This is a genomic window from Mangrovihabitans endophyticus, assembly GCF_014646155.1.
Classification (GTDB): Bacteria; Actinomycetota; Actinomycetes; order Mycobacteriales; family Micromonosporaceae; genus Actinoplanes; species Actinoplanes endophyticus.
Window position 1 is genome coordinate 1 of sequence record NZ_BMMX01000024.1, and the last position, 54,832, is coordinate 54,832.

Consider the following 54,832-nt stretch of genomic DNA (forward strand, 5'->3'; position numbering starts at 1 on the left):
CGGGTGTCGTCCAGCGTGGCGACCTGCACGGCGGCACCGGCCGGATCGGCGCTGGCCGGCGTCAGGGTGTACGGCTTGGCGGCGGCGCGGTGGGTGTCCGGGGTGTCGAGCCAGCCAGTGACCACCGCGTGCAGGTGTTCAAGGCGAATACTCGATGGGTCGAGGCCGGGCAGGACGATCTCGAAACGGCTCGGCATCGCGTCACCGGTTCCTCGGCTGGGCGGGATGTACCCGCATCGGCTGATAGGTGCGGGTCGGCTGGTCGAAGTGCAGCAGGTAGGTCCCGGTGAAGAACCGCAACCGGTCGGCAGCCGCCAGGCGATGCCCGAGCGCCAACGCCACCGTCTTCGGAATGGTCGCCGCCACGACGACACCGCGTCGCATCCCACCCGCGGCGGCCTCGCTGCGGAAGATGTCGGTGAGCGCATCCGCCAGCTCGACCGACAAGGCGGCCATCTGGGCTCCGGTCAGGGTGGGCCGATACGGGATCCCGTCTGCGGCAGCCGGCCAGTGCACGTGCAGATAGTCACTGACCATGCAACCGGCGAACGCCTTCGCCGGGTCCATGGGCTGGGTGAAGGTGAGCAGCAGGCCGAGTCGGCGCCGGCCGCGGGTTCGGCCGGGCATGGTGCCGGCCGTACGGGCGAGCGGGTGCGGTCCCGCTTTTGCCGTGGCCGGATCGAACAGGACGTCGCCGCCGCGACCGGGCAGTTCGAGCAGGCGCAGGCCCTCGATGTCCGGCAACTCCGCCCCCACCGCCAGGGCGGCGGGCCAGGCGAGATTCGGGGCAACCGTGTAGCCGGTGTCGTCACGGTCGCCGTTCAGCACCGCCTCCGTCGTGGCGGCGAGTTCCGCGCACGGGCGCGACAGGTCGATGATCCCGTTGGTCGTGGCCGCCTCGTAGTCGACCCACCGGGTGACCGTGCGCAGCGAGATCCGCCGCTGCCGGGCCTGCTTGACCGCCGCGTCGTGCAGATCGGGCATGGCATCGTCGAGCATGCGCAGATAGAACAGCGTGCCGGTGTGCTGGTGCAGCCAGCCGCGGAACACCAACGCGAGCAGCAACAGCAGCAGACAGGCCACGAGCAGGATCCACCGCCCAGCCGTGCTGCCCGCCGGGGTGCCCGGCGCGACCGGCAGCCAGTCCTCGATGATCAGCCCGCCCGTGGCGGTCGTGCCCGCCAGCGCCGCAGCCGCCAGGAAGTTGGCGCCGCCCAGCCGCCACGGTGTGCGCCGGCGATCACGCCACCGGCGCACCTTGTCGCGACCGATCATCGTGACACCCCTGAGCCTCCTGATCGCACATCCCGGTCGCCATTCGTAACGGCACCGTGACAACGTGCGCAAGGCCCGGCACGTTTTTCCGTCCGATCGATGGAAACCGTTACCGCCCGGCGGTGGGAGCGCGCCTGCCCCGCAGGACTGAATCTCCGATCGGTCGATGCCGTCCCGTAACCGCGGCGGCACGATGGCCGATGTCCGGTATGGAGGGAGGACCGCGTGGGGCAGTTCATCAACCCGTACACTTTCGTGCCGTTCCCAGGTCGTGACGCAGTGCTGGATCGAGGCGAACCGGCAGGTCATGACCGGCCGGTGGCCGACGGGTGGCACGGCACGATCGAGTGGGAGTTCGAGTGCGTCAGCCCGCTGCTGGTGCGCTGGCCGACAGCCGAGGCTCGGACCTACGACGTCCCGCACCGGCCTGGAGCCGACGGATCACGGCGGCCGGTGCTGCCGGGTTCATCGGTGCACGGGGCTATGCGCGCATTGCACGAGATCCTCGCCGGTGGGTGCCTGCGGGTGTTCGACCCGCAGTTCTCGCCGTCGTACCGGGATCCGATGCGCGAGGGCGGGTTCGACCGGTGGCGGCTGGCCCGCGTCGAGCAGGTGGACAACGACGGCCGTCCCACCCAGGTACGACTGAGCGAGCCGACCACCCGGGTCAAGGGCAAGCTTGCCTTTTCGGCGTTCATCGACGCCGCGGCGCTCCCGCCCAATCTGACCAGCGGCGACCGGCTGACGATCAGCTTGCCCGAGGCGTCCGACGTGATGTATCGACCGGAGTACAAGCAGGTGACGAGCGTCCGGCGGGACGCCGACGGTGACTGGGTGGTCCTGCTGACTGACGGCGGAACCCGCTACCGGAAGGCGGAACAGAGCAACGGTCCCCGCCCCCAGGAACGAGTCCCAACTGCGTACTTCATCGCCGCTGGGCGGCTCGGCTCCCGAACTATCGAGGTGACGGACGCCGCGTGGGCCGCCTATCGTACTGCTGCTCTCGGCAGCGATGACTACCGCCGCGCCAACCAGCAGCTTCGCCAAAGTCTGCGGGCCGCCGAGGAAGAACCGCGGGACGGCGCCGAGCAGGCACATCCTGGCGCACGTGAATTGGCTTTCGCGGATTATCCGGCGGTCCGGCCGATCCCGGTCGAGCACGAGAACGCGCGAGGCGGATCACGCCACCCGGTGTACCCGTTCCTGCACCCCGGGCAGGTGGTGTGGGCGCGGGTCGAGAACGAGACCGTGGTGGAGTTGAAGGCGTCGTGGTTCTGGCGGCACTCCGGCGAGGGCACATCGGCCGATCGGGTGCCGCCCGGCTTGCTGCCGTGCCGGGAGCCGGATGCGCTGTGCCCGTCGTGCCGGATGTTCGGGTCCGCCGAGGCGCTGGAACCCGGCACCGAGCAGGCCGGGCCGGCCGCGCAGTTCAGCTACCGCGGTCACGTCCGCGTCCAGGATGCGATCGCTGCCGAGGACGCGCGCATCGAGCAGGTCCGGTTGGCGCCGATGGGTGCGCCTAGGCCCGGTGCCGGCCAGTTCTACCTGCGCACCGGCGGCCCCGGAGGCAAGGGCCGTCCGCAGATGGCCGGGGAGCACGAACGGCCACTGCGCGAGTGGGGTTCGGGTGCCGATGACGGGCAAGCGCGGATGTTCCGGGGCCGGAAGATGTACTGGCGAACCACGGACACGCCGCCCCGGCAGCGATTCAAGGCCCGCTCGCACCACAGCGAGGAGCTGGTCTCCTCCGTGAAGGTGTTCACCGCCGGGAGTCGGTTCGCCGTCCGGCTCACCGTCGAGAACCTGACCGCCGCGCAGGTCGGGGCGTTGGTCTGCACGCTGGATCCGGCCCGGCTGTTCCACCGCGCCCGCGCCAAGGACAGCACCGTCGCCGCGCAGAGCCGGCCGGAGGGCCTGGACGCCGCCGACGAGACGTTCGTGGTCCCGCTCGGCGGCGGGAAGCCGTTCGGGTTCGGCTCGTGCGCTACCCGAGCGATCCGGCTCCACCGCCTCGACCCGGCGGCCCGTTACCGCCACGGCGACGACGGCCACCGCCTGCTCGGTGACGACGAGACGGACGCGCTGGTCGACGCCTTCGTCGGCGGTGACCATCCGGAGTGGCTGCGCAGGCAGTGGAGCGTCGCGTCACGGGCGCTGCGGCTCGGGCATGTCGACGGTTCCCTCGTCTGGTATCCGCCCGGCGCCGACTGGCGAGTTTTGGAAGGGGCACTTGCCTTGCCGGATTCTGATGAGCGCCAAGAGGCCGAGCGCAATTTCGACTCGCCGTTCGCGTTCTTCCAGAACAGCGTTGGCTGGCAACGGGTGACAAAGAAGGGAGTCCTGGCGTTTCCGCTGACCGAGCTGCCCACGATCACCGAGGCCGACCAGCGGTTGGAGATCGAGAAGTGAGGACGTACGTCGACGTGGCCGCCGTACGCATTCAGCGCTGGCTCGGCCGCAGCCGCACCCTGGCCGGCCGCCGCCACGCCTCGGCTGCCCTCGCCGAGGCCACCAGCGCCGAGGTCATCGACAAGCTCATCGCCGACCTGCCCGACGTGCACCGCAACACCGAGGCAGGCGACGTCGACGGGGTCGTCAACCTGGAGGTCCCCGGCCCCGAGCACGCCGAGCCGGCGGCCCGTGCCTGCCTGGCGCACCTGCGTGCCCGGTTGCCCGCCGTCGAGCTGTCCGCGGTCTGGGGCCAGGGCGACGACTACCTCACCGCGTACGCCAAGGCCATCAAGCCTCGGCTGCGCACCCGTCAGGTCATCACTGACCTGCCCGCGGTGGCGGACTTCCCGCCGCTGGCCACCTGCGACCTGTGCCGGGCCGACGCCGCCGTCCTCGTCCGCCCGCAGCGCGACAACCCCGAACGCACCGAACGGGTCTGCGCCGACTGCCGGATGCGCGACGAGCACCCCGGCGGACGCCGCGCCGGCCCCGAGAAACGCCTTCGGGAACACCTTGGCGAGGGCAAGTTCGCCGACACCTTCGCCGACCTCGCCCGGCTGCCGGTCACCTGCAACGCCCGCACCGAGGAACTATCCGGCACCGGCAACACCCAGCTTGCCACCGTCTACGCCGACGGCAACGCGATCGGCGACCTGATGGACAAGGCCGCCCAATACGGCACCACCGACAAAGCCGGGCTCGTCCACCAGATCGACCAGGCGAATCTGGACGCGGTCTGCGAAGCCGTCCTCGACTTCGTCGACACCGACCGCAGCCCTTTCCTGCCGCTCACCCCGCACATCATGGCCGGCGACGACCTGCTGGTCAGCCTTCCGGCCGCCGCCGGCTGGCCGTTCGTCACCCGGTACCTGCGTCTTTACACGGCGAAACTCACCGCGCTCGGCGCCGACTTGCACCTGAAAGTGCCGCCGTCGGTGTCCGCCGGGATCGTCATCAGCCACGCCACCGATCCGTTCGCCGAGACCGTCACCCACGCCGAACACCTGCTCCGCACCGCGAAACGCGCCGTACGCGGCAGCGCGGCGTCGATCGCCTGGCTCGACCTCACCGCCGACGGACCCCACCCGCCACCGAACAGGCCGGTGCTCACCCTGGACACCCTCACCGGCGTCCTCGACCAACCGCTGCGCCGCCTCGCCGCGCTACCCGCCAGCCAACGAAGCACGCTGGCCGGGCTGGCGATCGCTTCCGACCGAGACGCCCGGCTCACCGAACAGATCCGCCGCCTCGACCTCACCGAGGTCACCCCGTTCCTGAATCCCGATCCCGCCCTCGGCGGGCTCGGGCTCACCGACGCGCTGCGCCTGGTCCGGTGGTACGCATGAGCACCCTCGACTTCACCATCACCTTCCACACCGGATTCCGCGTCGCCACCGGCAACGCCCGCGACGGCCTGGACGACACCGTCAACGCCGACGACCCGTTACCGGCCAGCACCCTGAAAGGGCTGATGCGCGCCGCCGCCCGCACCCTGCTCCCGCCGGACGGCACCACTGACCATCCCCTCGTGGTCGCCGTGTTCGGCGACCGCCACCACCCGAGCCCGTGGAACTGGTCGTCGGCGGATTTCGCCGACCCGCCCACCAGGCACCCCCGCGCCCACGTCGCCATCGACCCCGAGACCGGCACCGCCGCCCGCGACATGCTGCGCTTCGCCGAGGAACACTGGGCCACCACCGCCACCTTCGACGTGCTGCGGACCGGGCCGCTGCCCGCGGAAGACGCCGACCGGCACCGGATGCTGCTGGCCGCCGCCGGCTGCGCCGTGCACGCCCTCGGCAGCGACCGCCGCCGCGGCCTCGGCTGGGTCACCGTCACCTGCCCCGACCGGCCACCCACCCACGCCGACATCGACCGCCTGCTGAACCTGCGCACCGCGGAGACCCCCGCATGAGCACACCCACGCCGGCCGTCATCCGGCTCACCGTCACCGCCAGCCAGCCCCTGGCCATCGGCCGCACCCCACAAACCGGACAGCTGCGTACCGCGCAGCCGTTGGTGCCCGGCAGCGTCGTCCGCGGCGCGTTCGCCGCCCGCTGGATCCGCCAGCACGGCACTCCCCGGACCATGAGCCCCGACGGCCGCGAAAGATTCCTGACCGTGTTCGAGTCGGGAGCCGTCCGCTTCGGGCCGCTCTACCCACACCACAGCGCCCTGCGCTGGCTGTCCGCGCCCACCCACAAGTACGGCCGCCCATCCGACTGCACCACACCGGAACCCGACCTCGCCGACACTGAGGCCGACCCGGTCTGCACCGGCTGCACAACCCCGCTGGAAAGCGCCCGCGACGGACTCGACGGCGCCGACGGCCTGCTCACCGACCGCACCCACGCCGGCCTCGACGCCGACGACCGCCCGATCGACGGACAGCTCTACACCCGCCAACGCATCCGCGGCGGAACCCGCCTCGACGGCCTGCTCACCGGCCCCACCGACCTACTCGACCAACTCACCACCGACACCAGCCCGCTGCTGCTCGGCGGCAACCGCACCGCCTCCGGCCGCACCACCCTCACCCACCAGCCCGCCACCATCGACCCACCCGAAACCACCGGACAGACAGTGATTCTGCGGCTGCACAGCCCGGCCATCTTCGTCGACGACTACGGCCGGCCCCTACCCGCGCCGCATCCCCCCGACCTCGCCCGCCGCCTCGGCATCGACAACGTCCACATCGAACGCCACTGGGTCCGCACCGACACCGTCGGCGGCTGGCACCTCGCCAGCGGCCTACCCAAACCCACCGAACAGGTCACCGTCGCCGGCAGCGTCTACCGCCTCCGGTGCAGCAGCCCCCCACCGTCGCAAGCGCTCGCCGCCCTCGCCCACCACGGCATCGGCCTGCGCCGCCACGAAGGATTCGGGTGGATCAGCTACCCCCGCGCCGGAGATCCCGCATGAAGCTCACCCTCGTCCACATCGCCCTGACCCTGCGCACCGACGGCGCCGTCGCCGCACCCGAAACCACCGACCAGAACACCGCACCGACCGATCCGGAGGCCGACCGCAACCGCCTCCCCGCCGCCCGCGACGGCCACGGCCGCCTCCACACCCCCGGCACCTCACTGGCCGGGCTGCTCCGCGCCCACCTCGGCGAACACTCCACCGCTCTGCTCGGTCCACCACCGGACACCAAATCCCTGACCACCTCGCCGCTACGCATCCTCGGCACCACCACCACACCACCCACCATCGACGGCACGACGGCCGGCACAATCTGGCGGGGGCAGACCGCCGTCGACCGCCGACGCGCCGCCCCCGCCGTCACCACGCTGCGCACGGCGGAACTGCTGCCCGCCGGCACCACCATCGACCTGTACCTGCGCCTCGACCACCCCGACGCCCACTGGCCCGCACTCGCCGAGCACCTGACCACCTGGCAACCCCAGATCGGCCGGGGACACACCACCGGGCGCGGCCACACCGACACCACCACCATCCGGTACGGCACCCTCGACCTCGACCAGCCGGACGACCTGCACACCTGGCTCACCCGGGGCGGCCCCGACCTCGTCCGGCACGTCGCCACCACCGACCTGACCGTCACCCCGGAACCCAACGCCACCATCACCGTCGACTTCCACGTCCACGGCGAACTACACGTCGGCACCGGCGACAAACCCGCCGGCACCACCCCCGCCCTCCGCGACGGCCACCGCCGGCCCATCATCCCCGGCACCACCTGGAAAGGAATCCTGCGCGCCCGCGCCACCTGGATCCTCGCCCACCTCGGCATCACCACCTGCGCCACCGACCACCAATGCGGCACCTGCCCCACCTGCCGCCTGTTCGGCTACACCGCACCACCCAGCAAGACCGGCGCCACCGGCCGCCGCGGACACGTCACCTTCGCCGACAGCCCCCTGCGCCAACCCGGAAACACCCGACCCGCCCGACCCGTCCCGCACACCCACGTCGCCATCGACCGCGTCACCGGCGGCGCCCACGACGGACTGCTCTACACCCTCGAAACCTTCCCCGCCGCCCACACCACCCTCACCATCGGCTGCCCGAAACCACTCGAACCCTGGATGCGGGCACTCCTGCTCCTCGCCCTGCGCGACCTGCACGACGGCTACCTAGGCGTCGGCGCGAACACCACCCGCGGCTACGGCACCCTCCGCGCCACCGACCCCAAAGCGCTCACCCCGACCACCGACCAACTCGCGGCCCTCGCCGCACTCACCCCGACAGGACAGCCATGACCACACCCGTGCCCGCACGGCTGCGAACCCACGGCTGGCTCGACTGGCCGGCAACCGCCGACATCCTCACCAACGCCACCTGCGCCTGGGCCGACACCGACGGCTTCCACATCGCCGAACGCCCCGACCACCTACCCGCCACCAGCCACCTCTGGGCCTGGACCACCCACACCTGCTGGCGCGCCCGCATCGACAGCAGCCAAACCCTACTCACCGAACTCACCCTCAACCCCACCGAACCACACCCCGACACCATCGAGGTCCACAGCCAGCCCGGCATCGCCTGGCCCACCGACTACGGACCCATCGGCCCCCAACCACCCGGAGTCCTCACCACCACCTACACCCGCTACACCACCCCGAACCACAACGACGCCACCGGAACCACCTATATCCACGGCGAGAATGAGTCATAAGCACACCTGACCATCACGCGCAATCACTCCTGCGGGTGACCCATCCGGGCGCCCCGCACTGGGCTCAGGTGTGTAAGGTCGCTGACCAGCACAAACACGCCTCAGCCATTCATGAGAATCAGCGCGCGACAAGACCCGCGAAGCCAGGCGTGCACAAGGCCGCCATTTCCGCAGCTCAGACCCCATAGAAAACCGATGGGGCACGAAAACCAGTCACGCCACCAGGCGTTTAGAGACACAAAAACGCAATGAGTCCAATCCTAAAGAGGCGCACGAAAACCAGTCACGCCACCAGGCGTTTAGAGACTTCTCCGCATATCATGCAACGTATCGTGAAAGCGTACGCACGAAAACCAGTCACGCCACCAGGCGTTTAGAGACGGTCATCGTCAGTCCGGTCAGCCGGCCGGGCACCAAGCACGAAAACCAGTCACGCCACCAGGCGTTTAGAGACACCTCCTCACCTCATCGTCGAGGGAGGTTCGTGCACGAAAACCAGTCACGCCACCAGGCGTTTAGAGACCCGAGGTGGTAGCCGGGGGCGAGGGGGCCGGCACGAAAACCAGTCACGCCACCAGGCGTTTAGAGACCCGGTCAGGAGCCAGGTCAGCATCTCGGCCGCCATCAGGCACGAAAACCAGTCACGCCACCAGGCGTTTAGAAACAGGAACATGTAGGCGCTGATCACGATCATCGCGACGCGTGCGAAAACCGGTCACGCCACCAGGCGTTTAGAAACCAGGTTCCATCTCGCCTCACCTCGAAGAAATCCCGTAACGCGTCAACAACGCAACGCGGCGGCCTTCCCAAATCCGAAACCCGCCACGTGAAGGCTGGCGACATAGGCATATATCAGTCATTTGACAAGTGCTTATTCTCGTGCAGCTAGACAGTTTTCGACTCCAATAAATCTCTGCGAATGAGCTTTGATACCCTCTTCCTAAACTCTGCGGATTTGGAGAAATTGGCATGGCTGCTGTTGAGCGAACTCTCGTGCTGTTGAAGCCGGACGCGGTCGCCCGAGGGCTCGCGGGTCGGGTGCTTCAGCGGTTCGAGGACGCCGGCCTGAAGATCGTGGGTACGAAGATGGTGCGGATGGACGCCGAGCTGGCGGCCAAGCACTACTTCGACCTGGAGGAGCGGTTCGGCAAGTCGGTCTTCGACGTGACCGCGACGTTCATGCAGTCCGGCCCGGTCATCGCCCTGGTCCTGGAGGGCGTCGAGGCCGTCACCAACGTGCGCCGGCTCGTGGGTGTCACGTTCCCGAACCAGGCGAACCCCGGCACGATCCGTGGCGACTTCGCGCACACGTCGAAGGCGTACACCGAGGCCACGCACACGGTGGCTGCGAACCTCATCCACGCCTCCGGCAACGTGGAGGAGGCCAAGTACGAGGTCGAGCTGTGGTTCTCCGAGTCCGAGATGTTCGACTACCAGACCGTGGGCGAGCGGTTCCTTTTCTGATGGTCGACGAGGAAGCCCCCGCGCGGCCTGAGATCGGCCAGGTCCGCAAGCAGTACGAGGACGAGCGCTACTTCCAGGACAGTTGGGCGGCGGCGCAGTATGCGTACGCGCTGGCCGTCCGCCTGCGTGAGGTGGGTGAGGTCGACGAGGCCCGCCGGTACGCGAAAGAGTGCCTGTGGCTCGCCGAGACGCTTCCGGCGAACACCCTCGACGACGTGACCACCGAACAGCAATCGGTCGGCGGGGTGTCGTTGCCGGAGCGGTTCCATGACGGCGTGGTCCGGTCCCGGCTCGCGGATCTGCTCACCGCGGCCTGAACGACAGACGCGCCTGACCGGTCGGGCGGTGTGAGTGCTGGACGTCAGCTCAGGTTGGCGTCCAGGTACTCCTGGACCGGCCCGAAGAACGGGTATGGCACGTGCTCGGCGAGGGTGTCGGTGTCGCACCATTCCACCTCTGCCAGTTCTTCCTCGTCGGCGGCGTAGGCCGTGCCGTCGAGGTAGTCGCAGGCGACGTACAGCATGGTTCGCCCGGTGTTGGGGTGGACCCTTTCCCCTAGCCGCGTCGCCGCTTGGACGGTGAGCCCAGTTTCTTCCAGCGTCTCGCGCACGGCGGCCTGTTCGGCCGACTCGCCGGCCTCGACCCCGCCGGCCGGGAACTGCCAGGACAACTGGCCTTCCTTGACGCGCCGCCGGACCAGCAAGACTTTGCCGTCGTGGACGATGACGGCGGCGGCGATGGGTGGGCGATCGTCGGTGGTCGGCTGGCTCATGGGTCACCTTCCAGGGCGCGCAGAACAGGCGCGTAGATGCGCTGTCGAGGGATGAAGCGGGTGATATCGGTGCGCGGCGCCCAGAGCGCGCTGAGGTTCTCGACGACGTCGCGGTTTTCGACCTGGCCGGCGAGGTAGTCGCAGAGGAAGTAGCTGGCGTGGACGCCGGAGAGTGGGTGGACGCGGCTGCCCAGCTCGGTGCGGACGGTGCAGTGGATGCCGGTTTCGGCGAGGGTTTCGCGGGTGGCGACGGTGGTGGGGTTGGCGCCTGGTTTGACGACGCCGGCCGGGAATTGCCAGTCGATGCCGCTGGGGTCGGCGTCGCGGCGCTGGACCAGGAGGACCTCGGTGTCGGTGACTACGACGGCGATGGCGACGGTGAGAGCTACGGCGCCGCCGGCTGCGTTGGCTTCGGCGTCGTCTTCGGCCTTGAGGTGGCGGGCGAAGCGGAGTTTGGCCGGTTCGTCGGCGCGTTCGTAGGCGGTGTCGAGGGCGCGTTGCAGTTCGGGGCGGATGACGATGTCGGGTCCGCCGGCCCAGGCGGCGATGGTGCGTTTGGCGACGCCGAGTTGGGCGGCCATCTCGTCCTGGGACATGCGCAAAGCTGCCTGGAGTGCGGTGGCGTGCCTGCCGGTCCACTGGTCGATGACGGTGTGCCGGGCGGGCTGGCTCATGGTCAGTCGGTGACCGCGAGGGTGGTGCCGGCCGGGTAGGTGTCGACGTCGCCGTTGGCTCTGGTGACCGTCACCGCCGCCGTCGAGGTGATCGTGTCGCCGGGGTGGAGGTCGGCGCGGTCGGGGACCTCGACGACGAAGGTGCCGTGGCCTTGCCGGACTTCGACCAGGCCCTCCGCGCGGAGGACGGCGAGGGCGCGGCGGACAGTTTCGCGGGCGAGGCCGAATTCGTCGTGGAGATCCTTCTCCGAGGGCATCCGGCGGCCCGGTGATAACTCTCCGCTACGAATGCGATCCCGCAACACGGTCGCGAGCTGCCGGTATGCAGCACCTTCGCGATCGGGCGTGATCATGCCCTTACTCTAGGTATAGACATGCAGGCGCCTAGTGGCGTATGCGTCTAGACGACCTCACGACCAAGGGCCAGCCCAGGTGCATGGCGAGAACCTGGGCTGGCCCCAGCCGACCGCGCCCCGGGGAAGTTGACCGTCAAGCGCGGGAATGACGGTCGTCGGAACGGGTCGGCGCCTTCCGGGCAGGCAGAGCGAATCGTGGATGCCCACCGGAAGCTCGGAGATATTGATCTGGTTTGCGCCGGCCGACCGAAAGGCGGCTGACACGGCGCCTCCACTCGACGACGAGCAGGGGCCGGCCTGGCAGTGTGGTCAGCTACACCGGCCAACGGGTGTCGGGTGGCTGGATGTCCCTTGCGGTTAACGGCGCCTCGTTCCAAAACGGCAGCCAGCCCAGGAACCGGCGATGGAGATCGACCAGGAGCAGGTCCGGGCGAGCGTCGGCCGCCTCCATGTATCGCTCGTGCATGAAGGCGAGAAGCCTGCCGGGCCGCATCACCTTGGGCAGCGAGTCCTGCGCGACCCGGCACGGCCACGCCTCGGTCGGATCGCAGATCACGCAGTCCTGCGTGGCGTCGTCCGGAAGGTGATCACCAGGCGCGCTCATCCGTCGTCGCCGTTCCGAACGAGCAGGATGCCGCGCAATTCCTCAGGCGTGGCGCCGTGGAGTCTCGCCGGCCCGCCGAACGGGCGCCCTCGGCGCCAGGCGTGATAGCCCGCCGGGTACGCGAAGCCCGGAACCTTGTTCTCGTGAAGGTAGGCGACCGTCCAGCCGGGAAACTCGTCCTCCAGAGCCTCGCAGGCGGCGACGCTCTCGGGTGGATAGCCCAGACGTTCGGCGAGGATGGGGCGGTTCTTGTGCGCCAGCTCCGCCCGTTCCCGGGCCAGCTCCTCCTCATGCCTGCGGTGGGCGTCCTCGTCGTAGCTGCCGACCCACGCCGGCCAGTCCCCCGTCATGACGTGAGCGCGATCCGCGCGAGGGTGGACTGCAACCGGTCCCGCACCCTGCTCGGCACGTCGTGTTCGACCAAGTCGACGTTCTTGATGACGTCGTCGAGGCAGTCCCAGTAACACAGCTTGACGTAGGCAGCCAGCCCGAGAGGATCGTCGGCGAAGCGCAGCGCGACGGCATCCAGCGCGGCGTCGCACGGCCACGGCGCTCCGCAGCCCAAGCAATCCCACCCTGGCCGCACCGGCGCGTGCAGCAGTGATGCGGGATCACTCATGACGATCAGCCGCGCTGGCGCGGAACCTCTGCGCGGGGGTGAGGTCGACGACCCGGCTGTGCTGCCCCGGATAGATCTGGGTCGGCCATCGGCTCCAGTCCGGCTCCGGTCGTTTGGCGATCTCGGCCCTGACCGCTGCGTCGCGGGCGTCCACGCACGGCCACAGTGCGTTGCACACGCATCTCTTCGCGCGGAGCACCTGCCACCAGCGTCGGTTGCGGGGTCTGTGCATGCGAATCACCCACTCAGTCACGAACCGGCCGACCTGCACGTCTGCGCCACGGGGGCCGCAAAAAGTGCACGCCTTGTGTGACCTAGAATGCACGTACAGCCACGTACGTGCAAGCCTTGCAAATCCAGTCTCCGCAAACGCGAGGTCGTGTGCATGCGGGGCCATGCGACCGTGCACACTCAGGGGAAGGATCGAAGGGATGCACGAGGTGGCTGGACGCAAGACGCCGACGATTCGGCTACGCCGCTTGGCCGGCGAGCTGAAACGCCTCCGCATCGCCGCCGCGCTGACGGTCGAACGAGTCGCCGAAGAGACCGGCCTCGACCAGTCCTCGCTCTACCGAGTCGAGCGCGCCCTGAACAAGCCGCAGCGCAGGACCGTCACCACCCTGCTCAACCTCTATGACGTGCCGAAAGACCGTCAGGAGACGCTGCTCGGCTGGCTCCGAGACTCCGGCCAGCAGGGCTGGTTCCGGGCGTACGAGCCGTACCTGCCGGAGCAGTACCAGACCTACATCAGCTTCGAGTACGACGCCGAACGCCTGCGCAACTACGAGAACATGTTCGTCCCGGGGCTGCTCCAGACCGAGGACTACGCACGGGCCGTCGTCGAAGGCGTCGGGCTGAACCTGGGCGACGAAGACGTACAGCGGCGAGTCGAGGTCCGGGTGCAACGCCAAGCCGTCCTGCACCGGCCGGCGCCCATGCAACTTCACGCCGTGGTCAGCGAAGCGGCGATCCGCTGCACCGTCGGCGGTCCGGCAGTCATGCGCGCCCAGCTCGACCGGCTGGCCCAAGCGGCGAGCCAGCCGAACGTGCGCCTACAGGTCATCCCGTTCACCGCCGGAGCCCACCCCGGCCTGGTCGGCTCGTTCGTCGTCATGGACTTCGCCGACCCGTTCGACTCCCCGCTGGTCTACACGGACGGGCCACAGGGCGACGCCTTCTTGGAAACTCAAGAGGAGGTGGCGCGGTTCGCGGCTATGTTCGATCGCACGGCCGGCTTCGCGCTGAGCCCGGCGCAGTCGAAGAAACTCATCCAAGACGCGGCCAAGGCCGTATAGCAGGGAGGTTCGCCGTGGACCTGAGCAGCCTGACGTGGCGGAAGTCGAGCCGTTCCAGCGCGAACGGCCAGTGCGTCGAGGTCGCCATCACCGACGCCGAGGTCCTGGTCCGCGACACCAAAGACCGCAGCCAGGCCCCGCATCGCTACACCCGGGCCGAGTGGGAAGCGTTCATCGGCGGCGTGAAGGACGGCGAGTTCGACCTCTGACTTGCGGTGCAACCGCCTTGCTTAGGGTTCGGTTTCACAGAGTCGAGCCCCATCCGGGTACGGGTGGGGCTCGACCTCTTTGGCTTTCATTCAGCGCATAGATCGACGTGTACCCGATCGCCTCATTTCGGAAGCTCGACCGGCACCGACCCCGTCTGGCCCGACTTCCACGCGCCGGACGGCGACCGCCCCCGGAGCCTTTGACCGCCCACATGCATCGGAAGCGCATCGGAACTACATCGACGATGGTTGTTGCCTCATCGGCGGCGCACGGGTTTCCCGGTTGACTGGTTCTCACCAGCAAGCAGCGCCTACGAAGGAGGTGAATCGATGTCCCGCTCGACCTCGACCGACCCGCGACGCGGCCGGCTCGCCTGCCACTGCCGCACCGCCGCCGGCCGCCACGCCGGGGACCGGCCGAACATCCGGTCCGCGGCCGGCGCCTGCCCACGTGACACGTAGGCGGCCCAGGTGACACGACTGATCGGCGCCCCCACCGCACGCAGGAACGCCAGCACGTCCTCGGTCGTCCACCAGTCCTCTGGCAGGTCACCGGTCGCCTCGGCCATCACCGGCGAGGGTACGCGACCCCACGGCTCCACCCCTCGCAACCTCACACCCTGACTTTCCTCGCCCCGCCCGCCGATCATTCGCTTGCTCGAATACAACGCCGAGTTGTACGGCCCGCTTCATGCGAACACAACGCGACGTTGTACTCGGCGGCGGGCGGCACCCGATCCCGGAAGGACCCCCGTGTTCCGCATCCCGCTGCCCGACGAACCGACCCCGGCCCACCTCGACGCCATCGAGCGCGAACAGCGCCTCCTCGAAGCCGAGATCGCCCTGGTCGACGCCGAGATCCGCTTCCTCACCGCCGAGCCCACCCCGACCCAGCTCGACTGGCGCCGGCTACGCCGCGCCCAGAACCGCGTCCTGCGCGAGCTGGTCGCCCTGGCCGAGCGCTACCTCCGCTCGATCGACGAGGCGGCCTGATGACCGCCCCCGACCAGGCAGCCGCCGCCGTGACGGCACGGCCCGGACCCCACAGGAGCCAGCCATGAGCCTCGGAATCTTCTCCCTGCTGCTGATCGCGGCACTGGTCATGCTCGCCATCGACTGCAAGACCCGCGGCCGGATCGTGTTCGCCGCGTTCTGCGCCCTGATGCTCGGCCTGACCATCGCCGGAAGCCACGGCGTGCTGGCCGACCCTTCACACGCGCTGATCGACGGCGTCCGCGACGGTCTGTCCTCGATCGGGCGGTCGCTGGGCGGTGGCCGATGACCGGCGCCCAGCTCGCCCGGGTCCGCTGGGGAGTGCGCGGCGCCCTGTCCCTGGGCGTCGCCACCTCGGTCGCCGCGAACGTCCTGCACGCCGACCCGAACCCGATCAGCCAGGCCATCGCCGCCTGGCCGCCGCTGGCCCTGCTGCTCACCGTCGAGCTGATCTCCCGCGTCCCGGTCCAACAACGGCGGCTGGCCGCCGTCCGGCTCGCCGCCACCGCGTCCATCGCGGGCATCGCCGCCTGGGTCTCCTACTGGCACATGGCCGGCGTCGCCGCCCGCTACGGCGAGGCCGGCGCCGCGCCTTACCTGATCCCGCTGTCGGTGGACGGCCTGGTCGTCGTCGCCTCGGTCTGCCTGGTCGAGCTGGCCGGACGCCTCGCCGACCTGACCCGCCAACCGGACACCGGCCCGGCCATCGCGTCCGAGGTCCCGCAGCCGGTAGCGGACACCACGACGGACAACGCCTCGGACACCCCACCGGACAGACCCGTTCGCCCGGCACGCAAGCGAAGCGCCGCCACCGCCGTCGCCCGGATGCGGACCCGGCACCCCGACATGCCCGCCCGCGAAATCGCACGCCGCCTCGGCGTCACCGACCGCACCGTCCGCCGCCACCTGTCCGCCGCGGCCTGACCAAATCGGAGCCCACCATGCCCGACACCACCGACACCATCACCAAGGCCCTCACCTCGCTCGGAGCCACGGCGGACGAGATCGCCGAAACCCTCGTGATCGGCGGATGGCGCGGGCTGCGCAACGACGCCGGAGCCTGCCCGATCTCCCGCTACCTGACCTCGGTCCTGCCGGGCGCCGACGACGTGGTGACCGGCACCGCGCAGCTCACCGTCCTCAGCAGGCACGCGGAGCTGGACGTCGACCTTCCGCCCGCCGTCGAGCAGTTCGTCCGCGCGTTCGACGACGGCGGCTTCCCCGACCTGGTCGTGACCGTCACCGACGCCCAGGGCGACCCGATCGACGACCTCACCCGCTAGCTCTGCCCGGGGCGCGGCCAACCGGCCTCGCAAACCACCGGCCGCGCCCCGGCCCCCGATCGGCCCGCAGACCTCCCGGAGGAACCCCCATCATGGCAACCCCGAACCCCGACGACGGCTTCGACTGGAACCAGGCCGAGGCGGACGTCAACCGCGTCGTCGACCTCGGCGCCGAACGCCGCAACCGCCAGCCGGACGGCTGGTCCACCGACATCGACGACGAACACGACGACCTCGGCGACACCCCCATCCCCGTCGACCCCACCGACAGCAGCTCCGCGACGAGTTGGCCGCAGGCCGCCTCGACGCGCCGTCCGATCGTTCCGGCCTGGCTGCGCTCCAAGGCCGAGGCCGTCGCCCTCGCCCGGTGGATCGTCGGCCACTACACCCACGTCACCGCCTACCACTTGACCCGCACGCCGCTCTACGCCGGACGGCTGGCCGTCCGCTCGCCGCGCGGCGCCGTCCGCATGATCGGCGGCACCGCCCGCTGGGTGACCGACGCCGAAGGACTACCCGTCCGCCTCGCCGCCGTTCGCCGCGAAGACGCCCACGAATACCTGCGCCTGTCGCGGCAACGCGACGGCCGTGTCCGCCTGCGCACCCTGCTGCTGCTCGCCACGCTCACCGTCGGCGCGGTCGGCGTGCTGTTCCTGCTCGTCGCCACACCCCGATGGGCCTGGTACACCACCCTCGCCGGCCTGATCGGCGTGCTCGGCCTCATCGGCACCACACCGGACAAGCCGCTGATGGACGTCGCCGCCGTCAAACCCCGCGTCCGCAAACTGACCGCCGACGTGCTGATGCGCGCCTTCCTCGCCGCCGGACTGTGCAAGCCCGACAACCCGATCACCTTCCCGATGCCGATCATGCGCGACGGCCCCGGCTGGCGAGCCGTCATCGACCTGCCGTACGGCACCAAGGCCGACACCGCCATCAAGAAGCGCACCGACCTCGCCGCCGGCCTCGACCTCGACGAGGTCCAGGTCTGGCCCGAACGGGTCCGCGGCACCGCCGGCTCCGCGCGACGCCTCGCCCTGTGGGTCGCCGACGAGGACCCGTACGCCAAGCCGTCCGGCCTGTGGCCGCTGCTCGCCAAGGGCGGCGTGGACATCTTCGAGGCGTTCCCATTCGGCGAGGACCAGCGCGGACGGCCCGTCGGGCTATTGCTGATGTTCACGTCCCTGCTCGTCGGCGCCATTCCCCGGATGGGCAAGACGTTCGCCGCTCGCCTGCCCGCCCTCGCCTGCGCCCTCGATCCGCTGGTCGAGCTGCACATCTACGACGGCAAGGGCGGCCAGGACTGGCGCGCGTTCGAGCCGATCGCCCACCGGGTCGGCTTCGGCATCCGCGACGACGTCGTCCTCGACCTGGTCGAGGACTTGCGCGCCCTGGTCGCCGACATGAACCGCCGCTACGACACCATCGCCACCCTGCCCGCCGACCTGTGCGCCGAGTCGAAGGTCACCCGCGACATCGCCGCCCGCCGCGCCCTCAAGCTGTGGCCGGTCCTGGTCTCGATCGACGAGTTCCAGCGCTACAGCGGCCACTCGCAGCACGGCGACGAGATCGTCACCCTGCTCACCGAGCTGTGCAAGGTCGGCCCGTCCGTCGGCATCATGATCAGCCTCGCCACCCAGAAGCCCGACGGCAAAGCCGTCCCGACCGACCTGCGCGACAACATCGGCACCCGCTTCGCCCTCAAGACGATGACCTGGCAGTCGTCCGAGGCCGTGCTGGGCGCCGGTTCCTACACCGCCGGCCACGACTCGTCCCGCTTCCAGCGCGCCCACAAGGGGGTCGGCATCCTGCTCGGCGCCGACGACTCCGGCTCGGTCGAGGACGCCGTCACCGTGCGCACCAACCGCACCCCGCTGGCCGACATCGACACCGTCATCCGTCGCGCCCACGCCCTGCGCACCGACGCCGGAGCCATCACCGGCCAGGCCGCCGGCGACCCCGGCGCCGACAGCCGGGCCGGCTCTCTGCTCGACGACATCCTCACCGTCGTCCCTGCCAGCGAACCCAAGGTCTGGTCCGAAACCGTCGCCGCCCGCCTCGCCGAGCTACGCCCCGAGGTCTACGGCGGCTGGAAACCCGAACAGGTCGCCGCCGCTCTCAAGCCCTACGGCATCCCGGTCGGCCGCCAGGTCTGGAGCACCGACCCGGCCACCGGCGACAAGGCCAACCGCAAGGGCATCCACCGCGACGACATCACCGCCGCAGTGACCCGCCGTAACCAACATCGCCGCGCCGCCTGACGCTAGCGCGCCGCTAGACCTAGCCCCGTCACCCGCTAGGTCTAGCGGCACCGCTAGCCCCGGATACCGCACCTGATCAGGCCGCTAGCGCTCTATCCCAGATCTCGCACACCCCTCGACAACGCCGCCTGGAGGACGTTGTGGACTCCCTCGCCATCGCCGCTAGCCTGCTCTGCCCCGCCGCCACCCTCGTCACCCTCGGCTACGCCGCCGTCTGTACGGCGTCCCCGTTCGGCCGTTGCCGTCGGTGTCGCGGCCTCGGCCGCACCGTCAGCCGATCCGGCCGGCGCGTCCTCCTCTGCCGCCACTGCGACGGCGCCGGCATCCGCATCCGCACCGGCCGCCACCTCTTCCACCTCGCCGCCCGCATCCACCGCGACGGCACCCACTGACGAGGCCCATTACCGTGACCCGCACACCGCCCCATGACCCCGCCGCCGAGCGGGCCGTCATCGGCGCCGCCCTGCTCAACCCGGAACTGCTCGGCGACCTCGCCGACCAGCTCCAGGCCGACGACTTCTACCGCCCCGCCCACGCCGCCCTGTGGCACGTCCTGCTCGACCTGCACACCGCCGGCACCGCCGCCGACCCGATCACCGTCACCGCCCACCTGGCCGAGGCCGGCGACCTCGCCCGCGTCGGCGCCGCCGCCTACCTGCACACCCTGATCAGCGGCGTCCCCAGCGCCGCCAACGCCGGCCACTACGCCCGCATCGTCGCCGAGCACGCCCGCCGCCGCGACGTCGCCGACCTTGGCGTCCGCCTCACCCACCTCGCCGAGACCGGCGCCGACACCAGCGACCTACTCACCCACGGCCGCGCCCTGCTCGACACCGCACCGGCCAAACCCTGGCCCGCACCCATCTCGCTCACGAACCGCACCGCACCCCGCCCGTTCCCCGTCGACGCCCTACCCGGCTGGCTCGCCGACATGGTCGCCGCCGTCGCCGAGTTCACCCAGACGCCCACCGACCTGGCCGGCTGCATCGCGCTGGCCGCCCTGTCCACCGCCGCCGGAGGCCGCGCCGAGATCGAGATCCGCGGCTCCTGGCGCGAACCAGCCAACCTGTTCACCGTCGTCGTCCTGCCGCCTGGCTCCCGCAAGTCCGCCGTGTTCGCCGCGATGATCCGCCCCCTGCTCGCCGCCGAGGCCGCCCTCATCGACCGCACCAAACCGGCCATCGTCGAAGCCGAACTCGCCCTGCGCGTCGCCACCAAAGCCGCCGACCGCGCAGCCACCACCGCCGCCAACGCCACCAACGGCCGGGACCGGCTGCTCGCCGACGCCACCGCCGCCGCGATGACCGCCGACGCCATCACCGTCCCGCCGCTGCCGCGCCTGGTCGCCGACGACGTCACCAGCGAACAAGCCGCCACCCTGCTCGCCGAACAGGGCGGACGCCTCGCCGTCCTCTCCCCGGAAGGAGGCATCTTCGCCACCCTCGCCGGCCGCTACTCCGGCACCCCGAACCTCGAAGTCTTCCTCAAAGGCCACGCCGGAGACCTGCTGCGCGTCGACCGCCGCTCCCGACCCGCCGAACACGTCGACCGGCCTGCCCTCACCCTCGGCCTCGCCGTGCAACCCGAAGTGCTGCGCGACATCGCCGCCATGCCCGGCTTCCGCGGCAAGGGCCTGCTCGCCCGCCTGCTGTTCGCCGTGCCCGCCAACACCGTCGGCCGCCGCCGCATCGGCACCGACCCCATCCCGACCCTCGTCGCCGACACCTACGCCGACCGGCTCCGCACCCTCGTCCTCGGCCTGGCCGACCACCGCGACCCGCTCGTCCTCGCGATCACCCCGCAGGCCAACGAACGAATGCTCGACATCGAACGCGACGTCGAACCCCGCCTCGCCCCGTCCGGCACCTGGGCGCACATCGTCGACTGGGGCAGCAAGTACGCCGGAGCCGTCGCCCGCATCGCCGCCCTGCTCCACCTCGCCGCGCACGGCCCCCGGCACCCACCAGGACCGATCGACGCCGCCACCCTCGACCAGGCCGCCACCCTCGGCGCCTACTCGCCGACCACGCCGCCACCGCCTTCGACGACATGGGCGCCGACCCGCTCGTCGACGACGCCCGGCACATCCTCGCCTGGATCGAACGCACCACCAGCGACCGCTTCACCAAACGCGACCTGTTCACCGCCCTGTCCCGAGGCCGGTTCCGCAAGGCCGCCGACCTCGACCCGGTCCTCAACCTCCTGGTCGGCCACGGCTACCTGCACCCCGCCCCGGCACCGGAACGCCGAGGCGCCGGCCGCGCCCCCTCGCCGGCCTGGCTCGTCCACCCCGACCTCACCCGACCCGCCGCCACGGTCGCCCCGATCACCGCCGGCCGCGCCTCATGATCACGCCGCGCAATCCGCAGAACCGCAGAACCCCGCCCAGGCCGCCATTGCGCGGATAGCGCGGATTCCGCGGACCCACCCACGCACCGCGCCGCTCCACCAACCCCTCCGAAAGGTCCCGCAGATGACAACCGATCCGCGCGGCACCGCCGACGAGATCACCGAACCCACCCGGCTCATCCTCACCATCGAGCAGGCCGCCCGCCGCCTCGGCATCGGCCGCACCCTCATGTACTCCCTCGTCATGACCGGCAAGATCGAATCCGTCACCATCGGCCGGCTCCGCCGCGTCCCGGTCGAAGCCCTCAGCGACTACGTCGTCAAGCTCCGCCAAACCCAGCACGACGACCAGGCCGCGTAGGGGAGGGCAACTATGGGACGCAGGCCAAACGGCGCATCGAGCATCTACAAGGGCGGCGACGGTGTCTGGCACGGCCGGGTCACCGTCGGCGTGAAGGACGACGGCACGCCGGACCGCCGCCACGTCCGAGGCAAGTCCGAGGCCGTCGTCACCCGCAAAGTCCGGGTGCTGGAGCGCGACCGCGACGGCGGTACCGTCCGCAAGCCCGGCCAGAACTGGACCGTGGCGAAGTGGCTCACCCACTGGTTCGAGAACATCGCCGCGCCGAACGTGCGGGAGAACACCGCAGCCGGGTACCGGGTGGCGGTCAACGTCCACCTGATCCCCGGCCTCGGCGCCCACCGGCTGGACAAGTTGACACCCGAGCACATCGAGAAGCTGACCCGCAAGATGCAGGTGAACGGCAGCGCGGCAGGCACCGCCCACCAGGCACACCGCACCCTGCGGACGGCCTTGAACGAGGCGGTCCGCCGCGGCCACCTCACCCAGAACCCGGCACGGCTGGCGAAAGCACCTCGGCTTGAGGACGAGGAGATCGAGCCGTACACCGTCGCCGAGGTCCAACGCCTGCTGATGGCGGCCGGAGCACGCCGGAACTCGGCACGCTGGGCCGTCGCTCTCGCCCTGGGACTGCGGCAGGGCGAAGCGCTCGGTTTGAAATGGACCGACATCGACCTGGACGAGGGGACACTGGTGGTCCGCCGCGCCCGACAACGGCCCAAGTGGCGGCACGGCTGTACCGAGCCGTGCGGCCGAAAGATGGCCGGGCACTGCCCCGACCGGCATCCGCTTCGGAAGGAGACGGCCGACACCAAGTCGAGGGCCGGCCGCCGCCGGGTCGGTCTGCCGGACCAGCTCGTCGTCCTGCTCCGGCAGCACCGCGAGACACAGGACTCCGAGCGGAAGGCAGCGCGCCAGCTCTGGACCGAAGGCGGCTGGCTGTTCACGACGCCGACGGGCGGCCCGCTCAATCCGCGCAGCGACTACACCGAATGGAAACGGCTCCTGGCCGACGCGAAACTGCGAGACGGCCGACTACACGACGCCCGGCACACCGCAGCCACGGTGCTTCTCGTCCTCGACGTGAACGAACGCGCCGTCATGGGAATCATGGGCTGGTCGAATTCCGGCATGACCCGCCGCTATCAACACCTGACCGCCGAGGTCCGCCGGGACGTCGCCAGCAGGATCGACAACCTCCTGTGGTCACCCCACGCTTCGAGTACTCGAAGTGGGTGAACAGCCATTCACGGGTCGTTATCCGGTGACGACGGTCCCGCCTACCTGACCATTACGGAGCCGGGCCCCGGCGGCCGGGAATGCCGGCGACCGACTCCACGTCACCATTCGTTGCTACGGAGCCCGGCCTTGGCGGCCGGGAAGTGGCCGGGATCAACGCTGCCCTGGCCGACTTGCAGACCGTCGCTACGGAGCCCGGCCTTGGCGGCTGGGAAGAGAAGGTGCCGATCAAGTTCGTGATCGAGACCCTGCTGTCGCTATGGAGCCCGGCCTTAGCGGCCGGGAAGAGCACGATCTACCTCAACAGCCAGGTCCGGATCACCACCGAGTCGCTACGGAGCCCGGCCTTGGCGGCCGGGAAGAGGACACCGCTACCTACATCTACGACGCCGGACTGACCTGGTCGCTACGGAGCCCGGCCTTGGCGGCCGGGAAGAGCGGCTCCGGAGTCCGTCGTCGAAGCGTGGGCGACCTGGCTGTCGCTACGGAGCCCGGCCTTGGCGGTCGGGAAGAGGGCTCGCCGCATTCGCGGGCTCTGAGCTGCGATTTTAGAGGCTCGCCCGAGCGCTGCCGCGCAACACCCCGGACGCATCGACGCGGATCGTCAAATTCGTGGGGTAAACGGCCTCTGACCTGCGTGCGAGCGCTCCCCGGGGTTTGACCCGTCACCGAAGCGCTCGCAACGAGATGCCCCGTACTGCGATCAACGGCAGACGCATTCGCGCATCGGTGGACAATCCGCCGCCAGACAGAAGTGACTCCCACCACCAACCTCGCAGCCAAGATCATCGCAGCCGCCACGCCGACCGTCGGTGAAGCCAAATGAGACCGGAATTGAGACCGCGGACGCGAACGCCCGGCAGCCCGGACCGGGCTGCCGGGCGTTCGCCCTGCTCATGGCGGTGGTGAAGGGATTTGAACCCTTGGAGGGCGTAAACCCTCACACGCTTTCGAGGCGTGCTCCTTAGGCCACTCGGACACACCACCGCGAAGTAGGTTACCTGACGGCTCCACCGTTGCGCCGCCGGGTTACCCGGGCGCGTACGCACCGGCCCCGAACTGGCACGATGGCACTCGGCGCGAAGTGATCAGGCGAGACGAGACGGGGTATCGGCGTGAGCGTGCACATCGGCGCGGCACCGGGCGAGATCGCGGAGCGGGTGCTGCTGCCCGGCGACCCGATGCGTGCCAAGTGGATCGCGGAGAACTTCCTCGACGATGCCCGGTGCTACACCGAGGTGCGGGGCATGCTCGGCTTCACCGGCACCTGGCAGGGTCGGCGGGTCTCGGTGCAGGGCTCGGGCATGGGCATGCCGTCGGCGTCGATCTACACCCACGAGCTGATCAACGAGTACGGCGTCACCTCGGTGATCCGGATCGGCTCGTGCGGGGCACTCGCCGCGGACCTGAACCTCGGCGACGTGCTCGCGGCGATCGGCTCGGCCACCGATTCGAACATGAACCGCGCCCGCTTCGACGGCCTGATCGACTACGCGCCAGTGGCGGACTTCGGTCTGCTGCGCACCGCGGTCGATGTGGCCGAGCGGCGCGGTGTCGCGATGCGCGTGGGCCCGATCCTGGCGGCGGACGCGTTCTACACCGACCGTCCGGACCTCTACGACGCTTTGGCGCAGTACGGCGTGTTGGCGGTCGAGATGGAATCGGCGGCCATTTACACGACGGCGGCCCGCTACGGCGCTCGCGCGCTGACGATCCTCACCGTGAGCGATCACATCAAGCGCGAGGAGCGGATGGATTCGGCGCGGCGCGAGAAGGGCTTCGGCGACATGGTGCGCATCGGCCTGGACACCGCGATCGCCTGACCCACACGGGCTCCGTCAGCGGAAGAAGCCGCGCATCAACGCGGCGCAGTCCGCCTCCAGCACACCCGAGTACACCTCGGGGCGGTGGTTGAGGCGCCGGTCGCGCACCACGTCCCACAGCGACCCGACGGCACCGGTCTTCGGCTCCCAAGCGCCGAAGACCAACGCGGACACCCGGGCGAGCACCAGCGCTCCCGCGCACATGGTGCACGGTTCCAGGGTGACCACCAGGGTGCAGCCGTCGAGCGCGCGATCACCCCGTGCCGCCGCGGCCCGGCGCAACGCCAGCACCTCGGCGTGCGCGGTGGGGTCGCCGGTCAGTTCGCGCTCGTTGCCGGCGGCGGCGAGCTCGGTGCCGCCCGCGTCGAAGACCACCGCACCCACCGGCACCTCGGTGGGGTTCGACGCGGCCACCTCCAGCGCGCGGCGCATCCACGCCTCGTGGCCGGGCCGGGATTTCACGAGTCGCGCAGCTCCTCCATCTCGTCTCCGCACCCCAGCCGCTGGCATATCTCGGCGGTCACATCGGACGGCAGCATGCCGTCGCGCGCACACAACGTGATCAGTTTCTGGGCACCCACACCCAGGTCGGCGAGCAGGTCCGCATCGCCCAGCGGGTCGGCGTCGAGTTCGACCGCGGAGGACTCGTCCTCCGCGGTCTGCGCGGATGCCGGCACGTCGATCTCCAACGCGGGGGTCTCCAGGTCGCCGAGCAGCACCTCGCCGAGCCAGGACTCCTCGGCGTATGCCGCGTCCGACCCGAAGACCCGCAGGTCCTCGCCCTCGTCCAGGCGGATGATGACGAGGTATTGATCGTCTGCCTCGACGAAGAGCAACGACACGGAGGCGTCCGGGTCCGCGTCACGCAGCCTGTCCGTCACCTCGTCGATGTCGAGCAAGCGGCTCTGAAGTGTCAGTTCCGAGACCGACCATCCGTCCTTGCCCATGGTCGCGGCGGCTGCGAATGTCGACACTGTTCCCCCCACGCGAAGTTCTCCGCGGAAGACGGTAGTCGCTGCTGCAACGGCTGCCTCGCGCCACGCCTAGATGTGGCGTGTCAACCCACCAATCGGCGGCGGGCGGCGATCAGTTCGCGCAGCCGGGCGCCGTGCAGGCGCTGCGGGTGACGGTGCTCGCGCGCCGCCTTGGCGTCCGCCAGAGCGGCGAGGAGTTCCAGCCGGCGGCGGCGACGATCGGGGTCGAGCCGTGGCGGTGTGGGGGGCATAGACGCGAGGTTGCCGACTGGCGCGAGGTTCGTCAAGGCCGAGTGCGCTCGGCCACGGAGACCGCACTGACGGTGGGCGACAAAGCCGCGCAGGATCTGACAATCACCACAGGGGCCAGTCGTTTGTGGTGATCCAGCGCACCGCCACCACCGCGGTCGCTATGGACAGCCCACCGGCCGCGGTCAGCGCGATCCCGGTGGCCACGCCGCGATCACCGAGGATCATCAGCATGGTGGCGACGATCCAGGCGCTGATCGCCGCGGCCACCGTCCACCACGCGTACGTGAGAAGGTCCCGACCGAGCATGCCGAACAGCGCGAACCAGGCCAGGGCGGCACCGACGCCCGCGGTCAGTTGCGGGCCGCGCACCGGAAACGGTTCCCGGTACGTCGGGCGGGCCGCCTGGCTGGACAACAGGGTGGGTGGTTGAGGGCGCCACCCGGGTGGCGGCGCGGCGGCCGGCGGCCAGCCTCCCTGTTCGCTCATGGTGTCAGCTTATCCGCGACGAGCACCGCGGCGATGCGCAACGATGTCTGTCATATTGGCTCGGTGCATTCAGTCCGTACCGTTGCAGCATCGGCCGCGCTCGTGTTCTGCCTCGCCGGCTGCGGTTCGGCGGCCGGCACGGCCGCGCCATCCGTGACGCCCCGTTTCGTCGAGCCGTCGTCCTCGGGGCCGTCCGCCGCGCCGAGCGCACCGGTGACGAACGCTTCGGCACCCGATTCGCCGGCGGGCTCTGCGGCACCTTCCCCGACGGCGAGCCCGAGCCCGTCGGGGAAGGTGGAGTACGTCTTCCCGGTCCACGCGAGCAACGTGGATTTCCACACCACCCATGCGAAGTACCCGGCGACCGACATCTTCGCCGACTGCGGTGAACCGGTGGTGGCCACCACCAGCGGGGTGGTGCTGGAGGTCAGCCTGACCGACGAGTACGTCAAGGGGCGACCCGACGGACCGTTGAACGGCGGGCGATCGGTGTCGTTGCTCGGCGATGACGGGGTCCGCTACTACGGCTCGCACCTGCAGCGGGTGCTGTCCGGAATCCGCGCGGGCGTGCGCGTGCAGGCGGGTCAGGAGCTCGGCGAGGTAGGCCATACCGGGAATGCCAACGGCGTGTGTCACCTGCATTACGGCATCTCGCCGCCGTGTGCCCGGACCGGCGACTGGAAGGTGCGCCGCGGCGTGATCTGGCCGGCGCCCTACCTCAAGTCGTGGCGCAAGAAGGGCGGCAAGAGCCCGGTCTCCGAGGTGGCCGCGTGGAAGAGTGAACACGACTGCAAGGCGTGAGGCGGGAAGCGGAAGGCGCGGGTTGCATCGCCCGCCCGAGAGAAGTGCGACCCGCCGATAATGCGTTCTGGTCCGCCCGCTTTCCGAGGAGGCACGCCATGCCGGGTCAGGTCAGAGCCGTCGAGAACGAACAAGACGGCCTGCTCGCCTATCTCGCACAGATGCGCGACGCCGTGCGGCTCGCCGCGTACGGCCTGGATCCACAGCAACTGCGCGCCACGCCCACCCGCAGCACACTCACCGTCGGCGGCCTGATCAAGCACTGCGCCTTCACCGAGGAGAGCTGGCTCACCACCGTGCGAGGCGAAGCGCAGACCGTCGACGAGCGGACGTGGGGGGAGAATTTCCGGCTCGCCGACGGGGAGACCCTCGACGAGGTGCTCGCCCGCTATGACCGGATCGCCGAGCGGACCGAGGCGACCGTGCGGAAAATCGACGACCTGGGCCATCGCATCCCGATCGACCATTCGATGCCGTGGAACAGCAAGGACCTCGACCACTGGACCCTGCGCTGGGTGCTGCTGCATCTGATCGAGGAGACGGCCCGGCACGCCGGTCACGCGGACATCATCCGGGAATCGGTCGACGGCGCCACCGCGTACCCGCTGATGGCCGCGGCCGAGGGCTGGCCGGAGACGGAATGGGTCAAGCCCTGGCGGCCCGGCGCCTAGGCTTCAGACCTTCTCGCCGCGATCGAGGCGGATCACCCGCCGTTCCGTCACGACCGCGGTGACCAGGTCGTGCGGTGTCACGTCGAAGGCCGGGTTCGCCGCCGCGAACGTGGCGCTGACCTCGGCCGCACCGCGGTCCTCGATGTCCACCGCGGCACCGCCCGGGGTGTCGTGGTCCACCGTGGACTCCGGCGCCACCACGACGAACGGCAGCCCGGACCGGCGTGCACCGAGCGCATGGGCATAGGTGCCGATCTTGTTGACGACGTCGCCGTTGGCGCAGATGCGATCCGCACCGAGGATCACCGCGTCCACCTCTCCGCGCGCCATCAGGAACGGGCCGGCCGAATCCACCGCGACCCGGAACTCGACCCCCCACCGTGCCAGTTCCCACGAGGTCAGCCGGGCGCCCTGCAGCAGCGGGCGCGTCTCGCTGGCGATCACCCCGGCCAGCGCGCTGCGCCGGTGCAGTTCACCCACCACCCCGAGCGCTGTGCCGATGGTGACGGTGGCCAGGCCGCCGGTGTTGCAGTGGGTCAGCAGCCGCGGACGATCGCCGCACAGTTCGAGCATCAGGTCGGCGCCCCGCGCGGCCATCGCCTCGGAGGCGGCGATCTCCTCGTCGCGGATCGCACACGCCTCGGCCAACACGGCGGTCGGGCCCTGCGGCAGCTTGCCGGCCGCGCGCCGAGCACCACGGGCGAGATTCACCGCGGTCGGCCGGGCCGTCTCGATTTCCCGTACGGCCTGGGCGAGCCGGTCCGGTTCCGCGTGATGCAGGCGCGCGGCCAGCGCCACGCCGAAGGCCCCGGCGACCCCGAGCGCAGGCGCACCGCGTACGGACAACGACTGGATGGCCTCCACCACCTCGGCCACGGTGGCCAGGCGGAGCATCCGCAGTTCGTCCGGCAGCGCGGTTTGATCGATGATTTCGACGGCCCCGTCCACCCAGTCGATGGTTCGCATGCGCCAAGGCTATCGACGATCCACGCGGTCGCCGGTGGCTGACCGTAGGCTGATGCGCATGGCATCCCGTGATCCCGTGGCCGATCTGCGGCGCATCGCCTTCCTGCTGGAGCGCGCGAACGAGGCGACGTACCGGGTGAAGGCGTTCCGGTCCGCGGCGACCGCGGTCGCCGCGCTGGACGAGGGCGAGCTGACGGACCGGGCCGAGGCCGGCACGCTGGCGAAAGTGCCCGGCATCGGCGAGGTCACCGCCCGGTGCGTGACCGAGTCGCTGGCCGGGGAGGAACCGGTCTATCTGCGCCGCATGGAATCCACCGCAGGTGTCGATCTGGGCGGCGCCGCCGCCGGGTTGCGGGCCGCGCTGCGCGGCGACTGCCATGCCCATTCGGACTGGTCGGACGGCGGCTCACCGATCGAGGAGATGGCCTTGGCCGCGGTCGAGCTGGGGCACGAATACCTGGTGCTGACCGATCATTCGCCGACCCTGACGGTGGCCCGCGGCCTGCCGCCGGCCCGGTTGCGCCGCCAACTCGATCACGTGGCACGGGTCAACGACGCGCTCCCGGAGGGCTTCCGCATCCTGACCGGCATCGAGGTCGACATCCTGCCGGACGGTTCGCTCGATCAGGAGGAGGCCCTGCTGGCCCGGCTCGACGTGGTGGTCGGCTCGGTGCACAGCAAGCTGCGGGACGAGGGCCCGCGCATGACTCGGCGGATGCTGACCGCGATCGCCAACCCGCACCTCGACATTCTCGGGCACATGACCGGGCGCAAGGTCGCCGCGGCGGGCGTCGGCGACAAGGGACACCGCGCCGGGCGTACCCGCCCGCCGAGCGCGTTCGACCTCGACAAGGTGATTGCCGCGTGTCTGGAGTACGACAAGGCGATCGAGATCAACTGCCGCCCGGACCGGTTGGACCCGCCGAAGCGGATGCTCACCGTCGCGGTCGAGGCCGGATGCCTGTTCAGCATCGACACCGACGCGCACGCGCCCGGCCAGTTGGACTGGCTGGGGTACGGGTGCGAGCGTGCCGCGCTGTGCGGGGTGCCGGTCGACGCGGTGGTCAACGCCTGGCCCATGGGGCGGCTGCTGGAGTGGACCGGATCGCATAAATAGGTAGTGTCTGCGTCGTGGGAGACGTTGATGAGCTTGCCGACCGTTACGTCGACGAGTGGGCCGCGCTCAGCCCGTCCGGCGCCACCTTCGTGGGGATCTCCGGGTTCGACGACAAGTGGGACGATCTCTCACCGGAGGGGTTCGCCGCGCAGGCCGATCTCACCCGCCGCACCATCGCCGAGCTCGACGTCATCGACCCGGCGGACGAGTCGGAACACGTCGCCAAGGAGGCGATGCTGGAGCGGCTCGGCCTGAGCCTGGCGCAATACGACGCCGGCTACGAGGTCTCCGACATCAACGTCATCTCCAGCGGTCTGCACGGCATGCGGATGACCTTCGACCTGATGCCGCTGAACGGCGAGGAGGCGGCGGCCAACATCGCGGCCCGCCTGGCCGCATTTCCCGCCGCCCTCACGCAATATCAGCGCTCGCTGCGGGAGGCCGCCGACAGGGGTCTGGTGGCCGCCCGCGCACAGTTGCTCGCGATCGCCGGTCAGTGCGACGCCTGGACGGATCCGGCGCGCGACGACTTCTTCCACCGGCTCGCCGACCGGGTCGGCGCCAACGGCGCCCTCGATACCGAGCTGCGTCGTGGCGCCGCCGCGGCGACACAGGCCACCGCCGACTTCGGCCGGTTCCTGCGCGCCGAGCTCGGGCCGCGCGGACGGGACAAGGAGGCTGCCGGGCTGGAGCGGTACACGCTCGCCTCGCAGTACTTCCTCGGTGCCCAGGTGGACCTGCTGGAGACGTACGCGTGGGGCTTTGTCGAGCTGCACCGCATCGAGCAGGAGATGCGCACGGTGGCGGCGGAGATCGCCGGTTCCGGCGCGAGCGTCGATGACGCGGTGGCGCGGCTGGACGCCGATCCGGCCCGGACCGTTCCCGGCAAGGAGGCGTTCCGGGACTGGATGCAGCAGCTCGCCGATCGCGCGGTCAACGAGCTGAACGGCACCCATTTCGACATCCCCGCGGCGATGCAGAGGTTGGAGTGCTGCCTCGCGCCGACCAGCGACGGATCGATTTACTACACCGCGCCGTCGGAGGACTTCACCCGACCGGGCCGGATGTGGTGGGCGGTGCCGGAGGGGAATGAGGAGTTCTCCACCTGGCGGGAGACCTCGACGGTCTACCACGAGGGCGTTCCCGGGCATCACCTGCAGATCGGCACCACCCAGTTGCGATCTGACCGGCTGAACCGGTGGCAGCGCCTGTTGTGCTGGTGTTCCGGGCACGGTGAGGGCTGGGCGCTGTACGCCGAACGCCTGATGGACGAGCTCGGCTACCTCGCCGACCCGGGTGATCGCCTGGGCATGCTGGACGCGCAGTCGCTGCGGGCCACCCGGGTGATCGTCGACATCGGCATGCATCTGGAGCTGGAGATTCCGCGGGACAACCCGTTCGGCTTCCGGCCGGGCGAGCGGTGGACGCCGGAACTGGGTTGGGAGTTCCTGCGGGCGCACTGCCGGATGTCGGATGAGGTGCTGCGGTTCGAGTGGCGGCGTTACCTCGGCTGGCCCGGTCAGGCCCCGTCGTACAAGGTCGGCGAGCGGATCTGGCTGCAGGCCCGCGACGAGGCGAAGGCGCGCAAGGGCGCGGACTTCGACCTCAAGGAGTTCCACCAGAGCGCACTCAACCTGGGCGCGCTGGGTCTCGACCCGCTGCGCCAGGTGCTGAGCCGGATCTGACCGTCGCGGCCGGGTCTCGGCCCAACCGTCTCAGCGTTTGTCCCACAATTCGGGAAAGTAGCCGACGGACAGCGTGTCCGTTTACACACGCGCCGTAACAATATGACGCTTCGCTTTCATTCAATTACTAAAAGCTAAATATCGATGTGCGTCATTTGCTGCTTCGTTCGCCGACCGAAATGATCATTTCTGCGCTCGATATTCCGGAACCGCCATGTGCTAGCCATGCCCAGCTCAGACCCTGATACCTCGCGTCCGGGCGTTCGGCGTATCCCCCGATCAGATGAGCCAACTCTGACCCTTGGAAAGGGGTCGCATGATTATTTCTCGGATAGGTTGACTCGGATTGGTGAGTCACCCGACTACTCAGGGTAGCCACCACACTTGCCTGACGCGCGCGCAGCTTGGCGGAGGAATGAGCAATGGCAGTCTCGGTGGACAACCGCCCGTCCCGGTTACGCACGGCGCTCGCGGCTGTTCTCACGGTCCTGGTGCTCGTGCCGGTGGGCGTCCTGTTCCTGTGGGTCTGGACGGACACCGCCGATGAGCGGGACAGCACTCAGCTCGAACAGCAGGGCGTGCAATACCTCACGGCGTTGAATCCCCTGATCAGCGGCCTGGCGGAGGCCGAGTCCTCGGCGCTGTCCGGCGTCTCAGCACCGCCGGCGGCGCTCAGCGACGCGGTGGGCCGGGTCAACGAGATCGATCAGCAGCTCGGCGACGCGCTGCGCACGCACGAGCGGTGGACCGGCCTCCGCGACAAGATCAGCCGACTGGCCGGGGTGTCGGGTGACCCGGTCACGGTCTTCACCGCACATGTGGAGGTCACCGACCTCGCCCTGGCGCTCTACAACACCGTGCGCAACAACTCCGCGTTGGTCCGCGACCCGTACAACGACATCTCCCACCTGCAGCAGGCGATGGCCGTCGACCTGCCGGGCGCGGTCGTGCACGTGAGCCGGATGGGCGACCTCAGCATGCTGGTGGCAGGCGCGTCGGCCAAGCAGAAGGCCGTCCTGGCGCCCCAGTTCGGTGCCGAGGTGCAGCAGGTCAACACCTCGGTCGACAGCCTGACGGACAACCTGCAGGCGGCGGTCGACGACACCGACAGCACCACGCTCAGCGGCAACCTGGTGAGCACGCTGGACTCGTTCCGCCGGGGCGTGGAGTCACTGACCCGGGGCGCGAACCCGGGCGGCACGCCGGACGCCTCCACCATGGCGACCGCACAGACCCAGTTGCAGACCTCACTGACCGGGCTGGCCGGCGTCACCCTGCGCGAGATGGGCAGCCTGCTCGAAGACCGCATGGACGCGCTGAACCTGCGACGTGTCGAGATCATGGTCGCCGGGTCCGTCGCGGTGCTGCTGGTGCTCGTCGCCGTCGCGGTCTGGATGACCACGGCCATGCGCCGCCGCCCGGCGCCACCGGACCGGGTGCCCGGAGAGACGACCCGCGACATGCGGGACATGACCCCGAGCGCCGATCGCGGATACGGCGGTTCGTCGCTGGACACCGTGCCGTCCTTCGGCGACCCGACGCGGCGGGAGCGGTCCGGTGCTCTTCGGTAAATTCCGCATCCTGGGCAAACTCGCCCTGCTCGTACTCGTACCGCTGCTCGGCGTGGTCGCGTTGAGCGTGCCGATCGTGGTCAACCGCATCCAGGCCGCGCAGGACGCGCAAGACGTCTCCGACACGGTGCGACTGGCCACCCGGGTCGGTTCCGCGGTGCAGGAGTTGCAGGAGGAACGCCTCCTGTCGGTCGGCTATCTGTTCGGCCTGATCCAGCAGCCCGAGCTGGTGGTGCAGAGCGCGAAGGCGCAGGACGCCATCAGCAATCTGACCGTGGGTGATCAGCCGTTGTCCGAGGGCTTGCGGCGGGCGATCGCGGACGCCGCCAAACTCAACAACACCCGGCAGAGCGTGCTCAACCGCTCGATCCGCCCAGACCTGATCGTCAGCGACTTCACCGCGATCATCACGCCGATCATCAAGCAGATCGGCCTGGCCGGCGGCGCCGACCTCACCACGGCCGTGGGCCGTCAGGTGTACGCGCTCGAACAGGCGCTGCTCAGCGACGACATGATCAGCCAGGCGTCGGGTTACCTCACCGGCGCCGTGGTGACCAAGCAGGCAGGCTTCGTGGGGTTGTTCTCCGCGACCCTGGTCCAGCTACAGCTGATCATCGGAAACGGCGAGCCGTACTTCACCGACACGCAGTACAAGCTGTACCTCGGCGCCCAGGAGGCGTTCGCGGCACGCGTCGGCGACCGGTTCCTGAGCCAGGCGGCGGTGGACCCGGACGCCGCGGTCAAACTGCTGAACGTCACCACGCTCTTCCCGTCTCTGCGCTCGGTGATCGTGCTCGGCGGCTTCGTGGAAAAGCGTGTGGCGGCGGATGTGAACCGGGCCGTCACCGACAACCGCAACAGCGCCCTGCGCACCGCCACGCTGATCGGTGGCGGCTCGCTCCTGCTGCTGTTGATCGTGATCGGGCTGAGCCTGTTCATGGCCCGCGCGGTCGCCCGGCCGCTGCGCCGGCTCACCGTCTCGGCCGACCGGATCGCGCGAGAGGCCGAGACGGAGCTGGAACGGGTCGCCGACGACGACGTCGAAGCGGCCCGGCCGATTCATCTGGATCCGGTGGACATCCAAGCCGGCGACGAGATCGGCGATCTGGCCCGCGCGTTCGACCGGGTGCAGACCACCGCCGCCCGGCTGGTGGAACGCCAGGTGGTCGGCCGACGCAACGTCGCGCAGATGTTCGCCCACGTCGGGCGGCGCACCCAGAACCTGGTCGGCCGGCAACTGGCGCTGATCGACAACCTGGAGCGCAAGGAGACCGACAGCGAGCGGCTGCGCGAGCTGTACCGGCTGGACCACATGTCGTCGCGTCTGGGCCGCAACGCCTCCAGCCTCGTGGTGCTCTCCGGTGGTGCGGGCGCCAACGAGCACATGGCACCGCTCCCGCTGTCCGACGTGGTGCGCCTGGCCCTCGGCGAGATCGAGGACTACACGCGGGTCGATGTCGAGGTGCCCGAGGACCTGGTCGTGGTGCCCGCCCTGGTCGCCGACCTCACCCTGCTGCTCGCCGAGTTGATGGAGAACGCGACGTCGTTCTCCCCGCCGCACACCCAGGTCACCGTCTCGGCCTCGGAGCTGCGCGGCGGTGCCCGCCTGGCGGTGGCCGACCACGGGCTCGGCCTGGCGCCGGAACGCCTGGCCGAGGAGAACGCCCGGCTGACCCGCCGGGAACGACTCGACCTGGCCCCCAGCGAGGTGCTCGGCCTGTTCGTCGTGGGCCGCCTGGCGCGACGGCACGGCATCGAGGTGACCCTGACCGACACAGCGGAGGGCGGCGTCACCGCCCTCGTGGACCTGGGCCCGCAACACCTGATCCAGCGGGCCGACCCGATGGCCTCCCCCGCGCCGCTTCAAGCGACCGTGACCAGCCATCACGCGAGCGAATTCGTGCCCCTGCTGGCCGGGGCGTCGGTACGCTCGGTGCCCGGCAGCGCGCAACCCTTCGACGCCGAGATGCTCAGCCGCGCCACGCTGACCTTGCAGGCCGCGCAGTCCTGGAACGCCTTCCAGCCGGCCACCACCGCGCCGGAGCTGGTGCCGGGACCGGTGTACGAGGCCGAACCGGTCTACGACCCGCGCACCCCGGAGGCATACCAGGCACCGCAACCGGCCGCCCCAGCACCGGAACCGGCGGCGCAGCAGCGTCCGCGCTGGGACGACGGCACGCCGGTCGCCGGTCGCGTGCCGGCCGCCCTGCCGGAACTCCCGGTCGCCCACCCCACATCGGGCCTGTACGCGGAGACCGAGCGGCCGGTGGTCATGGAGGCGCCGTGGGCCGGCAGCCCGGCGAACGCCGACCGCCCCCCGGACGGGGCACCGAAGCTGCGCCGCCGCGTGCCGGGTAGCCAGTTGCCGGCCGAGTCCGGGGCGAAACTCCCCTCCGCACCACCGTCGGCGGACGACGCCCAGGCCGCCCGGGAGGCGTTCGAGGCCTTCGAGGCAGGCGTGTCGCGGGCGCAGTGGGACGTCATCGAGACCGACATGTCGTCCCCGCCGTCCGCCGGCCATCCACCGCTCGCGCGCCGCGTGCCGGGCGCCACCCTTCCGGTCAGCGAGCCGCGGGCGGCCGAAACCCCGGCCACACCCGCGCAGCCTCTGGACCCGGACGCGGCCCGCGATCTGATCGAACAGTTCGAGTACGGGGTCGCGCTGGCACTGAATGAAACTCAGCCACAACACGAGGGACAACCGCGATGACATCCCCCTACAGCACGGAAACCGGCAACGGCCGCGACTTCGCGCAGTCGCAACTGAGCGCCGAGGCGAAGACCTTCAACTGGCTGCTGGACTCCTTCACCTCCGGCACCGCCGGCGTGGTCGAAGCCATCGCCGTGTCCTCGGACGGGCTGCTGATGGCGATGTCCGCGATCAAGGACCGGCCGAACGCCGAGCGGCTCGCCGCGGTCGTCTCCGGGCTCACCAGCCTGGCCGGCGGCGCGGCGAACTGGTACCGGCTGGGCAGCCTCAACCGGGTCATCATCGACATGCAGGACGGCTATCTCCTGGTCACCGCGATCAGCGCCGGTTCCGTGCTGGGGGTGATCGCCGACCGCTCGGCGAACCTCGGCACCCTCGCGTACGAGATGACACTGTTCGCCACCCGGGCCGGTGGCGCGCTCAGCCCCCGCCTCATCGCTGAATTGAAGAACGCCGTTCAGCAATGACGCCGCCGGCTGGCTCCGACGAACCGGGACGCCCGGCCACGCCCGGCGTCCGGCCGTTCCTGCACCGGTCCGGAGCGGCGGCGTACCGCCCGCAGCCGCCGGCGGGGCCGGACGACCAGGTGCCGGACGGTCACATCAGTGGTCTGCGGCCGTTCGTCATCACCTCCGGGCGGGTGGACGGCGTCGATCCCGACATCGGCATGGAGACCCAGGTCACCGTGCATCCGGATGCCCGCCCGGCGCGGCTGCCACCGGAACAGCGGGCCATCGTCGCGCTGTGTATCGAACCGCATTCGGTGGCCGAGATCTCCGCATTGCTGAAATTACACCTGGGCGTCGCGCGGATCCTGGTCAGCGACCTGCGCGCCTGCGGCCAGCTCGACGTGCACGTGTTGGACAGCGAGTTCCCCGACCCCGAGACCATCATGCGAGTGATCCGTGGACTTCGATCCATCAACTGACCGCATCGTCGGCACCGCACGAGTGCCGAACGAGCGCAAGCAGAACAAGCCCCCGGTGCCGGTCAAAATCATCGTGGCCGGCGGCTTCGGGGTGGGCAAAACCACGACGGTCGGCGCGATTTCGGAGATCTCACCGCTGACCACCGAAGCCGAGATGACCATGGAATCGGTCGGCGTGGACGATCCGGGACCGGATTCGGCCAAGACCACCACCACGATCGCGATGGACTTCGGCTGCGTGACCATCGACCACACGCTGAAGCTGTACCTGTTCGGCACACCCGGTCAGGCGCGTTTCGCCTTCATGTGGGACGACCTGATTCGTGGGGCGCTGGGCGCGCTGGTCGTGGTGGACACCAACCGGATCGACGACTGCTATCCGGCCGTCGACTACTTCGAACGGGCCGGCCTGCCGTTCGTGGTCGGCATCAATACCTTCAATGGTCAACTCGGATACAGCCTGGACGAAGTACGGTGGGCGCTGGCGGTGCGAGACGAGGTGCCGGTGCTGTCGTTCGACGCTCGATTTCGGGGCTCCGTAAGGGATGCGCTGCTGGTCGTGCTCGATCAGGCACTCGACCGCGCGATCAAGATGCGATCGTCGTAGGGTGTGCGTCGCATCGCTTGCATCACGGTTCCCTATCGCCGTTTGAACGGGCACAGTGGTAAAAGTGACTTCCTGACGGGAGGACGGGTGACGTGCGAGGCGGACTGGACGACGCGCTCGACAAGCTGGCGCGCCGCGATGAACTTCGCCGCCGCGCCGCCGGCGAGGCGACCGGCGCGCTGCCGGCGGTGAACGAGCTGGTCGAGGCCATTGCGGGTGTTGTCGGCCGCAACCCACGGCTGGAGGTGACCGTCGGCGTCGAGGGTGTGGGCGAGCCCACACTGCTGCACTTCTACGTCCAGGACGGCGTGGTGCACGTCAACGCGGACAATTCCGTCGCCGCCCAGGCACCCGAGGCGGAGCCCGACTCGGGCCGGCGTGCCGACTTCGACATCGATCTGGAAGATTCCCCGGACGAGCCCTACTCGGCGCCGCCCGCGCACTCCGCGCCTCCGGCATACTCCGCGCCTCCGGCGTACTCCGCCCCGCCCGGCGGATACGACGCGCCGGGCGGATACGACCAGAGGGACGGCTCCGCGGATCCCACGCGCCGGCTCAGCTTCGACGACCGGGATCGATACGACCCGGGCACCGGATACGACACCGACGCGTACCCGTCGCAGCCGACCTCCGCCCAGCCGATGTCTGCCCAGCCGATGTCGGCCCAGCCCGCGTCCGCGCAGCCGGACCCGCACCCGTTCGCGGCCACGCCACCGCCCGAGGTCCCTCCCCAGCCCCCGCGCATCCAGCCGGAACACCACTGGGCGCCGGAGGAGCCGTCGGCGGCCGAGCGCGCCGAGGGCGGCGGGACGCAGCGGGGCGGCATGCCGCAACCGCTGCGTGAGCCGATCCCGCTGGAGGTGGACAGCGAACAGACCGAGAAGGCGGCCAAGCGTCTCGCCGCGCTGCTGCGCGACAACCCCACCCTGCTGCGCCAGTCCCCACCCGAGTAGCCGTCCCGTCGCTGTGCTGCGGTTCCGCTCAGTGACCGCCACCGGCCAACCGGGTGATCGCCGTCTCGATGCCGGACACCCGGTCCGCGAGCAACCCCACCGCGCCGACCGCCCGGACTATCGGGTCGCCGTCCGCGCCGCCGAGCGCCTGTTCCCGCCGGAACGCCGCCTTCACCTCGTCCCACCGTTGCGCCTGCTCCGCGCCGAGCCGCCCGCGCAGCTCCGCCAGCTTCAACAGGTTGGCCTCGGCGCCGCTGGTCAGCGTCTGCGCCTCGCCGAGATAGTGATCGTCGATCAGGGTTTCCAACTCGGCGTCGTTCATCACCGGCACGATGCGCTCGGCCAGCTTGTTCATGTTGCGGTAGGAGCCCTGCAACCGGAACGGCGGCTCGGTGCGCGCCGCGTCCGACTGTCCCGCCGACGCGATGTACGCCCTGTTGTTGCGCAGCACGACCCGCTGCACGTGACGCATCTTGCGCAGCACGGACAGGATCTGCTCCAGCTCGACGGCCGAGTACGCGTGCCCGAGACGGTCCGGGCGCACCGACTCGTCGCCCTCGGCCAGGCGGATCAACAGCGGCACGTCCTCCCGGTCGCGGGCGGACAGCGGTGCGAGCACCGGGTTGGAGGTGAGCGCGTTCTCCAGGTAGGAGAGCTCGAACAGGTCCTCCCGCCCGGCCAGGACGTCACCCAGGTTCCACACGTCCGCGCGGTTGGCGAGCATGTCCGGCACCCGGAAACGCTGCCCGGTCTCGGTGTACGGGTTGCCGGCCATGCACACGGCGAACCGCTTGCCCCGCAGGTCGTACGTGCGGGTTGAGCCCTCCCAGACGCCCTCCATCCGGCGCTGGGTGTCGCACAACGAGATGAACTTCTGCAGCAACTCGGGTGAGGTGTGCTGGATGTCGTCCAGATAGAGCAGCACGTTGTTGCCCATCCGCAGGGCGAAGGAGATCTTCTCCACCTCCTGCCGCGCGGTGGCATCCGGCGCCTCGGCCGGGTCGAGGGACGTCACACGGTGTCCCAGCGCCGGCCCGTTCACCTTGACGAAGACCAGCCCCAGCCGGTTCGCGACGTATTCCATCAGCGTCGTCTTGCCGTACCCGGGCGGCGAGATGAGCAGCAGCAGCCCGGACTGATCGGTGCGCTTGGCGTCGCCGGTGGCACCCAACTGCCGTGCCAGGTTGTCGCCGATCAGCGGCAGATAGACCTCGTCCAGCAGCCGGTTACGCACGAAGGCGTCCATCACCGCCGGGCGGTATTCGTCCAGCCGCAGCCGGGACCGTTCGGCCGCTACCAGCGCCGCGCGACGACGCTGATATTCCCGGTACGCCGGGACCTCGACGTCGCGGAAACGACCGGTCCGGGTCAGCAACTCGTCCAGCCGTACGCTCATCCGTCCCTCGGTGATCCGCGGGTGCACGCCGAGCAGTCCCTCGACGGTCGTGGTCAACGCGGCCGACGAGTCGTACCGGTCGAGTCCGGTCCCGGTCATCTCGACCGCGACCGCCTCCACGAGATCTTCCGCCTCGCCCGCCGAGGGATGCGCCGCCCGGAAGGCGGACAGCCACGCCTCGACCAGTTGGCGTCGCGCCGCCGGATCGGCGTCCAGCGCGCGCAGGTCGTCCGCGTACTGCCGGGCCGCGGGTGCCTGCGCCCCGCCGAGTGCCCGGTGGAACCGGTCCAGGAAGGTGCGTACTGCCGCGCTCGTGACGAACCCGGCTTGCGGCACTGCCAACTCGTCCACCAGGTAGTCGCCGATCGCCGGGTCCGCGGGGACGCCGAGGCCGGTTAGGTACGCCCCGGCCGCGTCGCCCAGTTCGGCACGCAACGCGACCATCGCGGCTCCGGCCGAGCCGAACGTGTCCCGCGCCCGCACCAGCGACCCGGCACGCAACGTCCAGGTCGCCCGCTGGTCCGCCGGGGCCCCGAACGCCCAGAACAGTTGCGCCCCGGCGCGTACCGTAGGGCGGTACCGCAGCAGTCCGGCGCCCGCCTCCAGGCGCAGTAGCGCACCCAGGATCAGGGTGGCGTCGGCGTCGTGCACGCCCCGCTCATGTCCCTCGTCGAAGCGCGCCTCGGCACCGCGCCGCACCAGGTCACGCAGCGTGCCATCGGTGAACGCCGACCGGCAGCCGTCCGGGTCCGCGGCGAACAACGCGGCGGCCAGGTGCTCGGCGCGGTACACCGCCGGGCTCTCCGAGATCAGCGGCCGGTCCCAGAACTCCGCGGTGGACGCGAACGTCTCGTCGGCGACGGGGGCGCGGTAGTCGGTGCCGGTGACCGCGAACGCCAGCCGGTCGCCGTCGGGCACCATGGTCAGCTCGATCGGCTGCGTGTTCACCGCGAACGCGTGGCGGCCGAGCCGGATGGTGTGCCCGCCGTCGGCGTACAGGTCGTGACGGTCGCGCAGGGACCGGCCGGCTTCCTGCCGCGCCGACTTGATCCGCCCGTCCAGCTCCTCGGCCCGTACGCCGTCGCCGAGCTCACGCAGTTCGGCCGCGACCGACCGCAGTTTCGCCACCATCGGATCGGTGGCGAAGTAGGTGTTGACCTCCTCGATCTCGTCGATCGTGGCGACCCGCCGCCGGACGCTGGTGAGGATCCGGTCCGCGGAGGCGACCAGCCGGTCCGCGCGGCGCGCACGCTCGTCGAGCAGTGACTGGCGGCGGGCGGCGAACGCTTCCGAGATCTCCGCACGCTTGCCGGTGAGCCGGTCCAGGAAGTCGTCGAAGTCCCCGAAACGGGATTCCAGGGACTCCACCTGAAGCATCAGGCGCCCGAGTTGGTCATCGCACGCCTGCGGGGTGTCGGCCACCGCGAGCGCGCCGGTGATCGACTGTCCGAGCAGGGCGAACTCGGCGGCGAACGCGGCCCGGCCCTCGGTGGCGGCGAGCTCCCGGCGGCGAGCGTCCAGGGTCGCCCGCGCACGGTTCAGCCCGCCGACCACCTCGCCCAGGCGTTCCAGGATGGTGACCCGGACGGTGGCGTCCGCGATGTCCAACCCGCCGACGATCTCGGTGACCGCCTGCAGCCCGTCGGACTGTTCGGCGATGTGCCGCTCCACCGGCTCGGCCGCGGCCACCGTCTGCACCGCACGTGCCCGGTCCGCCAGTGCCTCCACCTCGGTCAGGTATCCGGCCAGCGAGTCGGGTTGCTGGAGGAACGCCACCGCACCCCGGCCGGCATCGTCCAGTTCGGAGTCCAGCGAACCGGCCAAGTCGTCGAGCCGTGCGGTGTCGACGTAGCGCATGTCCCGCAACGTGACCACCCGACCCTGGGCGTGCCGCAGCGCGGCCAGCCGACGGATCCACGCATCCGCGTCGGTCGGGGTCTCGCCGCGGGTCCGCCGGATCAGCGAGCCGACCGCCTCGGCCGTCTCGTCCACCGCGGCCGCGGCCTGCGCGGTCAGCGACTGGACGGTCTCGAATTCCTCCAGCACCTGTGCCGCGGTGGCCCGCACGTCGACCAGCGGGGCGCGCAGATCGCCGAGCTCCGATTCGCCCAGCCAGTGGTAGTGGTCGAAGATCCGCGTGCAGGCGGCGACCATGGCCTCGTACACCGCGCCGGACGGGGTCATCTCGTCGGCCATCCGGGACACGGACAGGCATTCGGAGATGCCGCGGACCAGCTCGGCGTTGCCGATCCGCTCCAGTGGCCCGGTGCCGGCCGGCAGGGACGCCGCGTACGTGTCCGACACGTACGGCGTCTGCCAGACCTGCATCGGATGCACCCGGGACGGCTCGTCGGAGGTGGCCCGGAACACCACCAGGGTGCCGTCGTCGAACAGCGAGTAGCCGTGACAGACGATCGGGCTGGCCACCTCCTTGCGGATCAGGTTGTAGTTCAGCAGCAGGTAACGGCCGTCCGCGCGGGCGTGGAACACGAACATGACGTCCTCGCCGTTGACCGAGCGCAGTGACCGCTCGAACTCCAGGTCGGACACGTTCGCGTCGAACGTCTTCGTGACGCCGGTGGACAGGTAGTACCCGCCGGGGAAGATGATGCCGTGGTCCTCCGGCAGGCGGTGGCATGCCTGACCGATCCCGTCGAGGCGCACCACCTCCTTCGTCCGGATGTTGAACACCAGGTGGCGCCAGGCTTCCTCCTTGTACGGCCGGATGCGTAGCAGGATCAGCGAGCCGATCCGCGCGTACCGGACGTCGGCATCGGCCAGGCTTTGCAGCGGCTCGTCCACCGGCTCGGCATAGACCCCCGCACCGTCCGCGGTGTTGTTCTCCACCTTGACGGTCAGCGTGCCGCCGACCGTCTCGACGAAGACCTCGTCCTCGATGGAGATGTGCGGATGCCGCCCCTGCACGTGCTGTTCCCGGGTGGTCTCCACCCACTCGAAGTCGTGCGCCGTCGGGAACACGTGGTCCCGCTCGCCGCGGGCGTCCACATAGCTCACCTGGCCGGTCGCGTCGACCTTCCAGCGCAGCACCCGCAGATCGTCGGCGCGCGGTCCGGTCTGGAACACCGCCAGCAGCAGACCTTCCAGGCGGCGCAGTTGCAGCAGCTTCGCTTCGCGGTAGTAGCGGTACAGCTCGGCGAAGTCGCGCTGGAAACCGGAATCGTCCAGCAGCCCCCGCACGTCGGCCGCCGGGTCGAACCGGAAGGCGTCGCCGTCACGGGCGAAGCCGTGCACCGCGAACACGTCGTCCACCGACGTCTGCGAGCGCAGGCCGATGAAGACGTTGTAGCCGAACAGCATCGCGCCGCCGACCTGGGCCACGTCCCGGGGCACGCAGTTGTTCTCGGTGCGGATCCGCTCGGTGCCGATCAGACGCAGCTCGGTGCTGCCGAAGGTGGTGACGCGCCGTTCGTTGAGCGCACCGGCCCGGCGGGCCAGCTCGGCACACTGCTCGCCGAGCCGGGCTCGCAGAACCTCGTATGTGCCCGCGTCGAGCGTGGCGGTCACTTCCCGGTGCCGTTGATCGCCAGCTTCTTCTCACCCAGCCCCATCGCATCCACCATGGCGAGCAGTTCGCGCAGGCGGTCCGCGTCCTCCTTACCGGACGCGCCCTTGATCTGCTGCAGCAGGTACGCCGAGAGGGTCAGGTTGCTGACGTCCGAGGTGCTCACCGCGCCCAGCAGCTTGCCCAGGTCCTGCGGCAGCGAAGCGCTGCCGTCCAGATAGGGCTGCGCGAGACCGCCTGCCACGGTCGAGTTGGCGACGAACCCGTCCACGCTCTTGCCCAGCGCGATCGAACCCATCAGCTTGTCGAAGAAGACGCTGTCCCCGCCGACGATGTCGATGTTCGCCTTGGACAGGCCCGTCGACACCACGCTCGCCTGCGCCTCCGCGACCTGCCGGTGCACGTCGATGCCGGCCAACCGGATCTCCTTCTCCGCCTCCAACCGCAGCCGGTACTCCTCGTGCTCGCGGGACGCCTCGTCCAGCGCGGCCATCGCGGCAGCCTTCTCGGTCAGCCCCTCGGCTTCGCTGCGCAGCTTCTCCCGCATGCCCTCGGCGGCGGCCAGCGCCTTCTCCCGGTCCACCGCGGCCTCGGCGCGGCCCACCTTCTCCACCGCCTCGGCGCTGCGCTCGTCCACCTGCACCTGCGCCAGCCCGGCCGCCGCGGATTCCGCCTGCATGCCCTCGGCCAGCCTGATCTTGGCGCGCGCGTCCAGCTCCGCGGCCTGCTGCCGGGCCTCGGCCAGGGCCGCCGTCTCGCGAGCCTTGTGCGCCGCTGCGGCCTCCGCCGCCTCGGCCGCCTTGATGTCCTTGACCAGGCCCTCCTGCGCCTGCGCCTCGGCCGCGATGATGGTCGCCTGGCGGGTGCGCTCGGCTTCCTCCACCATCCGCAGGCGCTTGATGTTCTCCTCCTGCTCGGCGACCGTCTTCTCCACCGCGATGCGCTCCCGCGTCACCTCGGCCATCGCCCGGCGCTCGCCCTCGACCTCCTTGTCCTTGGCGATCGTGGACAGCTCCACCTCCCGGTCCCGGCCGACCACCTCCAGCATCCGGTCCTTCTCGATGCGCTCGGTCTCGATCGCGATGACCCGCTCGCGGTTCTTCTCCGCCACCGCGATCTCGCGGGCCTGGTTCTCCCGCTGGACGCCCAGTTGCTCATCCGTGCGCAATGCCGCACCGTGCGCCCGCAGCCGCTCCTGCGCCTGCACCGTCTCGATCTCGGCGCTCTCCCGCGCCCGCATGGTCTCGATCTCGCGCTGCTGCTTGATCTCCGCGTCGGCCTGCCGGCGCTGCAGTTCGAGGATCGCCTCGCGGGCGTCCACGTCCTGCCGGGTGATCTCCTTCTCCTCGTTGCGCCGGTAGTCGTTGGTGCGCACCGCCTCGATCGCGGTCAGCTCGGTGATCTTCCGGATGCCCTGCGCGTCCAGGATGTTCTTCGGATCCAGCGAGTGCAGCGGCGTCTGCTCCAAGAAGTCGATCGCCGCGTCCTCCAGGCTGTAGCCGTTGAGGTCCGTGCCGATCACCGCGACGATCTGGTCGCGGAAGTCGTTGCGCCGGGTGTAGAGATCGACGAAGTCGAGCTGCTTGCCGACCGTCTTCAACGCCTCGGAGAACTTGGCGTTGAACAACTCCTGCAGCGTCGCCTCGTTGCTGGCCCGGTCGGTGCCGATCGCCTGCGCCACCTTGATGACGTCCTCGACGGTCTTGTTGACCCGCACGAAGAACGTGATGCGGATGTCCGCCCGGATGTTGTCCTTGCAGATCAGACCCTCACGGCCGGTACGCGTGATCTCGATCGTCTTCACCGAGATGTCCATCGTCTCGGCCTTGTGCAGCACCGGCAGCACGACGGCGCCGGTGAATGTCACGTCCACGCGGCGGACCTTGGAGATGATCAGCGCCTTGCCCTGCTCGACCTTGCGGAACAGGCGGCTCACGACGAACAACACGCCGAGAGCGATGAGAACGATGACGGCAATGAGGATGCCGAGCCCGGTGGAGATGACGTCCATCAATGGTCCTTTGTGGGGTTGAGCCGGTGGTGAATGAGAGAGAAGTCGACGAAGCAGCCGTCACGACGACGACGGCGGCGTGTCCGGACGCAGGGCCACGTCGGCCGGCACGACCCAGAAGAACTCCCCGTCCGGGTCGACGTCGTAGAGCAGTGCCACGGTCCCCGCGCCCAGATCGTCGTGGCCGGCCTGGCGGACCTGCACCAGGGCGGACGAGCCGTCCCGGGCGTGCACCTCGGCCTGACCGAAGGCATCGGTCACCCGGCCCGTGCGAATCACGCAGGTCAGGCCGATGAAGTCGGCGCGCGACGGCGCGGTGCCGGTGGGCCAGACCCGTTTGAGGCCGGTCAGCGCGAGCCTGGTCAGCAGCCAGGCCGCGACCAGCGCGGCGAGCAGCACGAGCCAGCCGGCGACGGGCAGTAACTGGGTGCCTGCCAGGCTGCCGAACCAGGCGAACGCCACGAGCAGGGACACCACCACCGGCACGGGCACACCGGCCAGGCCGGCGAAGCCGAGGGCGTCGGTGTCGATGTCGGCATCCGGGTCGGCGCCACCGACGATCACCACGATCCAGTAGCCGACGACCACGACGAGCAGCGGGGTGAAGACGATCGTGGGGAAGCTGAGCACCGCGTCGACGAACCCGCCCATGCCGCTCGCCCCCTCCTGTAGAACCTGATCATCGCAGGTCCACGCAACTCCGCCGGCCCCGGCACGACTGCCGCCGGATGCCTCCCGGTCTCCGCCCTGGTGCGTGGTCTGGGCTCGCCCGTTCAGCCAGATTCGCCGGGCGGACAGGCCCAGCGCCCTTGATCTTCGCGACGACAGCTACTTAGCGTCACTGAATCCCTGTTGTCGTCGGCGATGAGCACGCTGGGTGATCATCACCGGCCCGGCCGCGTCTCGGAGAGTTCCATGCCGCCCAGAGAAGTGCACCTCGTCGGCGGCACACCGTGGGAGGCGATGCTGCTCGCTCCGGTGGCCGTTGCCCTGCGCGACGCCGGCCTGCTCGAACCGGTTCTGGTGATCTGCGGCCGCCGGCTCGCGGCCACCCGGCGAGTGCTTGCCGCCTTCGGCCTGTCGCCGGACGTACGGGTGCCGCCGCCCGCGCCGGTTTCGGTCGACGCCGATCCACGCGGTGTCATGATGCAGCGGCTCGACGCGTTGTGGGCGACACGCACCCCGGCGGCCGTCATCGTGCCCGGCCGGGCCCTGGCCGGGGAGGCCGCCCCGACCGGCCTGGCGGCGGCGCTCGCCGCGCACTGGCGACGCGTCCCGGTGGTGCAACTCGACGCCGGGGAGCGCCGCGCGGATCTGGCGGACACGCTTGCGGATGACGCCGACCGGCGGCTCGCCGCCCAGGTGACCACGATCCATCTGACCGCTACGCCGAACGCCGCCATGAACCTGCTCGACGAACGCGTGCCGGCCGGCGACGTGCTGGTCACCGGCAGCACGGCGGTGGACGCGGCGGTCGCCGTGGCCGGTCGCAGGCTGCGGTACGAGACGTCCGCGGTGGCCACCGCGCGGAGCGGTCCGGCGCGTCCACTGATGCTCGTCGTCGCCCGTCATCCACAGACCCGTGGCGCGGCGTTGGAGGGCGTCCTGACCGCCGTCCGGGCGTTGGTCCAGCGGCGTACGGACATGGAAGTCGTGATGCTACGGCCGCCCGGTCCGGCGGCGCGCGAGCATGCCGGTCGGCTGCTGGGCGACCTCGACCGGGTCACCGTGCTGACCGCCCTGTCGCATGCCGACCTGTGCCGCCTGGTGAGCGAGGCGTCCCTGCTGGTCAGCGACGTCGGCGACCTGGTGCCGCTGGCGCCGTCGTTCGGCGTACCGGTGCTGAGCCTGCGGTGGAGCGACGACCTGCCGGAGGCGCTGCACGCGGGGTGTGCCCGGCTGGTCCCGTGCGAGACGGCGCAGATCGTCGCGCACGCCGACGATCTGTTGGACAGCCCGGTGCGGCGCGACGCGATGACCGCCGGCGGCAACCCGTACGGCGATGGGCTGGCCGGGCGGCGGGCCGCACAGGCGTCGGCCGCCCTGCTGGGTCTCGCCGCCCCGCCGGAGCCGATGCCGTCGCCGGGCACCGTGCCGTTCGGGGCGACCGCCTGATGCCCGCCGCGAAGCACCGCATGGGGGTGGTCGACTTCTACGTCGGGTCGTGGATCGCCGACGACCGCGGCGGTGTGCGCCGGGTGCTGGCCGCGGACGTCGAGGTGGAATGGAACCTGGACGCCCCGGTCGACGACGAGGAACTGGTGCAGACACTGCACCGCATCGCGGTCTTCGCCGACACGGTGGAAGTGGTCTCCCGGGCCCCGGCGCCGGACGGTGTGGCGCTCGTCTACGACATGGTGGCGCCGTTCGGCACCGCACGGATGGCGGAGTTCCTCACCGTGGCGCACGGACGGATCACCGAGGTGCGCCAGGTGTACGACCTGGTCGCGGTGGACCGGTTCTTTCCGGGCCTGTACGACCAGTGAACCTTGTCAACCGCTCAGCGTTCCTGGATGCCGCTCAGCGCTCCTGAATGCCGCTCAGCGGTCCGGGGTTGAGGCTGCGCGGCGCGTTCCACTTCTGAATGCCGGAGCCGTCGCAGTCCGTCGCGATCGCCTCGCTCCACCCCGAGTACTGGTACGCCAGACCCAGCGACCCGGCCGCTTCCAGGCAGTGCCCGTACGCGTCCACCACCTGGTACGAGTCGGCGAACAGCGGCGCGTCGGCGTACACGGTCCACTGCAGGTCCTGACCGCCGACCGAGCAGCGATCCACCCAGACGTATCCGCCGTTGATGCCGGGGCTCTGCAAGCACCACGTCTGGCCGGTGTAGGCGCCGTTGGTCGGGACCGTGTAGATCTGCCCGGTGGCCCGGTAGTCGCCCGCCGGGATGGCCGGGCCGGTCCACTTGTGGTTCCAGTAGACGTCTCCGGTGAAGGTCTGCTTGCACGGGTACGTGATCAGCGCGGGCGCCTTGCCCCGGTCGAGGAACCAGCGACCCAGCGGGTCCTCGTTGGTCAGGTCGAGGCAGCGGCCGTATTCGGCGTAGTTCACCAGTTGGCCGGTCCCCACGCCGGCCGCGCCGGCGCCGGCCGAGGCGTCCGGCACGAACGCCCGCCCGGTGACTCCGGCCCGCCCGCAGAAGCCGCCGCTCTGCAACACGATCTGGGTGTAGACCGCGCCGGGGCTCTCCTGGCTCAGGCAGAATCCGTTGCGGTTGGTGCCGTCCGAGGTCGACCAGTACGTCTGGGCGTTGACCTCGTAGCTCCACTGCTGCCGCGGGCTGGCCGACGCGGTGCACGCCTGGAAGGTGACCGCGGCGCCGTTCGCCGGGGTTTTGGGGGCGGTGATGCACAGCCCGTACGGGGTGCCGGCCCCCTTGGTGGTGCGCGACTTGGACAGGGACAGGCTCAGGTTCCGCGGGTAGACGAACTTGACCTGGTCCTCGTCGCTGTCACAGGGCACCGCCCAGACGTAGTGGCCGACGCCGGGACCTTCCTTGTCGCCGACGCACAGCGTCCCGTTGGTTCCGGCGATGACGACCCGGCCGCCGGGGATGGTTTCCTGCGTGGTCCGGAAGGTGTAGGTGGCGTAGAGCGTACGGCTCGCCGTTCCGGCCGTGCCGGTGGAGCGGAGCAGGCCGAACAGCGGCACCTGCTGGAGGATGCCGTCGTTGCAGGCGACCGCGCTCTGCACCGCGTCGTTGATCGCCGGGACGTCCGCCTTCTTGTTGGTGCCCAGCGACCTCAGCAGGGTGTTCACCGGCGTTCCGGCGGTGAGCTGGTTGAGGTTGGTCAGCTCGCCGAGCGGGCCGAGGGTGTTGACCATGCCGGACGGATCCACCAGGAAGTATCCGATGGTGGTCGAGTAGTCCGGCTGACCGGAGGCCGCCGACGCGTTGATCCGCTGGTCGCACCGCGGCAGCTTGTTGAGCACCCCGGTCACGCCGACCGCCGCGGCGCGGATCTTGGCCAGTCCGGCGTCCAGTCCGGCCTGCGCGGCGGCCACCGCGGCCACCCGGTCGGCGGCCCGCTGGCTGTCCTTGATCTGGCCGACCACCAGGACCGACAGGCCGGCGCTGAGGGTCACGCCGACGAGCGTGACGAGAAGGGCGAGCGGCATCGAACCGCCGTCGTCCGGGCCGGGACGACGGCGGCGACGCCAGGGGTACGCGAACGTACCGCGACCGGCGAACATGGGGCCCTCCTCGGCGGCGTGCGGGCGATGGTTCTCAAGTTCGCCTATCGGCAGGAGGGCGCCGGACCTGAGCCCGACCGGCCGGGTGTCAGCCGGCCCGCACCGGCATGCGCCGGTCCAGCAACTCGAACAGCCGTTCCCAGTGACGCTGCTCGCCGGCCTCGTGGTGGGAGGCCGTGTCGGACATGGTGAAGCCGTGCGGGGCGCCCTCGTAGACCTCCGAGGTGTGCGTCACCCCGGCCTCGCGCAGCGCCGACTCCAGGGCGGCGATGTGCTCCGGGGTCATCGAGGAGTCGTTGTCCGCATGCGCGAAGTACACCTCGCCGGTGATCTGCCCCACCGCGCGATGCGGGCTGTCCGGCGCGTCACCGACGACCCGCCCGGCGTGGAAGCTGGCCAGCGTGGCGATCCGGTCCGGGTACGCCTCCATCGCCTTGAGCGCGTTGGTGCCGCCCATGCAGTAGCCGACCGCGGCGACCGGCCCGTCGGCCACGTCCGGCAGTCCCTGCAGGTAGTCGAGGTACGCGCCGGCGTCACGCACGATGGCGGCGGTGTCCAGTGCCTGAATCTGGGGCATGATCTTCTGGAAGATGGTGCCGCGCCGCTCCGGGTCGTCGATGCCGGACAGATCGACCAGCGGTGCCCGGCCCGCGCGGTAGAAGAGATTCGGCACGAGCACCGCGTACCCCCGGTCGGCGATCCGCCCGGCCATCTCCTCCAGGCGGGGGCGCAGGCCGAAGGCGTCCATGAAGAGGAGCACGGCGGGGTTCGGGCCGGCACCCTCCGGCAGGATCAGGTACGCGTCGGCGGTGCCGTCCGGCGTCGAGATGTCGACCGTTGTGCTACGCATGTGCGGTCTCCCTAAATTCGACCGAAAATTCGCGTCAGACCCTAGCACCGAAATGGGGAGACGTCCCCGTTACGGTCGGTACGCTGTCGCCATGGCCGGAGCACGACTGCGCGCGGACGCCGAACGCAACCGGGCGGCGCTGCTGACCGCCGCCCGCGAAGTGTTCGGTGAGCAGGGGCTGGACGCTTCACTCGACGAGATCGCCCGCCGGGCGGGCGTCGGCAATGCCACCCTCTACCGCCGCTTCCCGACACGCAAAGATCTGATCGCCGCGGTCTTCGCCGACCAGAAGGCCAAGCATCTGGAACTCGCGGAGCACGCCCTGCAGGAGCCGGACCCGTGGACCGGGTTTCTCCGGTACGTGACGCGACTCTGCGAGTTGCAGGCCACCAACCGCGGACTGTCGGAGCTGCTCGGCGGGGTGGAGGGCATCGACGACGAGCGGCTGACGCAGTTGCGGACCACCTCGCAGCGCCGTGCCACGGAGGTCATCCTGCGCGCCCAGCGCGCCGGACGACTGCGGGTCGACTTCACCCTCGGCGATCTCGGGCTGCTGATGATGGCCAACGCGGGCGTGCTGCACCGCACCGACGACCCACAGGCCTGGCGCCGGCAACTCACGCTGCTGATCGACGGCCTGGCGACGCGCTGAGCCCAGGCCGCCCGGCTTCTCAGGCGAAGCCTCGACCCGCCTCGGCGAGCGCCGCGCGGACCAGTTCGGCAAGGGTGACGTCCGCCGGCCGGTCGAGCCACAGGTCCAGCGAGACACGCATCGCCATCAGGAATGTCGCGGCGGTCAGCCGCGCGCGCACCCGCAGCGGATCGTCGTCGGCCGACCGTGCGGTCACCGCGGCGGCGAGTTCACGTTCCCAGGTCGCGAAGGTGCGCAACTGAGTCGCGATCAGCGACGGCTGGCTACGCACCATGCGGTTGCCGGCCACCCATTCCGGGTCGAGATCGCCGACGTGCAGATAGAACTCCTCGGCCGCCGCAGTCAGAGCCTGCCAGGGCGTCTCGTGCGCGGGCCGGCTACGCACAATGTCGAGCAGCGCCCGCATCCGCTGATGCTCGCCGTGCAGCAGCGCCTCATCCTTGTTCGCAAAATAGTTGGAAAAGGTACGTCGGCTGACCCCGGCGGCGTCCGCGATCGCCTCCACGGTGACGCGGTCCGGACCATGCTCCATGGCAAGACGCAGCGCAGACTCGTGGAGCGCCTGCCGGGTCGCGGCCTTCTTCCGCTCGCGCAGGCCCATCTTCCGCTCGCGCAGGCCCAGCTCGGCACCGGAGGCAACCATCAGACCACGATAGCCGTGCGGCACCGCCAAGCAGCCGGAACCTCACGCACCCCACCCCTTGCGCATCGGCCCCCGCCCGCCGTCTCCGTGCCCCGCCCGCTCCCGCCCCGCCCGCTCCCACCCGGCCCGCTCCCACCCGGCCCGCTCCCACCCGGCCCGCTCCCACCCCGCCTCTCCCACCGCCCCGCCCGCTCCCGCGCCGCCCCGAGGGGCCACCCAGTCCCACGCGACGATCTTGGAGATTCGGTGGTCGATATGTCACCTTATGCCTGAGGTGCCGGACCACAAACTCCATGATCGGCACACAGGCCGCACCCCAGCCCGTCGATCTTGAGCTTTACGGTCGGATAAGTCGGGCTTGGCGGGGTGAATCCGGCACAGGATGTCCTAGATCGGCGAACGGGGACGACGGACGGGGGCGAGGGGCGGCGGACGACGGACGACGGGCGGCGGACGACGGACGACGGGCGGCGAACGGGGACGGCGGGCGAGGGGCGGCGGACGACGGACGACGGACGAGGGCGGCGGGCGAGGGCGACGAGCGGGGTGGGGCGGGGCACGGGGACGGCGGGCGGGGGCCGACGCGCGAGGGATGGGGGTGGGCGTGCGGGGGTGGGGCAGGGTGGCGGCTTCGTGCCCGCTACGTGCTGGTGACACCGTTCCGTCCGCAATCCGACCCCCTCCGGCCGGTGCAATATGGATCACGTGTGCGATTCTTGATGCGAGATGCTTACTCAGAGCTAGCGTGCCGAGACGGAGAGCATTACCCGCGACGGGATCCCGCAGTTTTCTCACACCGAGCCGCCGGGTGTCGATGGAGTGCGGTGAGTGGGAGGGGTAGCCGATGGAAGATCCGGTGGACGACGCCGAGCAACTGTCCGTTGCCCTGCTCGAAATCGAGGACGCCGTCGTCTGGGACGCCGTTGCCTCACTCGACCGCGCGGTCGTCATCGAGCAGCAGGCCTTGCGGCTCGGTGACGAGATGCTCGCCGCGCGTGCCCGGCTGTGCCAGGCGAACATGTGGATGCGGTCCGGAGACGTCGCCACCGCCGCGCGTCAGATCAGCAAGATCCATCAGTGGGCGATCGACCACGACGCGCGGCGCTTGCAGGCTCGTACGCACCTGGTGTGGGCCAACATCCATCGGCACCTGGGTGACGCGGCGCAGTGCCTGGAGCATTCCGTGCTGGCCGTGGAGCTGCTGGACGATCAGGCCACCCCGCACATGCAGATCTGGCATCGCACCAAGCTCGCCGACGCGCTGGGCCTGAACAACTCGCTGGAGGCCGCGCGGCAGCGGTACGCACAGGCGGAAGGTCTGGCCTACGAACTCGACCAGCCCGACCTGTTGATCATGCTGCTGAACAACTGGGCGTACTGCGAATATTCGGCCGGCGCGCACGAGGGTGCCGAGGAGGTCGCCTCGCGGTTGCAGGCGCTCGCCGCCCGGCACGGGCACCAGTTGGAGCCGAACGCGCTGGACACCATCGGGTCGATCCAGATCGAGAACGGGCACTTCGCCGAGGCGGAGCGCACCCTGCAGATCGGCATCGCACGGTACGGCGAGGGCCGGTACGAGGACGCCGACGCCCTGCCGGAATACCTGCTGACCCTCGCGCAGGCGCAGCGTGGTCTGGGTGCCACCGACCGGGCGCAGCAGAGCCTGGACCGGTCTCGCGCACTGTGTCTGGAACGCGACCTGGGCGACGTGCTGGTCCGGGTGCAGCAGGAGCAGGCCGAGTTGCACGCCGCACGCGGCGAGTTCGCCGAAGCGTTCGCCGCACACAAGGTCTTCTTCGCCTCGTTCAAGCGGTTGCAGTCGCAGCAGCGGGAGGCTCAGGCGCGGACCCGGCAGGCGATGTTCGAGGCGGACGAGGCGTTGCGGGAGGCGGAGCGCTTCCGCGAGCAGGCGCGCCGCGATCCGTTGACCGGCCTGCGCAATCGTCGTTTCGTGGATGAGGAACTGCCCCGGCTCCTCGACGCCTCCGAGTCCTTGACGGTGGCCATCGTCGACCTGGACCACTTCAAGCGCATCAACGATCAGCTATCCCACGACGTCGGAGACCAGGTGCTGGTCCAGGTGGCGAAGGTGCTGGAGACCGAGCTCACCGCGGTGGCGCCGGACGGCTTCGTGGCTCGGCTGGGCGGCGAGGAGTTCCTCATGGTGCTCCCGGGCGCCACCCTGGGTGTGGCCACGGTACGCCTGGACGGCATCCGCCGGGCGGTGGGTGGATACGAGTGGAACGGCATCACCCGCGGCCTGCCGGTCACGGTCAGCGTCGGCGCCGCCGACCTGTACAGCGCGCCCGCGCCGACTCAGGCCGACCTGCTGTCCATAGCGGACCGGAACCTGTACGCGGCCAAGCGGGCCGGCCGCGATCGGGTGATCTCCGCCATCCCGGAGGCTCGCCACCTGTACCGCGATGGGGCATCCGCCGCTTGAGGGATGGCGGTTCCTCGTCTGGGCTGAAGACTAGGCTGGGCGTCAGCGACGGACCCCCACCCGTCGAGCGGTCGAGGGACAGGAGGCGGTCGTGCAGCCAGACGGTGACGTTCCGACGTCGGCCGAGGCCGTGCATCCCGGGGCGAACATGACCGTGCCCCACTCCGCTCGGATCTATGACTACTGGCTCGGCGGCAAGGACAACTTCGCCGTGGACCGCGCCGTGGGCGACGCGATGGCGAAGGCCATTCCGGGCATGCGCTACATGGCCGGTGAGAACCGCAAGTTCGTCCATCGAGCGGCCGAGGACCTGGTCGCCGCCGAGGGCATCCGGCAGTTCCTCGACATCGGTACGGGCATCCCCACCCGCCCGAACCTGCACGAGGTTGCCCAGTCCGTGGCCCCGGACACCCGCGTCGTCTATGTGGACAACGACCCGCTGGTGCTGGTGCACGCGCGCGCCTTGATGGTGAGCACCGGCCAGGGGCGCAGCGAGTATGTCGCGGGTGATCTGCGCGACCCGTCGTCGATCCTGCACGAGCCGGTGCTGACCGCCACCCTCGACCTGACGAAGCCCGTCGGCCTCACCTTGATCGCGATCCTGATGCTGCTGTCCGATGCGGAGGATCCGTGGTCTCTGGTCGCCGAACTGCGCGACGGAATGCCGTCCGGCAGCCTCCTGGCGATCACCCATCCGACCGCCGATTTCAATCCCGGCGAGGTGTC

Annotated in this window: 56 protein-coding genes, 1 tRNA gene and 1 CRISPR repeat array (1 of these 58 cut by a window edge); of the genes, 35 read left to right on the forward strand and 22 right to left on the reverse strand. The window is 70.2% G+C overall.

Going from position 1 to position 54,832, the window contains the following annotated elements; all coding sequences use genetic code 11:
- Positions 1-197, reverse strand: a 197-nt coding sequence (locus tag IEY73_RS22215; RefSeq protein ID WP_189081224.1) for a hypothetical protein, incomplete at its 3' end; no start/stop codon positions are given.
- Between the two features lie 4 nt (positions 198-201).
- Positions 202-1,275, reverse strand: a complete 1,074-nt coding sequence (locus IEY73_RS22220; RefSeq protein WP_189081225.1) for a hypothetical protein — start codon at positions 1,273-1,275, stop codon at positions 202-204.
- 225 nt (positions 1,276-1,500) lie between these two features.
- Between IEY73_RS22220 and IEY73_RS22225 the strand changes: the two genes are divergently transcribed.
- The 8 genes from IEY73_RS22225 (at position 1,501) to IEY73_RS22260 (ending at position 10,149) form a co-directional block, all read left to right on the forward strand.
- Positions 1,501-3,684: a TIGR03986 family type III CRISPR-associated RAMP protein gene (locus tag IEY73_RS22225; RefSeq protein WP_189081226.1), complete on the forward strand. Its 2,184-nt coding sequence runs from the start codon at positions 1,501-1,503 to the stop codon at positions 3,682-3,684.
- Positions 3,681-5,072 (forward strand): Cas10/Cmr2 second palm domain-containing protein, encoded by a 1,392-nt coding sequence (locus tag IEY73_RS22230; protein WP_189081227.1) that lies wholly within the window; start codon positions 3,681-3,683, stop codon positions 5,070-5,072. The genes IEY73_RS22225 and IEY73_RS22230 overlap by 4 nt, the downstream gene beginning before the upstream one ends.
- Positions 5,069-5,641 carry an RAMP superfamily CRISPR-associated protein gene (locus IEY73_RS22235; protein WP_189081228.1) on the forward strand — a complete coding sequence of 191 codons (573 nt, stop codon included), beginning with the start codon at positions 5,069-5,071 and terminating at the stop codon, positions 5,639-5,641. Before IEY73_RS22230 ends, IEY73_RS22235 begins: the two co-directional genes overlap by 4 nt.
- A complete protein-coding gene (locus tag IEY73_RS22240; protein ID WP_189081229.1) occupies positions 5,638-6,648 on the forward strand; it encodes a type III-B CRISPR module-associated Cmr3 family protein in 1,011 nt (336 codons plus the stop codon). The genes IEY73_RS22235 and IEY73_RS22240 overlap by 4 nt, the downstream gene beginning before the upstream one ends.
- Positions 6,645-7,952: an RAMP superfamily CRISPR-associated protein gene (locus tag IEY73_RS22245; RefSeq protein ID WP_189081230.1), complete on the forward strand. Its 1,308-nt coding sequence runs from the start codon at positions 6,645-6,647 to the stop codon at positions 7,950-7,952. The genes IEY73_RS22240 and IEY73_RS22245 overlap by 4 nt, the downstream gene beginning before the upstream one ends.
- Entirely contained in the window at positions 7,949-8,368 is a 420-nt protein-coding gene (locus tag IEY73_RS22250) for a hypothetical protein (RefSeq protein WP_189081231.1), read from the forward strand. The genes IEY73_RS22245 and IEY73_RS22250 overlap by 4 nt, the downstream gene beginning before the upstream one ends.
- Before the next feature lie 200 nt (positions 8,369-8,568).
- Positions 8,569-9,107: direct repeats of the CRISPR family, unit length 37 nt; unit sequence GCACGAAAACCAGTCACGCCACCAGGCGTTTAGAGAC.
- Positions 9,108-9,337: 230 nt separating this feature from the next.
- Positions 9,338-9,832, forward strand: a complete 495-nt coding sequence (locus IEY73_RS22255; protein ID WP_189081232.1) for a nucleoside-diphosphate kinase — start codon at positions 9,338-9,340, stop codon at positions 9,830-9,832.
- A complete protein-coding gene (locus IEY73_RS22260) occupies positions 9,832-10,149 on the forward strand; it encodes a hypothetical protein (protein WP_189081233.1) in 318 nt (105 codons plus the stop codon). Before IEY73_RS22255 ends, IEY73_RS22260 begins: the two co-directional genes overlap by 1 nt.
- A 44-nt stretch (positions 10,150-10,193) precedes the next feature.
- Here the strand turns inward: IEY73_RS22260 and IEY73_RS22265 are convergent, their stop codons facing one another.
- The 7 genes from IEY73_RS22265 to IEY73_RS22295 all read right to left on the reverse strand — a co-directional run bounded on the left by IEY73_RS22265 (position 10,194) and on the right by IEY73_RS22295 (position 13,011).
- Positions 10,194-10,604, reverse strand: a complete 411-nt coding sequence (locus IEY73_RS22265; RefSeq protein ID WP_189081234.1) for an NUDIX hydrolase — start codon at positions 10,602-10,604, stop codon at positions 10,194-10,196.
- Positions 10,601-11,278 carry an NUDIX hydrolase gene (locus IEY73_RS22270; protein ID WP_189081235.1) on the reverse strand — a complete coding sequence of 226 codons (678 nt, stop codon included), beginning with the start codon at positions 11,276-11,278 and terminating at the stop codon, positions 10,601-10,603. Before IEY73_RS22270 ends, IEY73_RS22265 begins: the two co-directional genes overlap by 4 nt.
- Positions 11,279-11,280: 2 nt before the next feature.
- Positions 11,281-11,631 carry a GntR family transcriptional regulator gene (locus IEY73_RS22275; protein WP_189081236.1) on the reverse strand — a complete coding sequence of 117 codons (351 nt, stop codon included), beginning with the start codon at positions 11,629-11,631 and terminating at the stop codon, positions 11,281-11,283.
- A gap of 316 nt (positions 11,632-11,947) precedes the next feature.
- The gene (locus tag IEY73_RS22280; RefSeq protein ID WP_189081237.1) at positions 11,948-12,238 is read right to left on the reverse strand and encodes a hypothetical protein; all 291 of its coding nucleotides are present in this window, start codon (positions 12,236-12,238) and stop codon (positions 11,948-11,950) included.
- Entirely contained in the window at positions 12,235-12,588 is a 354-nt protein-coding gene (locus IEY73_RS22285; RefSeq protein WP_189081238.1) for a hypothetical protein, read from the reverse strand. Before IEY73_RS22285 ends, IEY73_RS22280 begins: the two co-directional genes overlap by 4 nt.
- Entirely contained in the window at positions 12,585-12,857 is a 273-nt protein-coding gene (locus IEY73_RS22290; protein WP_189081239.1) for a hypothetical protein, read from the reverse strand. The genes IEY73_RS22285 and IEY73_RS22290 overlap by 4 nt, the downstream gene beginning before the upstream one ends.
- A complete protein-coding gene (locus IEY73_RS22295) occupies positions 12,850-13,011 on the reverse strand; it encodes a hypothetical protein (RefSeq protein WP_189081240.1) in 162 nt (53 codons plus the stop codon). Before IEY73_RS22295 ends, IEY73_RS22290 begins: the two co-directional genes overlap by 8 nt.
- Positions 13,012-13,288: 277 nt before the next feature.
- Between IEY73_RS22295 and IEY73_RS22300 the strand changes: the two genes are divergently transcribed.
- On the forward strand, positions 13,289-14,152 hold the full coding sequence (locus IEY73_RS22300) for a helix-turn-helix domain-containing protein (RefSeq protein ID WP_229716042.1): 864 nt from the start codon (positions 13,289-13,291) through the stop codon (positions 14,150-14,152).
- 14 nt (positions 14,153-14,166) lie between these two features.
- On the forward strand, positions 14,167-14,361 hold the full coding sequence (locus IEY73_RS22305; protein WP_229716043.1) for a DUF397 domain-containing protein: 195 nt from the start codon (positions 14,167-14,169) through the stop codon (positions 14,359-14,361).
- A gap of 311 nt (positions 14,362-14,672) precedes the next feature.
- Here the strand turns inward: IEY73_RS22305 and IEY73_RS22310 are convergent, their stop codons facing one another.
- A complete protein-coding gene (locus IEY73_RS22310; RefSeq protein WP_189081241.1) occupies positions 14,673-14,930 on the reverse strand; it encodes a helix-turn-helix transcriptional regulator in 258 nt (85 codons plus the stop codon).
- A 184-nt stretch (positions 14,931-15,114) separates the two neighbouring features.
- On the opposite strand from IEY73_RS22310, the gene IEY73_RS22315 reads away from it, so the two are divergent.
- The 9 genes from IEY73_RS22315 to IEY73_RS34525 all read left to right on the forward strand — a co-directional run bounded on the left by IEY73_RS22315 (position 15,115) and on the right by IEY73_RS34525 (position 23,245).
- Positions 15,115-15,354, forward strand: a complete 240-nt coding sequence (locus tag IEY73_RS22315) for a DUF6284 family protein (RefSeq protein ID WP_189081242.1) — start codon at positions 15,115-15,117, stop codon at positions 15,352-15,354.
- 64 nt (positions 15,355-15,418) lie between these two features.
- Positions 15,419-15,643, forward strand: coding sequence for a hypothetical protein (locus tag IEY73_RS22320; protein ID WP_189081243.1), 225 nt, complete (start codon positions 15,419-15,421; stop codon positions 15,641-15,643).
- Positions 15,640-16,278 (forward strand): DUF2637 domain-containing protein, encoded by a 639-nt coding sequence (locus IEY73_RS34420; RefSeq protein ID WP_189081244.1) that lies wholly within the window; start codon positions 15,640-15,642, stop codon positions 16,276-16,278. Before IEY73_RS22320 ends, IEY73_RS34420 begins: the two co-directional genes overlap by 4 nt.
- A 17-nt stretch (positions 16,279-16,295) precedes the next feature.
- Positions 16,296-16,637 carry a hypothetical protein gene (locus IEY73_RS22330; RefSeq protein WP_189081245.1) on the forward strand — a complete coding sequence of 114 codons (342 nt, stop codon included), beginning with the start codon at positions 16,296-16,298 and terminating at the stop codon, positions 16,635-16,637.
- 92 nt (positions 16,638-16,729) lie between these two features.
- Complete coding sequence (locus IEY73_RS22335; protein ID WP_189081246.1) at positions 16,730-18,898, forward strand: P-loop NTPase family protein; 2,169 nt, start codon at positions 16,730-16,732, stop codon at positions 18,896-18,898.
- 140 nt (positions 18,899-19,038) lie between these two features.
- The gene (locus IEY73_RS22340) at positions 19,039-19,290 is read left to right on the forward strand and encodes a hypothetical protein (protein ID WP_229716044.1); all 252 of its coding nucleotides are present in this window, start codon (positions 19,039-19,041) and stop codon (positions 19,288-19,290) included.
- A 14-nt stretch (positions 19,291-19,304) separates the two neighbouring features.
- Positions 19,305-21,608, forward strand: a complete 2,304-nt coding sequence (locus IEY73_RS22345) for a DUF3987 domain-containing protein (RefSeq protein WP_229716045.1) — start codon at positions 19,305-19,307, stop codon at positions 21,606-21,608.
- Between the two features lie 12 nt (positions 21,609-21,620).
- Positions 21,621-22,847 carry a tyrosine-type recombinase/integrase gene (locus IEY73_RS22355; RefSeq protein WP_189081248.1) on the forward strand — a complete coding sequence of 409 codons (1,227 nt, stop codon included), beginning with the start codon at positions 21,621-21,623 and terminating at the stop codon, positions 22,845-22,847.
- 80 nt (positions 22,848-22,927) lie between these two features.
- A complete protein-coding gene (locus IEY73_RS34525) occupies positions 22,928-23,245 on the forward strand; it encodes a hypothetical protein (RefSeq protein ID WP_444543380.1) in 318 nt (105 codons plus the stop codon).
- Between the two features lie 499 nt (positions 23,246-23,744).
- Here the strand turns inward: IEY73_RS34525 and IEY73_RS22360 are convergent.
- Positions 23,745-23,834, reverse strand: a tRNA-Ser gene (locus tag IEY73_RS22360).
- A gap of 128 nt (positions 23,835-23,962) precedes the next feature.
- On the opposite strand from IEY73_RS22360, the gene deoD reads away from it, so the two are divergent.
- The gene (gene deoD / locus IEY73_RS22365) at positions 23,963-24,670 is read left to right on the forward strand and encodes a purine-nucleoside phosphorylase (RefSeq protein ID WP_189081249.1); all 708 of its coding nucleotides are present in this window, start codon (positions 23,963-23,965) and stop codon (positions 24,668-24,670) included.
- A gap of 15 nt (positions 24,671-24,685) precedes the next feature.
- On the opposite strand, the gene IEY73_RS22370 is transcribed toward deoD, so the two are convergent.
- The 4 genes from IEY73_RS22370 to IEY73_RS22385 form a co-directional block, all read right to left on the reverse strand.
- Positions 24,686-25,180 carry a nucleoside deaminase gene (locus IEY73_RS22370; protein WP_189081250.1) on the reverse strand — a complete coding sequence of 165 codons (495 nt, stop codon included), beginning with the start codon at positions 25,178-25,180 and terminating at the stop codon, positions 24,686-24,688.
- Positions 25,129-25,644 (reverse strand): tRNA adenosine deaminase-associated protein, encoded by a 516-nt coding sequence (locus IEY73_RS22375; RefSeq protein WP_189081251.1) that lies wholly within the window; start codon positions 25,642-25,644, stop codon positions 25,129-25,131. Before IEY73_RS22375 ends, IEY73_RS22370 begins: the two co-directional genes overlap by 52 nt.
- A gap of 83 nt (positions 25,645-25,727) precedes the next feature.
- Positions 25,728-25,895: a hypothetical protein gene (locus IEY73_RS22380; protein ID WP_189081252.1), complete on the reverse strand. Its 168-nt coding sequence runs from the start codon at positions 25,893-25,895 to the stop codon at positions 25,728-25,730.
- A gap of 103 nt (positions 25,896-25,998) precedes the next feature.
- Positions 25,999-26,382: a hypothetical protein gene (locus IEY73_RS22385; RefSeq protein ID WP_229716046.1), complete on the reverse strand. Its 384-nt coding sequence runs from the start codon at positions 26,380-26,382 to the stop codon at positions 25,999-26,001.
- 63 nt (positions 26,383-26,445) lie between these two features.
- Here IEY73_RS22385 and IEY73_RS22390 point away from each other — a divergent pair, with 63 nt between their 5' ends.
- A complete protein-coding gene (locus IEY73_RS22390) occupies positions 26,446-27,183 on the forward strand; it encodes a M23 family metallopeptidase (RefSeq protein ID WP_373292848.1) in 738 nt (245 codons plus the stop codon).
- Positions 27,184-27,281: 98 nt separating this feature from the next.
- Positions 27,282-27,854 (forward strand): DinB family protein, encoded by a 573-nt coding sequence (locus tag IEY73_RS22395; protein ID WP_189081254.1) that lies wholly within the window; start codon positions 27,282-27,284, stop codon positions 27,852-27,854.
- A 3-nt stretch (positions 27,855-27,857) separates the two neighbouring features.
- Here the strand turns inward: IEY73_RS22395 and mtnA are convergent, their stop codons facing one another.
- Positions 27,858-28,820, reverse strand: a complete 963-nt coding sequence (gene mtnA, locus IEY73_RS22400; RefSeq protein ID WP_189081255.1) for an S-methyl-5-thioribose-1-phosphate isomerase — start codon at positions 28,818-28,820, stop codon at positions 27,858-27,860.
- Positions 28,821-28,878: 58 nt separating this feature from the next.
- Here mtnA and IEY73_RS22405 point away from each other — a divergent pair, with 58 nt between their 5' ends.
- From IEY73_RS22405 to IEY73_RS22440, 8 genes are all read left to right on the forward strand, one after another.
- Positions 28,879-29,937, forward strand: coding sequence for a PHP domain-containing protein (locus tag IEY73_RS22405; RefSeq protein ID WP_189081256.1), 1,059 nt, complete (start codon positions 28,879-28,881; stop codon positions 29,935-29,937).
- Between the two features lie 14 nt (positions 29,938-29,951).
- A complete protein-coding gene (locus tag IEY73_RS22410; protein WP_189081257.1) occupies positions 29,952-31,622 on the forward strand; it encodes a DUF885 domain-containing protein in 1,671 nt (556 codons plus the stop codon).
- A 422-nt stretch (positions 31,623-32,044) separates the two neighbouring features.
- Positions 32,045-33,193: a hypothetical protein gene (locus IEY73_RS22415; protein WP_189081258.1), complete on the forward strand. Its 1,149-nt coding sequence runs from the start codon at positions 32,045-32,047 to the stop codon at positions 33,191-33,193.
- Complete coding sequence (locus tag IEY73_RS22420) at positions 33,180-35,903, forward strand: sensor histidine kinase (RefSeq protein WP_189081259.1); 2,724 nt, start codon at positions 33,180-33,182, stop codon at positions 35,901-35,903. Before IEY73_RS22415 ends, IEY73_RS22420 begins: the two co-directional genes overlap by 14 nt.
- Positions 35,900-36,370, forward strand: a complete 471-nt coding sequence (locus IEY73_RS22425) for a roadblock/LC7 domain-containing protein (protein WP_189081260.1) — start codon at positions 35,900-35,902, stop codon at positions 36,368-36,370. Before IEY73_RS22420 ends, IEY73_RS22425 begins: the two co-directional genes overlap by 4 nt.
- Positions 36,367-36,831 (forward strand): DUF742 domain-containing protein, encoded by a 465-nt coding sequence (locus tag IEY73_RS22430; RefSeq protein ID WP_189081261.1) that lies wholly within the window; start codon positions 36,367-36,369, stop codon positions 36,829-36,831. Before IEY73_RS22425 ends, IEY73_RS22430 begins: the two co-directional genes overlap by 4 nt.
- Complete coding sequence (locus tag IEY73_RS22435; RefSeq protein ID WP_189081262.1) at positions 36,809-37,438, forward strand: GTP-binding protein; 630 nt, start codon at positions 36,809-36,811, stop codon at positions 37,436-37,438. The genes IEY73_RS22430 and IEY73_RS22435 overlap by 23 nt, the downstream gene beginning before the upstream one ends.
- 92 nt (positions 37,439-37,530) lie before the next feature.
- Complete coding sequence (locus tag IEY73_RS22440) at positions 37,531-38,391, forward strand: hypothetical protein (protein ID WP_189081263.1); 861 nt, start codon at positions 37,531-37,533, stop codon at positions 38,389-38,391.
- Positions 38,392-38,419: 28 nt separating this feature from the next.
- On the opposite strand, the gene IEY73_RS22445 is transcribed toward IEY73_RS22440, so the two are convergent.
- From IEY73_RS22445 to IEY73_RS22455, 3 genes are read right to left on the reverse strand one after another with little or no spacing between them, the layout of a single operon-like run.
- Positions 38,420-43,312, reverse strand: a complete 4,893-nt coding sequence (locus IEY73_RS22445) for a DNA repair ATPase (protein ID WP_189081264.1) — start codon at positions 43,310-43,312, stop codon at positions 38,420-38,422.
- Complete coding sequence (locus tag IEY73_RS22450; protein WP_189081265.1) at positions 43,309-45,321, reverse strand: flotillin family protein; 2,013 nt, start codon at positions 45,319-45,321, stop codon at positions 43,309-43,311. The genes IEY73_RS22445 and IEY73_RS22450 overlap by 4 nt, the downstream gene beginning before the upstream one ends.
- Before the next feature lie 60 nt (positions 45,322-45,381).
- Positions 45,382-45,972, reverse strand: a complete 591-nt coding sequence (locus tag IEY73_RS22455) for an OB-fold-containig protein (protein WP_189081266.1) — start codon at positions 45,970-45,972, stop codon at positions 45,382-45,384.
- 264 nt (positions 45,973-46,236) lie between these two features.
- Between IEY73_RS22455 and IEY73_RS22460 the strand changes: the two genes are divergently transcribed.
- Positions 46,237-47,436 (forward strand): UDP-N-acetylglucosamine 2-epimerase, encoded by a 1,200-nt coding sequence (locus IEY73_RS22460; protein ID WP_189081267.1) that lies wholly within the window; start codon positions 46,237-46,239, stop codon positions 47,434-47,436.
- Positions 47,436-47,807 (forward strand): hypothetical protein, encoded by a 372-nt coding sequence (locus tag IEY73_RS22465; RefSeq protein WP_229716048.1) that lies wholly within the window; start codon positions 47,436-47,438, stop codon positions 47,805-47,807. The genes IEY73_RS22460 and IEY73_RS22465 overlap by 1 nt, the downstream gene beginning before the upstream one ends.
- Before the next feature lie 34 nt (positions 47,808-47,841).
- Here the strand turns inward: IEY73_RS22465 and IEY73_RS22470 are convergent, their stop codons facing one another.
- Positions 47,842-49,518: a ricin-type beta-trefoil lectin domain protein gene (locus IEY73_RS22470; protein ID WP_189081268.1), complete on the reverse strand. Its 1,677-nt coding sequence runs from the start codon at positions 49,516-49,518 to the stop codon at positions 47,842-47,844.
- Between the two features lie 88 nt (positions 49,519-49,606).
- Positions 49,607-50,368: a dienelactone hydrolase family protein gene (locus tag IEY73_RS22475; RefSeq protein ID WP_189081269.1), complete on the reverse strand. Its 762-nt coding sequence runs from the start codon at positions 50,366-50,368 to the stop codon at positions 49,607-49,609.
- A 91-nt stretch (positions 50,369-50,459) separates the two neighbouring features.
- On the opposite strand from IEY73_RS22475, the gene IEY73_RS22480 reads away from it, so the two are divergent.
- Entirely contained in the window at positions 50,460-51,020 is a 561-nt protein-coding gene (locus tag IEY73_RS22480) for a TetR/AcrR family transcriptional regulator (protein ID WP_189081270.1), read from the forward strand.
- Between the two features lie 19 nt (positions 51,021-51,039).
- On the opposite strand, the gene IEY73_RS22485 is transcribed toward IEY73_RS22480, so the two are convergent.
- Positions 51,040-51,663 carry a TetR/AcrR family transcriptional regulator gene (locus tag IEY73_RS22485; protein ID WP_189081271.1) on the reverse strand — a complete coding sequence of 208 codons (624 nt, stop codon included), beginning with the start codon at positions 51,661-51,663 and terminating at the stop codon, positions 51,040-51,042.
- A gap of 844 nt (positions 51,664-52,507) precedes the next feature.
- Here IEY73_RS22485 and IEY73_RS22490 point away from each other — a divergent pair.
- Both IEY73_RS22490 and IEY73_RS22495 read left to right on the forward strand, forming a co-directional pair.
- A complete protein-coding gene (locus IEY73_RS22490; RefSeq protein WP_189081272.1) occupies positions 52,508-54,106 on the forward strand; it encodes a tetratricopeptide repeat-containing diguanylate cyclase in 1,599 nt (532 codons plus the stop codon).
- Between the two features lie 148 nt (positions 54,107-54,254).
- Positions 54,255-54,832: the 5' portion of an SAM-dependent methyltransferase gene (locus IEY73_RS22495; RefSeq protein ID WP_189081298.1), read on the forward strand. The gene runs 193 nt beyond the window's last position; only the first 578 of its 771 coding nucleotides appear in the window; it begins with the start codon at positions 54,255-54,257; its stop codon lies beyond the right edge, outside the window.

What these genes read in the sequence shown, in the direction of transcription:
- IEY73_RS22220 (WP_189081225.1), bottom strand. Translation starts at nt 1,275, where the DNA reads ATGATCGGTCGCGACAAGGTGCGCCGGTGGCGTGATCGCCGGCGCACA.
- IEY73_RS22235 (WP_189081228.1), top strand. Translation starts at nt 5,069, where the DNA reads ATGAGCACCCTCGACTTCACCATCACCTTCCACACCGGATTCCGCGTC.
- IEY73_RS22240 (WP_189081229.1), top strand. Translation starts at nt 5,638, where the DNA reads ATGAGCACACCCACGCCGGCCGTCATCCGGCTCACCGTCACCGCCAGC.
- IEY73_RS22245 (WP_189081230.1), top strand. Translation starts at nt 6,645, where the DNA reads ATGAAGCTCACCCTCGTCCACATCGCCCTGACCCTGCGCACCGACGGC.
- IEY73_RS22250 (WP_189081231.1), top strand. Translation starts at nt 7,949, where the DNA reads ATGACCACACCCGTGCCCGCACGGCTGCGAACCCACGGCTGGCTCGAC.
- IEY73_RS22255 (WP_189081232.1), top strand. Translation starts at nt 9,338, where the DNA reads ATGGCTGCTGTTGAGCGAACTCTCGTGCTGTTGAAGCCGGACGCGGTC.
- IEY73_RS22260 (WP_189081233.1), top strand. Translation starts at nt 9,832, where the DNA reads ATGGTCGACGAGGAAGCCCCCGCGCGGCCTGAGATCGGCCAGGTCCGC.
- IEY73_RS22265 (WP_189081234.1), bottom strand. Translation starts at nt 10,604, where the DNA reads ATGAGCCAGCCGACCACCGACGATCGCCCACCCATCGCCGCCGCCGTC.
- IEY73_RS22270 (WP_189081235.1), bottom strand. Translation starts at nt 11,278, where the DNA reads ATGAGCCAGCCCGCCCGGCACACCGTCATCGACCAGTGGACCGGCAGG.
- IEY73_RS22275 (WP_189081236.1), bottom strand. Translation starts at nt 11,631, where the DNA reads ATGATCACGCCCGATCGCGAAGGTGCTGCATACCGGCAGCTCGCGACC.
- IEY73_RS22280 (WP_189081237.1), bottom strand. Translation starts at nt 12,238, where the DNA reads ATGAGCGCGCCTGGTGATCACCTTCCGGACGACGCCACGCAGGACTGC.
- IEY73_RS22285 (WP_189081238.1), bottom strand. Translation starts at nt 12,588, where the DNA reads ATGACGGGGGACTGGCCGGCGTGGGTCGGCAGCTACGACGAGGACGCC.
- IEY73_RS22290 (WP_189081239.1), bottom strand. Translation starts at nt 12,857, where the DNA reads ATGAGTGATCCCGCATCACTGCTGCACGCGCCGGTGCGGCCAGGGTGG.
- IEY73_RS22300 (WP_229716042.1), top strand. Translation starts at nt 13,289, where the DNA reads ATGCACGAGGTGGCTGGACGCAAGACGCCGACGATTCGGCTACGCCGC.
- IEY73_RS22310 (WP_189081241.1), bottom strand. Translation starts at nt 14,930, where the DNA reads ATGGCCGAGGCGACCGGTGACCTGCCAGAGGACTGGTGGACGACCGAG.
- IEY73_RS22320 (WP_189081243.1), top strand. Translation starts at nt 15,419, where the DNA reads ATGAGCCTCGGAATCTTCTCCCTGCTGCTGATCGCGGCACTGGTCATG.
- IEY73_RS34420 (WP_189081244.1), top strand. Translation starts at nt 15,640, where the DNA reads ATGACCGGCGCCCAGCTCGCCCGGGTCCGCTGGGGAGTGCGCGGCGCC.
- IEY73_RS22330 (WP_189081245.1), top strand. Translation starts at nt 16,296, where the DNA reads ATGCCCGACACCACCGACACCATCACCAAGGCCCTCACCTCGCTCGGA.
- IEY73_RS22335 (WP_189081246.1), top strand. Translation starts at nt 16,730, where the DNA reads ATGGCAACCCCGAACCCCGACGACGGCTTCGACTGGAACCAGGCCGAG.
- IEY73_RS22355 (WP_189081248.1), top strand. Translation starts at nt 21,621, where the DNA reads ATGGGACGCAGGCCAAACGGCGCATCGAGCATCTACAAGGGCGGCGAC.
- IEY73_RS34525 (WP_444543380.1), top strand. Translation starts at nt 22,928, where the DNA reads ATGCCGGCGACCGACTCCACGTCACCATTCGTTGCTACGGAGCCCGGC.
- IEY73_RS22370 (WP_189081250.1), bottom strand. Translation starts at nt 25,180, where the DNA reads ATGCCAGCGGCTGGGGTGCGGAGACGAGATGGAGGAGCTGCGCGACTC.
- IEY73_RS22380 (WP_189081252.1), bottom strand. Translation starts at nt 25,895, where the DNA reads ATGCCCCCCACACCGCCACGGCTCGACCCCGATCGTCGCCGCCGCCGG.
- IEY73_RS22385 (WP_229716046.1), bottom strand. Translation starts at nt 26,382, where the DNA reads ATGAGCGAACAGGGAGGCTGGCCGCCGGCCGCCGCGCCGCCACCCGGG.
- IEY73_RS22395 (WP_189081254.1), top strand. Translation starts at nt 27,282, where the DNA reads ATGCCGGGTCAGGTCAGAGCCGTCGAGAACGAACAAGACGGCCTGCTC.
- mtnA (WP_189081255.1), bottom strand. Translation starts at nt 28,820, where the DNA reads ATGCGAACCATCGACTGGGTGGACGGGGCCGTCGAAATCATCGATCAA.
- IEY73_RS22405 (WP_189081256.1), top strand. Translation starts at nt 28,879, where the DNA reads ATGGCATCCCGTGATCCCGTGGCCGATCTGCGGCGCATCGCCTTCCTG.
- IEY73_RS22415 (WP_189081258.1), top strand. Translation starts at nt 32,045, where the DNA reads ATGGCAGTCTCGGTGGACAACCGCCCGTCCCGGTTACGCACGGCGCTC.
- IEY73_RS22425 (WP_189081260.1), top strand. Translation starts at nt 35,900, where the DNA reads ATGACATCCCCCTACAGCACGGAAACCGGCAACGGCCGCGACTTCGCG.
- IEY73_RS22430 (WP_189081261.1), top strand. Translation starts at nt 36,367, where the DNA reads ATGACGCCGCCGGCTGGCTCCGACGAACCGGGACGCCCGGCCACGCCC.
- IEY73_RS22450 (WP_189081265.1), bottom strand. Translation starts at nt 45,321, where the DNA reads ATGGACGTCATCTCCACCGGGCTCGGCATCCTCATTGCCGTCATCGTT.
- IEY73_RS22455 (WP_189081266.1), bottom strand. Translation starts at nt 45,972, where the DNA reads ATGGGCGGGTTCGTCGACGCGGTGCTCAGCTTCCCCACGATCGTCTTC.
- IEY73_RS22460 (WP_189081267.1), top strand. Translation starts at nt 46,237, where the DNA reads ATGCCGCCCAGAGAAGTGCACCTCGTCGGCGGCACACCGTGGGAGGCG.
- IEY73_RS22465 (WP_229716048.1), top strand. Translation starts at nt 47,436, where the DNA reads ATGCCCGCCGCGAAGCACCGCATGGGGGTGGTCGACTTCTACGTCGGG.
- IEY73_RS22470 (WP_189081268.1), bottom strand. Translation starts at nt 49,518, where the DNA reads ATGTTCGCCGGTCGCGGTACGTTCGCGTACCCCTGGCGTCGCCGCCGT.
- IEY73_RS22475 (WP_189081269.1), bottom strand. Translation starts at nt 50,368, where the DNA reads ATGCGTAGCACAACGGTCGACATCTCGACGCCGGACGGCACCGCCGAC.
- IEY73_RS22480 (WP_189081270.1), top strand. Translation starts at nt 50,460, where the DNA reads ATGGCCGGAGCACGACTGCGCGCGGACGCCGAACGCAACCGGGCGGCG.
- IEY73_RS22485 (WP_189081271.1), bottom strand. Translation starts at nt 51,663, where the DNA reads ATGGTTGCCTCCGGTGCCGAGCTGGGCCTGCGCGAGCGGAAGATGGGC.
- IEY73_RS22490 (WP_189081272.1), top strand. Translation starts at nt 52,508, where the DNA reads ATGGAAGATCCGGTGGACGACGCCGAGCAACTGTCCGTTGCCCTGCTC.